The organism is Ruegeria sp. AE4 (assembly GCF_056542185.1).
This window is the reverse complement of sequence record NZ_JBQFZK010000009.1, coordinates 1-57671: the sequence shown is the minus strand read 5'-3', so window position 1 is coordinate 57671 and position 57671 is coordinate 1. Positions and strand designations below refer to the sequence as shown.

Sequence of the window (57671 nt, the reverse complement as noted above, 5' to 3'; positions counted from 1 at the left end):
CCGGCACCGCTGCACCGCAAGCAGCAGGTGTGATCCATGGCGATTTCGAAAAGGGCTTCATCCGCGCCGAGACCATCGCCTATGACGACTATGTCGCTGCCAATGGCGAACACGGCGCGAAAGAGGCGGGTAAGATGCGGGCAGAGGGTAAAGGCTATATCGTCAAGGACGGCGATGTGATGCACTTTTTGTTTAATACCTGATCAATTGGGCTGTTCCTGTCGGGTGAGCGGGGTATCCTGCCCTATCCGCAGCATTGGAGCTTTCCTTGATCGAAATCCGCGACCTGCAACTGCTCAGCGCTTTGGCGCGGCATCGGCATTTTGCCAAGGCGGCCGAGGAGTGCGGGATTTCACAGCCTGCGTTTTCTATGCGCATCCGCAATCTTGAGGATCGATTGGGTGTCTCAATCGTCCGTCGCGCCAACCGCTTTCAAGGGCTGACCGAAGAGGGCGAGATGATTGTCCAGCGGGCGCGGCGCATTCTGGACGACACCAAGGCGCTGGAACAGCAGGTGCTTGCTGCCAAGGGCGAGATTACGGGTACACTGATCCTCGGCGTGATCCCGACCGCAATCGCCTTCACGGGACGGTTGGTCAAAAGGCTGCGTGACGCGCATCCTCGTATCGTCACACGCATTGAAACCATGTCTGCCACCGCAATTCAGCACCGGCTGGACGAAGGCAGCCTTGATGCCGGGGTGACTTATGGTGACAGCATTGGCACGGACTTCCGGCAGGTTCAGCCTCTTTACGAGGAAACCTATGTGTTGTTGGTGCCCACGAATCTGACGGACCAAAGCGGCCCGATTCCGTGGGCGCAGGTCGCAGAATTTCCGCTCAGCCTTTTGGAGCCGCAGATGCAGAACCGGCGTATTCTGGACCGGGTGTTTGCCGAACAGGGGCTGCACCCCGATATCGTTGCCGAAACCAGCGGTTTCACGGCTTCGATGGTCATGGTGCGGGAGGGGCTGGCGGCGACGGTTGTTCCTCGGGTTCTGGTACGTGCGCTGGGCGATTTGAAGGGAACGAAAGTGTTGCCGCTGATCGAACCTGTTGTCAGCAAACCGATTTGTCTGGCGACCCTCAGCCGCGACCCCGAGTTGCCGACGGTCAAGGCTTTGCGGGATGTGGTGACCTCTTTGCGGTGATAAGGTGTCGTTATCGTGCGATTGCCAAAAGCGATTTGACGATATGTTTGCCTGATGAGAGACGGAACCTCAATCGGAGGGCATCATGGCACCATTAGATACCAAGCCATCAGGCACACCCAAGGGCGTCTGGAAGTCAGGTAAAGGCAAGGGGCGGCACACACCCAAAGGCCGTCAGTTCACGGATGAGGCGCAGGCTGAAATCACACGCCTGCTGGGCGATCGTCCGCGCCGCCGCGATCTGTTGATCGAATTCCTGCATTTGATTCAGGACGAACACGGTCATATCAGCGCCGACCATATCGCGGCATTGGCCGTCGAGATGCGGATCGGTCAGGCCGAGATCTACGAAACCGCGACTTTCTATGCCCATTTTGATGTGGTGAAAGAAGGTGAGACGCCACCTCCGGCGTTGACCATCCGGGTTTGTGATTCCCTCTCCTGCGAAATGGCTGGTGCCCAGCAGTTGCAGAAGGCGCTGGAAGATGGTTTGGACCCTGCCGAAGTTCGCGTTGTTCGCGCGCCCTGCATGGGGCGTTGCGATACCGCTCCGGTATTGGAGATTGGCCACAACCATATTGACCATGCGACCCCAGAAAAGGTCCAGGCTGCGATTGCTGCCGATGACACCCACGCACATCTGCCTGACTACGAAACCTTCGCGGCCTATGAGGCCGAAGGCGGTTACGCCAAGCTTAAAGAGCTGCGCGACGGCGGTGATTGGGAACAGGTGCAAGAAGACGTCCTGTCCTCGGGCCTGCGTGGTCTGGGCGGCGCTGGCTTCCCGTCGGGTAAGAAATGGGGCTTTGTTCGTATGAACGAAGGTCCGCGCTATCTGGCGGTAAACGGCGACGAGGGTGAGCCCGGCACGTTCAAAGACCGCTATTATCTGGAGCGCACGCCGCATGTCTTCCTCGAAGGTATGCTGATCGCCGCCTGGGCAGTCGAGGCCGAGACCTGCTTCATCTACATGCGCGACGAATACCCGGCAGTGCTGGAAATTCTGCGCCGTGAGATTGCGGCATTGGAAAATGCCGGTATCGTCGCAAAGGGTTACATCGACCTGCGCCGGGGAGCCGGTGCCTATATCTGCGGTGAAGAATCCGCGATGATCGAATCGATCGAGGGCAAGAAGGGCCTGCCGCGCCACCGTCCTCCGTTCGTGGCGCAGGTTGGGGTCTTTAACCGTCCGACCTTGGTGCACAATGTCGAGACGCTGTATTGGGTCTCAAAAATCTGCCGCGAAGGGCCGCAGATTCTGAACTCTGTTGAAAAGAACGGCCGCAAGGGCCTGCGCAGCTATTCGGTCTCGGGGCGTGTGGCGAAGCCGGGCGTTTACCTGCTGCCCGCAGGTTCGACCATTCTTGATGTGATTGATGCCGCCGGCGGCATGGCTGATGGCCATGTGTTCAAGGCGTATCAACCGGGCGGGCCGTCGTCTGGTCTTCTCCCCTCGAGCATTGACGACGTCCCGCTCGACTTCGACACGCTTCAGCCGCTTGGCACTTTCATCGGGTCGGCCGCCGTTGTGGTTCTGTCCGATCAGGACACCGCCCGCGATGCAGCGATTAACATGCTGCGGTTCTTCGAGGATGAAAGCTGTGGCCAGTGCACACCTTGCCGGGCAGGTTGCGAAAAGGCGGTAAAGCTGATGCAGGCCGACAAGTGGGATACCGATCTGTTGGAAGATCTGTGTCAGGTCATGGGCGATGCCTCGATCTGCGGTCTGGGGCAGGCGGCCCCGAATCCGATCCGCCTGGTCATGAAACATTTCGCTGACGAAATCTGAAGGGAGACAGAGCCATGCTTGACGCAAGCCCAACCAAGACCGTCACCTTCAACCTGAACGGCGATGACGTCACCGTGCCCGCGGGCACCACGATCTGGGAAGCGGCCAATGGCCGGGGCCTGGTGATCCCGCATCTATGCCACAAGCCTGCACCGGGATACCGCCCCGATGGCAACTGTCGCGCCTGCATGGTCGAGGTGGAGGGCGAGCGCACCCTGGTCGCCTCGTGCATCCGCCCGGCGGCCGATGGGATGGTGGTCAAGACCGACACCGACCGCGCCGAAAAATCGCGCGCCATGGTGATGGAACTACTGGTGGCCGATCAGCCCGAGCAGCCGCATGACGTATCCAGCCATTTCTGGGATATGGCCAAGCTGAACGATGTCAGCGACAGCCGTTTTCCTGCGAAAGAGGCCGAGAATATCCCGCTTTTGGATGACAGCCATGTGGCGATGCGTGTCAATCTGGATGCGTGTATCAACTGCACCCTTTGTGTTCGGGCCTGCCGCGAAGTGCAGGTGAATGACGTGATTGGCATGGCTGGTCGCGGTCATACCGCGCAGGTGGTGTTCGACCAGAATGACCCGATGGGTACCTCCTCCTGTGTTGCTTGCGGTGAATGTGTTCAGGCCTGCCCCACCGGTGCGCTGATGCCTGCCACCGTGCTGGACGATCAGCAGCAGGGGGACAGCAAGGATTATGATAGCGAAACCGAAAGCGTCTGCCCGTTCTGCGGTGTGGGCTGCAAAGTGTCGCTGAAGGTCAAGGACGGCAAGGTGAAGTATGTCGAGGGCATCAACGGCCCCGCAAACGAAGGTCGTTTGTGCGTCAAAGGTCGCTTTGGCTTTGACTACATCCACCACCCGCACCGCCTGACCAAACCTTTGATCCGGCGCGAGGATGCGCCCGCCAAGGGGCTGAACGTTGATCCGGGCAACCTGTCGACCCATTTCCGCGAGACGACCTGGGAAGAGGCGATGGATCTGGCCGCGACCAAGCTGATGGCCCTGCGCGCCGAAGACCCACGTTCGGTTGCGGGCTTCGGTTCGGCCAAGTGTACCAACGAAGAGGCGTACCTGTTCCAGAAGTTCATCCGTCAGGGCTTCAAGCACAACAACGTCGATCACTGCACCCGTCTGTGCCACGCTTCATCCGTTGCGGCGCTGATCGAGAATGTGGGTTCGGGCGCGGTGACGGCGACCTTTAACGAGATCGAAAACGCCGATGTGGCGATCATCATCGGTTCGAACCCGATCGAGAACCACCCTGTCGCGGCGACCTATTTCAAGCAGTTCGCCAAGCGTGGCGGCAAACTGATCGTTATGGACCCCCGTGGCGTTGGTATGCGCAAGTTCGCGGATGAAATGCTGCAGTTCCGTCCAGGGGCCGATGTCTCGATGCTCAACGCGATCATGAACGTGATCGTTGAGGAAGAGTTGTATGACAGCCAGTACATCCACCGCTGGACCGAGAACTGGGAGGCCGAGAAAGAACACCTGCGCGCCTTCACGCCCGAAGCGATGGCACCGATCTGTGGTATTGAACCGGATCAGCTGCGCCGTGTCGCGCGTACCTTTGCGCAGGCCAAAGCTGGCCTGATCTTCTGGGGCATGGGCGTCAGCCAGCACATCCACGGCACCGACAACTCGCGCTGCCTGATTTCGCTGGCTCTGATGACGGGCAATGTCGGTAAACCCGGCGCTGGGCTGCACCCGCTGCGGGGGCAAAACAACGTGCAGGGCGCATCGGATGCGGGCCTGATCCCGATGTTCCTGCCGGACTATCAGTCGGTGACTGACGACGGCGTTCGCGCCAGATTCAATGATGTCTGGCATTCGGATGACTTCTCGAACGAGAAGGGTCTGACGGTGACCGAAATCATCGATCAGGCCTATGCGGGCAACATCAAGGGCATGTATATTCAGGGTGAAAACCCGGCCATGTCCGACCCGGATGTGAACCACGCCCGCGCGGCGCTGGCCAAACTGGATCTGATGATCGTGCAGGACATCTTCCTGACCGAGACGGCGAACTATGCCGATATCATCCTGCCTGCCTCGGCGCTCTATGAAAAGAACGGCACGGTGTCGAACACCAACCGTCAGGTACAGCGTGTACGGCCTGCCGTTACCCCCCCGGGAGAAGCGCGCGAAGATTGGAAGATCACGGTCGAGCTGGCACAGCGCATCGGGCTGAACTGGGATTACACCGATGTCTCTCAGGTCTTTGCCGAGATGAAACTGACCATGGCATCGCTTGACAACATCACGTGGGAGCGTCTGGAGACCGAGACGATTACCTACCCGTCGCTCAGCGAAACCGACCCGGGTCAGGCCATCGTGTTCGGGGATGGTTTCCCCCGCTCGGGCGGTAAGGCGAAGTTCACCCCCGCCAGCGTCATTCCGCCGGATGAGGCCCCGGACGAGGAATACCCGATGATCGCCACCACTGGCCGTCAGCTGGAACATTGGCACACCGGCTCAATGACCCGCCGGTCCAATGTTCTGGACGCGGTTGAGCCCGAGGCGAACTGTTCGATGAATCCACGTACGCTCAAGCTGATGGGCATCGAGCCGGGCGACATGATCCGCCTGACCACACGCCGTGGTTCGATTGAGATCATGGTCCGCGCGGACCGGGCGATTGCCGAGGATATGGTGTTCATCCCGTTTGCCTATGTTGAGGCGGCGGCGAACATCCTGACAAACTCAGCCATCGACCCTTATGGCAAAATCCCCGAGTTCAAATTCTCGGCCATTCGCGTCGAGAAGATCGAAGGCGCAGTTGCGGCTGAGTGAACCCAATACATATCAAGCAAAGAAGGCGGCCAGACGGGTCGCCTTTTTCTTTTCTTGACAGGCGCTTGCGCTCGACCAACCCTGTCGTAGATGTTGGTGGAGGAATTTCTTATGGCACGCCGTTTCGTCGATCTGTCCGTTCCGTTGGAAACCGGGATCGTGTCTGACCCGCCAATCATGTTGCCGCAAATTGAATATCTGACCCATGATCAGACGGCAGAACAGGTCATGTCTTTCTTTCCGGGTCTGGAACGGCAAGACCTGCCGAACGGTGAAGGATGGGCAATCGAACGGTTGCAGATCGCGACCCACAACGGCACGCATCTGGATGCGCCGTATCACCATCATTCCACGATGAACAAAGGTGAACGGGCAATAACCATCGACGAAGTGCCGTTGGAATGGTGCATGAACCCCGGCGTCAAGCTGGACTTTCGACACTTCGAGGATGGGTATGTCGTTACCGCGGCAGATGTCGAAGCCGAATTGAAGCGCATCGGCCACGAGCTTTGCCCCTTGGATATCGTCGTGGTCAACACTGCTGCAGGGACACGTTATGGCGCGCCGGATTATCTGGCCAAAGGATGTGGAATGGGGCGCGAGGCGACGCTTTTTCTGACTGAACGTGGCGTGCGTGTCACCGGCACCGACGCCTGGAGCTGGGATGCCCCGTTTCCGCTCACCGCTCAGGAATACGCTGAGACCCGAGATCCATCTATTATCTGGGAAGGACACCGCGCGTCGATGGATATCGGGTATTGCCACTTGGAAAAGCTGACCAATCTGGAAAATTTGCCGCCCACCGGGTTCGAGATTTCCTGTTTCCCCTTCAAGATAAAAGGGGCCTCTGCGGGATTTGTCCGGGCCGTGGCAATACTTGACGATGAAGACGCACAGTAAAGGGGGCCAAATGCAGCCGACTTCGACACCTCCTGGCGGGCATGATGGCCCGTATGCCGCGCCTGTGGAAATTCGCGGCTTTGAAGTACGGCCCGAATGGATCGACTATAACGGCCATATGAATGTCGGGTTTTACGGTGTCGCCTTTGACATGGCGTTGGAAAAGCTGATGGTTGACCATCTCGGGTTGGGCGAGGTGCAGGTCAAGGCGTTGGGGCAGGGGCCTTACATCCTGCAGTCTCATCTGCATTTCGTGCAGGAGGTCAAAGACAGTTCATCGTTTTATTTCAGGTTCCGTATGCTGGATGCTGACAGCAAGAGAGGACATTATTTCGCCGAGATGCTTTTGGCAGAAACTGACGAGATTTGTGCGACGCAAGAGGCGCTTTTTATGAATGTCAGCCACAGCACCGGGCGATCCACACCCTACCCGGATTGGGCAGCGGCGCGTCTTGCGCAAATGGTGGAGGATCACAAGTCTCTGGAACCGGCTTCGCAGATCGGCCAACCGATAGGAATTCGCCGGAAATAGTTTGCTGGGGTCGGACGCGATCCTAATAGTCCTTTGAAAAGAACACTCCGATGCCCGTTTCGCCACGACCGTCAACCGTGCCCTTGACCGAGAAATTGTCGGTTACATCAAGGTTCAGGTTCACCTCGGTATTGCCTTCGGTATTGACAGTGAAGTCGGTGTAGAGGTTTTCACCCAAATAGGCCCCGGCACCCAGTCGGCCCGCGCCACCCTCTGACGCACCAACATCAATCGTATCAACACCGGTAGAGTCGCGTAATCCCTTGGTCGCGTCCCCGCCAGCACCGCTGAGTTGCGCCAGCGATGCGGCCATCTGCGCAATCAGGAACGGTGAGATTTCCGAGAACCTGTTCCCAAAGAGCAGCATCGCCAGCGCCTCTTCAGCCGGACGCTCGGGATCGGAAAACACGTTAACCTCGGGTGAATCCAGTGGCCCTGCGATTTCGATGGTCGCGGTGCCGTCCGAGGTGCTGGCAGAGGATTCAAACTCGATATAAGGCGTCAAGTCACCCTGTAGGGTCACGATGCCTTTGGTCAGGGCCAGCCTACGGCCCAGAATATCGAAATTACCGCGGATCAATTCAATCTGACCTGACGGGACCACCGAGGTCGTCGTACCACCAATGGAGATCCGGCCGCCCAATTCGGCATTTACACCGCGCCCTCTGACGAACACAGCTTTGGGTGCCAGCAAGTTGACGTCCAGTGCTATTCTGGACGTGCGTTGCCCCTTGTCTTCGGTGGCTACCAGACCTGCGCGCTCACGCGTGATGAAACTGGCTCCGCTTTCGTTGACATGCTGTATCTCAGGGATTGGTGCGGCACCTACAGCCCCCGAAGCCGCAGCGAGGTTGATATTGGTCTCACCAAAGGTGATCTGCCCGGCCAGCGAACTGTTCCCGGCTAGGGCGCCGGTCATCGCAATCTGACCGTTCAAAGTCGTCTCGTATAAGAGCCGATCGGTCAGGACGAGGCTGTTGATTGTTGTCGCGATCTGCGCGTTGAACGGGGGCGTCAGATCGACAGGTCCATTGACGGTAAAGCCACCACCGGCCCGCACACCACCCTTCAGCGAGATGGTTGCACGGCTTTGCGCCAGATCCACCTGTCCGTTGATCCCGGTGATGGTCTGGCCTGCACCGGGAAGTGCAAGGGATGTTCCCGAAGTGGTAATCGACCCGCTTAGGGACGCCAGATCAGCCGGGCCCTTGAGGGCCAGATCAAAACGTGCGGACCCTTCAATCTTGTTAGGCGTGATGAAGACGTTTGCTATCCCCAGGTTTACGCCACCCTTCGCTGAAATATCTGCATTGCTGCTGGTTTCATCAAAGGTGCCTGCAACCGTGCTGACGATGTCCGCGGGACCTTGCGCCTTGGCGTCGATGGTCCAAACGCCACTGTCCCGCTTTGCATTGCCCGCAGCGGTAAGGGTGCCGGGAAACTCTGGCACAAACCTTTCGATGCGGTTGAACTTGGCATCAAAGTCCAGATCGGCGGATCCATTTGTGTCCACCGTACCGGCCACTTTGGCATAGGAACTCTCTGGCCCCAGCAGATGAGCTGACCCTTCCAGCCCGGATTGTGTCGGAGCGACGTTGCCGTCCAGCTTCAGAGGCCCGGAGAGTGTTTTCGACAGCCGCCCCAAATCATCCAGCGCAGCGGTAAAGGTCAGTCCGCCAGCATCGCGGTCCAGTTTGCCGGATGCATCCGCAGAAAGGGCGGTGCCGATCAGCTGGAATGTGCGAATATTCAGACCGGCCTCGTCATTCACCGCATCCACCGTCAGGTTCGTTCGCCCCTGGATCAGGTTGTCAACCGCATTGATGCCGGATTTGATGTCATCAGCAGCCAAGTTGCCTTTGACGTCAAATGCCTTGCTGCCAACCGTACCTTTGCCTGCAACGTCCGCGATGATCGAACCTGCAAAATCTCTCCCGGCAAGAGTTGAAAAGGGTGACAGGTCCGGGATGTTCAGACTGACCTGCCCGTCCACGGCCAAAGCATCCGTCGGATCGTCAATTGTTGCTGCGGCGCTTGCCACAAGGGCTGAACCTTTGATCACCGCGTCGCGGATTTCAATCTGCTTCTGGCTCAGCGCGCCGTCGAACGTGATCTCGGTCCGGCCGACCAGCAGCGGGTCAATCTCGGGCATGCCCGTTTTGACATCCCGGCTCATCACGCTGGCGGTGCCATCAAATTCGAGCGTCTGAACAGTGCCTTTGCCGTCCAGTTTCGCCTGTACCGCACCGCCAAGCTCACGTTTGGCGAGGCCCGAGAACACGGAAAGGTCCTGCGCGTTGACTGTTGCTTGCCCATCAATCGTCACGTTGCCGTCAGGGGTGGTAACCGTGCCATCCGCCTGCGCGCGCAGAGTGTCGCCGATCAGCGTAAAATCCCGGATCGTTACGCCATCCGCTCCGCGTTTGGCGTCCAGCGTGATTGTTGTGTTGCCCCTTATCACCGGGTCAATGTCGTCGCGCCCTGTGGAAAGATCGCGCCCTTCGACCTCAAGCTTGCCATCGAAGCTGCCTTCAAGCGGTGAGCCCTGGCCCGTCAGCCGGGCAGAGGCCTGACCGCCCAACTCCATTTGCGCCAGACCCGAAAACCGCGCCAGATCGGTCGCCTGCAATGTCGCGGCACCATTGACGGCCAAACCACTGGACAAGCCGCTGATCTCGGCGTCAACACCCAGTTCGTAGTCCGAGCCGACCATCTCGACCCCGGACAGGTTCAACGTCTGATCCCTGCCGTACTGGAACGTACCGTCCAGCGTAATGCGGTCGCCAACGGTGGTGTTCAGGGCATCGTCAGCCAGGTCGATACCATCCAAAGCTGCCTGCAAATCACCGTCGATCCGCAAAACGTCACCCTGTTCCAAGGTCCCTTGCGCCGTAATCTGCGCGCGTTGCAGGTTCAGGGTGTCGGATTTTATGGCGTTTGCGGTCAGGCTCAGATCCCAGAGATTGCCGTTTTTCTCATCAAACAACGCAGAGACCTGAGCAGCCTCTATCGATGTGTCGCCACCTGATAACGGAAGCACGACGCTTTGCCCCTCTGGCGGCGTAATGCGCCCTTGCAGGGCCGCCAGTTGCAGCCGACCGCCCGGCGCCAGTTGCAGCGCCCCTTTCAGGTTCAGTGCCTGAGAACTGAGTTCCAGATCACTGATATCCAATGCTCCTTCAGGCAGGGTACGCCCATCCACGATCAACTGCGTTTTGGGGCCGAAAAACGTATCCATATTCTCAGCGACAAAGGGCGTCAGGTCACCGCCCAGATCTGCGGTAAAGGCGATGCCCTCCTCCGCGCTAGCCGCGGCTGTTGGGGCAGAACGCAAACGAACCTGCCCGGTCACTCGTGGCTGCCCATCACTGCTCAGGCCGATATCGGCCGTAAAATCCGTCACCGGCCCGGACCCTTTTGCGGTCAATCCGATCGGAGGGCTGTCCGGCATTTTCAAGGCGGTCGAGATCAGCCCCCCCGCAGCTTCGGTGACCTTAAGGTCAAGATCGATCTGGCTGTCGGAGTTCCGAAAACCCGCAGCCAAAGAGATTTCATCACCGGCCCGATCCAGTCGGGTGATGTCCAGTTTGGTGTCCAACGTGCCGTCGGCCAGCGACAGGTTGCCGTTGACAGCCAGTTCCGCCGCGACACCGATCAAAGGTTTGCCCAATGCCAGTTCGCCAATACGGATTTCACTGATTTCGATGGCCACAGGCAGTTCAGGCAGTTGAAAAGCCTGGGTCTCGGCAGAAGGGGACGGTGTGTCCTTGGTCGTGGTGCCCGGTGCGCGGGCGACGTCGATTTCCTGCGCGGTCAGCGCGTTGACCGAGAACCGCCCGCGGATCAGCGCCAACCGGTTCCAATCCAGTTCCGCTTCCCGGATGGTCAGCCAGACCCCTTCATCATCAGCCACCGTGATCTCGGCAATGGTGGCGCGTGAACTCAGCGCGCCTTGCAGGCCTTTGACGGTAACATTCTGATCGTCGCCCGACAGCGTGTCCTGTAGGAACCGCTCGATCATGCTGCCGCCTTCGTCCTCCTGCGCGGGGCCGGCTACTGGCACAAGCATCAGCGTGCCAATCAGCAGTGGGTATGAAAGGTGCCGTTTCAAAACGCTTGCCCGATCCCGATATAGAACTGCAGACCGTCGCCGCTGGACCCGCTTACCGGGAAGGCAAGGTCAAACCGCAGGGGTCCGAAACCGCCCAGATCATATCTTACGCCGATACCAGCCCCTGCATGATCTTCCGCGCCACTTCCTATGAAAGAAGAGGTATCGACGACACCGTAGTCGTAAAACCCGACCAGCGACAGGGAATCTGTCACCTTGCCCCGGATTTCACCTGAAAGTCCAAGGAACGATTTGCCGCCTGCAACACCGGTCCCGACCGGGATGCCAAGGCTTTCATAGGGTTGCCCGCGCACGGTTCCCGCGCCACCGGAAAAGAACAGAAAGTCAGGTGTAACGCCACTCGCAGGTGGGCCAATGACCGATCCAAGCTGCGCCCGCCCGGCCAGCACAACCCTGCCGCTGGTTCCAAGGCTGGTATAGACCCGCCCGTCAACAAACAGGCGAAGTCCCGTATCGGTGCCGGAAAAGCCAACGAAAGGCATGACTTCGGTATCCAGATAAAAGCCGCGTGTGGCGCTGACTTTGTTGTCGCGCTCATCCCATTCCGAGCGGAAGGGCAGGATAAAGTATCTGAACTTGCGGCCATTTCCGTAGGCGTCGTCAGCATCCGACCACTGTAATCCAACTGAGGCTTCGGCATAGAGTGTGTCCGAGAATGTGCGGCGCGCACCATACGCCACAGACGCAACCGACACATTGTAGTTTTCGGTGTTGCGGCGCTCCAGCAACGCGTTCCAGAATGTATTGTCGTCCGGACCCAGACGATCGGGCTGATCCAGGCGCAATCCGATCCGCCCATCAAGATCTTCGGAACCACCGATATTTCGTATCGCGGCCTCAAACCGCAAACGCTCCGCGCGTTTGAACATGTTGCGATGCATCCAGGTCGCGGTCACATCGACACCGTCGCGCGAGGCCAGCTCGAGCCCAAAGGTCAGTTGGCGCTTTGGCAAGTCTTCGAATGTGGCGTCGAAATCCAGTGTCCCGTCGGGGTTTGCTGTCTCATGTTCCTGCAATGACACGACGTTGAACGTGCCGGTGCGGCGTAAACGTGTTCCAACCTTCTGGATTTTTTCTGGTGAGTAAACTTCTCCGCTTGGGAAACCGGCGATTTTTTCGATGGACCGGTGACGCACATCCGTGTCGCCCTTGATAAACATTCGGCCAAACGTCAACCTGCGCCCCGGGTCCAGATCAATCTGCGCATCCAGACGGGCCTGCGCGTGGCGGGCGATAATGGTCTGATCCTCAATTTTTGCCTTTGCATGGCCCGCATTCCGCCATCCTTGCACACCGTCCGAGCCTGCATTTTGAATGGCTCCGGTCGTTGCCAGTTTGCCGGGGGCGAAACCTTCGGGCAGCACGGTACCAGACGCCAAGGGCTGAACAATGGCCGTGCCGAATTTGAAGCTTGGCCCGGTTTCAACAGTAATTGCGGCCCTATTGATCTGTGTTGGCACAGTCAAAGAGCTCAACTCAGCGGCTTCCTGCCCGTCAAGCTTGATGCTGACAACCGGGCTGAAATACCCTTCATCATACAAGATCTGTACAAGCGTGCGGTAATCCGACAAGGCGGCAGACAGGATCTCAAGTGGCGTATCCAAGCCCCGCTCTTTCGCTGTTGTAACCGATGATGTCTTTTTCAGGCGTTCAACCAGTTCCTTCGAAGCGCCCGGCGCCGTCAGAGAGGTTTCCAGCGCCATCAGAGCAGTCGGGGTCAGTGAAATGACAATGGCACTCAGCCAGAACTTCAAACGGCCTTGCGGCGTGCGCCCTTGCATGAATTGCCCCAATTGTCCCAGTTCCAAATCTCAGCTACCGTGTCACGGACGGTCTTATAGTGTCAGGTTAGAACATCTGAATGCTATTGGGAAAAGGGATAAACGCGGGATCGGGTAATTTTGGTCAAATTGTCCCGGTTTGTGCCGACACATCGTATTGCGCATCTAGATTGGCAGACTGGAATTGCCGCGTTGCAGGCGATAGTCAACCGTATGCAACAAATGTCCGGGCCGGCCTTTGGTCTTGGCCCAGTGCAATTCACTAGGCAAACGGGCGGTTCTTCGATATTCCCAGTATATTGTCAACGGGTATCAAAAAAACCGAAAAAATGTCCTATCTCGACAACATCCGAACCTTTGTCAGGGTTTACGATCTGGGCAGCATGTCTGCGGCCGGGCGGGATCTTAGGATTTCGCCAGCGGTGACATCGGCGCGAATATCGCAGCTTGAGGACCATCTGGGTGTACGTCTGTTCCAGCGCACCACACGCAACCTGTCCCCGACAGAGCAGGGAAAGGCATTCTATCCCGGTGCGGTGGCGGTTCTGGATGCGGTGGACGAGGCCGAGGCTCAGGTCACACATCTGACCGAGGCACCGCGCGGGTCGTTGTTCGTGGCGTCTCCACTGGGGGTGGGGAGGCGATTGCTGGCTCCACATGTGCCCGAGTTTCTTGCGGAATACCCCGAGATTGATGTCCGGTTGCGCCTGACGGATCGCTCGGTTGATCTGACGACGGAAGGTCTGGATCTGGCGTTTTTCATTGGCCAGCCCGAAGACAGCACGTTGCGTATTCGCAAGATTGCCGACTGCCAGCGTGTACTGTGCACTGCGCCAGACTATGTGGCGCGGCGCGGTATGCCTAAGACCGGGGCTGACCTGATTGCCGACAAGCATGAATGCCTGAACCTGCGCTTTCCGGGTGCGACCGAGTTTCAGTGGATGCTGGTCACACCCGATGGTCCGAAACGATTTGCCGTATCCGGGCGGTTCGAATGTGATGATGGGGATGTTCTGACGGATTGGGCGTTGTCCGGTCAAGGCATTGCAATGAAGCCGGTTTTCGAGGTGGCCGAGCATCTGAAATCCGGCCGCCTCGTACCGGTTGCGACGGAAACTCCGCCTGTTTCAGTTCAGATGGCCTGCCTATACACGCATCGGCGCCATCAGGATCCAAAGGCACGCCTGTTCATGGATTTCATGATTGAACGGATCAGTAAGGTGGTCCGTGTTACAGAATACCCTGTCGCGGGGCCTAAACCATAGACACCGACCCGACGCTGTGTACGAAGGTTAGTCCGGTCACGACGCGGCCATCAGACGGGCCACGTCCAGCATGCGAGCCGAAAAGCCCCATTCATTGTCGTACCAGCCGAAAACGCGCACCTGATTTTCTCCGACCATGCGGGTTTCCGGCCCGGCAATGACCAGCGAATCCGGGCGCGCCCGCAAATCGGAAGAGACCAGCGGCATATCCGTCCAACCCAAAACCGGTGACGCGACAACAGCCTGACGCAAAGCATGATCAAAATCCTCGGCCCTCATGCCGCGTTCCAACGTGACCACGAGGTCGACCGCCGAAACGCTGGCTGTCGGGACGCGAACTGCAGCGCCCGAGATGCGCCCGGCCAGATGTGGAAGGACCACGTCGATCAGGTGTGTGGCGCTGGACGTTGTCGGAACCATGGACAGCGCACCGGCCCGCGACCGGGCAAGGTCGCCGCGCGGGGCGTCAACCATAGGCTGGCTGTTGGTATAGCAATGGATGGTTGTCATATGGCCTGACAAAACACCGCCAATGCGGTCCAGCACTTTGACCAGCGGTGCCAGCCCGTTCGTTGTGCAGGAGGCGTTCGATACGATCCGGGCGCTGCCCAACTGATCTTCGTTCGCCCCCAAAACGACGGTTAAGTCGGCCGCAGGCGAAGGGCCCGAGATCAGGACCTTGCTGGCGCCCGCAGATAACCCGCGACGCGCCACGTCGGATGTGCGCGCGACCCCAGTACAATCCAGCATTACGTCTACGCCAGACAAGTCAACGCGTGTCAGATCAGCACTGTGGGTCATAGGAACAGAGCGTCCATCCACGATCAGCGTAGCATCGCCCTGTGACACATCGCCGGGATAGGGGCCGAAGGTGCTGTCGTATTTGAACAGGTAAGCACAGGTCTCCAGCGGCGCGATGTCATTGATCAGCACCAGCTCGATATCCGACCCTTTGGGCAGGGCCAGAACCTGCCGCAGGATCGTGCGGCCAATGCGGCCGAATCCGTTTATCGCGAGTTTCATGCGCAAGCTATGGCAGGGCGTCGGGTCGATCTCAATGCCTGATCAGCAACAGCTTACTTGCACCTGACCTGAGAAAAGAACTGACCCGAGATATTCTGGTACATGCTGTTGAAGATCACCTTGCAGCCCGTCGCTTGTTGAATGGCAGCAATAGCTTGCGTTGTCCGAAGGCGTGGGGGCGGGCCGAATGGGTTCAGGTTGTTGTTGTCGCGTGTGGCGCGATAAATGACCGGTTCGTCTGCGACCTGTGTCACAGCCCAGTTGCGGCTCATGACGAAGACGGATTTGGTCTCTTCCCCCGCAATGGCGGGTGCGGTGTGCAGGATTGCAGAGGTAGAGAGTGTGGCAACGGCTATCAGGGCAAGGCGCAGTTTCATGGACAAATCTCCAATGCTCAAAACAAGAAGTTACCTGGATTTCAGCAAATTCCGACCCTTGTGTGAAGCCCCGGGGCAAAAGATCACTGCGATTCCCAGCCAGCCCAGCGTTTAGCGGCGCGACAGGGACAGGGGCATATGCCGGTTGACGTCCTTGTAAAGCAGATACCTGAACCGGCCCGGCCCCCCTGCGTAACAGGCTTGCGGGCAAAAAGCGCGTAGCCACATGTAGTCTCCGGCCTCAACTTCGACCCAATCCTGATTGAGGCGATAGACCGCTTTCCCTTCCAAAACATAAAGCCCGTGTTCCATCACATGGGTTTCGGCGAAGGGAATGACCCCGCCCGGTTCGAAATTGACGATGTTCACATGCATGTCATGGCGCAGGTCCTGTGGGTCAGCGAACCGCGTGGTGGACCATCGGCCGTCTGTGCCCGGCATTTCGACAGGCGTCACATCGCGTTCGTTGGTGATGATCGGGTCTGGCGCGGACAACCCGGGAACGGCCTCATAGGCTTTGCGGACCCAGTGGAACCGGGCTGCCGTCTGGCCAGTGTTCCGCAATGTCCAGTCGCTGCTGGCGGGGATATAGGCATATCCGCCTGTCTCCAACACATGGTTTTCCGAATTCAGTGTCAAAGTGACTGTTCCTTCGACGACAAAAAGCACCGCCTGAGCTTGCGCGTCTGTCTCTGGCTGATCGCTGCCGCCGCCGGGCTGCACTTCCATGATGTATTGCGAGAACGTTTCGGCAAATCCGCTGAGCGGGCGTGAAAGAACCCACAGGCGTGTTCCTTCCCAAAACGGCAGATAGCTGGTGACGATGTCGCGCATCGTACCTTTGGGAATGACCGCATACGCGTCTGTGAACATGGCGCGGTCGGTCAGCAACTGGTTCTGGCCGGGGTGGCCGCCGGTCGGGGCGAAGTAGGTCGGATGGGTCATTTGTGTGCCTCGGGATCGTTTGAATGGCACTATGGGGACAAAGGCGCGGCGCTATTAGGTCCTGACGCGCGATAGGTTTGTTCGGGATATTTTGAAGGTCGGCACCCCGGGGCTTGGCCCTGCTGAAACAGAGGTATATCCTTGGTCGTAAATGATTTCAGTTCTGTGAGGCCACAATGAAAGCCCAGTTTTTACCCGTCATTGCCGCGTTTGGCACCCTATTGATGACCGGTTCCGCCGACGCCAAGTCACTCTCCCGAATCATAGCTGAGATGGGGCTGTCCCCGGCAGACTTTGAAGTGGTCAGTGAAACCTCGAATGCCCTTTTGAACAATGGCACGCCTTCTGTAGGGCAGGAACGGTCCTGGCAAAACGACGATACCGGCTCAAAAGGAACGATCCGGGTGCAAAACGTTCAGGGCAACTGCGTCGGCCTTCAGCATGTCATCCAGCCGGAAGGCAGCGACCAAAGCCGCGAGATCAGAACCCGCCGGTGCAATGATGGTAACGGAAACTGGATCCTGACGCCCTGATCTCTGACTTGGTTATCAGTACCCCAGGTCGCGACTGACTTCGTGCAACAGGGGATCGCCGGACCTGAGCCTATGGTAGTTCTCAGCCACATCCGACAGTGCGTCCCCCAGATACCAGCCCGAGACATGCGGTGTGATCGTCACAGAAGGGTGCCGCCACAAGGGGCTGTCTTTTGGCAGCGGTTCCTGTGACGTGACGTCCAACACGGCATGGCCCGGTGAGCCGTTATCCAGCGCCGCGATCAGCGCCGCCTCGTCAATCAGGTTTCCGCGTCCGGCGTTCAGCAACTGACTGCCCGGCTTCATCGCGGCCAGCGTCTGTGCGTCAAACAAACCCGCGGTTTGCGGCGTCGAAGGAAGGATAGCGCAGATGTGATCACATTGCCCCAACAGCCGAGGCAGCGCGTCTAGCCCATGCAGGCAGGTGACACCATCGATGGACTTTGGTGAGCGGCTCCAGCCCATGACCTGAAACCCGACGGCACGTAACATGCGGGCAGTGCGGGCCCCTATATGGCCCAGACCCAGAACGCCCACAACCGTATCAGGTGTGAAGATAGGTGCGCGCGGCAACCATTCGGCGCGGCTCTGGGATGCCTCGTGAAAAACCATATGGCGCTGAGCGCGCAGAATATAGGCCAGAAACCATTCGGCAATGCCCTGCGCAGGCGCGTCTGGCTTCAAACGTGCCACTCGGATATGCGGAGGCAGGTCCGGATGGCCAACTATGGTCTCAACCCCGGCCCCCAGCTTCTGAACCAGTTTCAGGTTGGGCAACTTCTCCGGGTGATTGCTTTGCATGCTGACCACTGCAAGCATCGTAATGTCGTTGGGGTCGCCCAGCGTTCCGGGTGTGCGGATGTCTGCACCGGGCGCCAAGGCCTGTAATGTGGCGGCGATTTCCTCATCCCCAATCCAGTCCGACAACCCGGTTTCAATCAACAACGCCATATGCGACCCCACTTGGATGTGATGTGGTGACGTCCCGTCACAGCGGTGGACAGGATCAGGTCTGTTAAGCCATCCTCGTGCCAAAAAGTACAGCCCGGTTTCATAACCCGAAAAGGACAGTTTCGTGAAGATACCACTCACCTCGCGCAAGGGAAACCACGTTACTTCGCAACCGGTTACCGGTATGAGTGAGCTGAGGCACACAACGCAGCGAATGACCAGAGGGGACTGATGGCAGGGCTCGACTTCACGGATCACACTTATTTCTGTCAGCGCGAGGATGGGGCGTTTGTCGGAAATGATCCCGCACGCGGTCCATGGTCTGCCGATCATTGCCACGCAGGGCCGGTAAGCGGGTTGATTGTGCGGGCAGCGGAAACCGAGATTGGCCCCGAAAAGATGCTGACCCGCCTGACAGTTGACCTGTTGCGCCCTCTGCCCTTGGCCGGGTTGCGGGTTGCCGCAGAAACCACGCGCCATACCAAGACGCTGGCGACCACACGGGTTGCGGTGCACGATCTGGATGACACACTCTGCGCAACGGCCGCCACCATGCATCTGGTGCGGCGCGATCTAGGCGTGGTGGCAAACGTCGAAACCAGCGCGCCACAGTTGGAAGACGCGGTAGAAGGTCCTTTTCCAATCGGCGAGATTCGTCATGATTTGAAGGGGTTTGCCCACTACAGTGACATCCTTTATCCCAAAGACGGCAAACAGGGGGCCGGACCCAAAACGGTCTGGATGCGCACCCCAAAGCTGTTGAGCGGCGAAGATCAGTCGCCCATTCAGGCACTGTGCCCGTTGGCGGATTGCGGCAATGGAATCTCGTGGAATGCTCCGACGTCGGAAATGGGGTTCATGAACACCGATCTGACCGTGAATATCCACCGCGAACCGGTGTCAGATTGGCTGGCGTCCCGTTCGGTTTCACATTGGCAACCTACGGGCATCGGCATGTCTCAGTCCGTGCTTTTCGACACGCAGGGTCCTGTAGGAACCGCTCTGCAAACACTTGTGCTGTTCCCGCCAGTCTGAAGGTCGGCCAGTTTCCGCATGTGTGTGTAAAGGCCGTTGTCGCCGTGTCCCTTCAGACCTATCTTGCGCATATGCGCTGGCTGTTCACTGTCATGACCTGTTGCCTGCCGATCCCGGCACTATCCCACCCGCATGTCTTTATCGACACCGGGCTGGAGTTCATCGTGGATGAGGCCGGTCACCTGACCCATATCCGGGTGACGTGGGCATATGACGAATTTTACTCTCTGCTTGTTCTGGAAGACATGAATCTGGATCAGGATGCTGACGGTATTCTGACGGAAAGCGAAGAAAAACGTCTGAGCGGGTTCGATATGCAATGGGTCGAGGGATATAACGGCGACCTCGTGCTCACCAAAGACGGAACACCGGTGGCTCTGTCCCGCCCGATACAGCCCAGCGCGACAACGGAAGACGGGCGGATTGTAACCACCCATTTGCGAGCGGTCGAAGGCGACGCAATACTTGCCACAGGGCTTTCCGCCAAGGCATTTGATGAGTCCTTCTATACGGCCTATGAGATAACGCGCCCTGTAACTGTGACAGGCCCAGCTTTATGCCAGATGGATCGTAACGAACCCGACATAGACGGGCAGCTTGCACAGATGCAGGCGTTTCTGTTGACACTGGACGCGGATTACGACCTCGAGGAAAACGATATTCCCTTGGTTGGTGAGAACTTTGCGACTGAGATACTTGTTTCATGTCCCGTTTCCTGATTGTTCCGGTCGCTCTGGCCTTTGGTTTGCTGCTTTGGTTCTGGGGCAGCGGTGGGTTTGACAGTCTGGCAGGTTGGGCTGCCGGAGAGCAGCGGGACTTTCAGAACCAGATCGCGCGGTCCCTGCGTGCCGCGCGCGCGGAACAGCCTCAGGCGGTGGCCACGCTTCTGACCGTCTGTTTCGCCTACGGGTTCTTTCATGCTGTGGGTCCGGGCCACGGGAAGGTTTTGATAGGGGGCTACGGTTTGGGTCGGCGTGTCGCCTTCTGGCGGTTGTCGGCGATCAGTGTATTGTCCAGCCTTGGTCAGGCGGTGACGGCGGTTGTGCTGGTCTACGCGGGGGTGCTGGTCTTTCAGATGTCCCGCGAAAGCCTAGTTGGGACGACCGAACAGGTGATGGCTCCGATCAGCTACGGAGCCATTGCGTTGATTGGGCTTTGGCTGGTTGTACGGGCTGTGCGCAATTTCGCACGACAGCAGAAAAAGCATGTCTCTAACGATCACACCCATCAGCACCATCATGATGAGGGAGCCTGTGCGGAGTGCGGTCATCGTCATGGTCCAACCGCGGACGAGGTCGCAAATGTGGGCACGTTGCGCGAAGCCCTGATCCTAATCGCAGGCATAGCAGCTCGGCCTTGTACCGGTGCCTTGTTTGTACTGATTTTGACGTGGCAAATGGGCATCGCCATGGTGGGGATCGCGGGTGCTTTTGCCATGGCGCTTGGCACGGCGACTGTGACTACGCTGGTCGGGTGGACGTCTTTTGGTCTGCGCGGCGGGCTGCTGGCTTCGGCTTCGGCCACGCGCTTTGCGTCGGTTCTGGCACCCTCCATCGAACTGGTGGCGGGACTTGTCATTGCGGTGATTGCAGGCGGGTTGCTTCTGCGCGCGGTTTAGATCAGTCGAACACCGGGTCCGGATATCCGACCCGCGCCAGATACAGCCCGTGCGGCGGACATACCGGCCCGCAGGCAGCGCGGTCGGCGGCTTCTAAAGCCTCACGCACATCTTCCGGGGTCCACGCTCCGGCGCCCACACGTTCCAACGTTCCGACGAAACTGCGTACCTGATTGTGCAGGAACGACCGGGCGCGCACGTGGAAATGAACCTCGGGGCCGGAAAAGCCTGCGACCCGTTCAACGCGCAGTTCATCCAGGGTTTTGACCGGGCTGGCCGCCTGGCAGATCGACGACCTGAACGTGGTGAAATCATGCCGGCCCAGCAGCATGTTTGCCCCTTCCTGCATGGCGTCGACATCCAGAAGGTGGCTAATCTGCCAGACCTGTCCCCGGTCGTGGGTTGCGGGCGCCCGGCGCATCAGGATGCGGAACAGATATTGCCGTTCAACCGCTGAAAACCGCGCGTGCCAATCCTCGGTCACGGGGGCGGCCTTTACGATGGCCACTGGGAGAGGCTTGAGGTGATAGTTCAGCGCCTCAGACAGGCGGAACGGGTCCCATTCCTTTGTCATGTCGCAGTGGGCAACCTGCCCCAGGGCGTGAACACCGGCGTCCGTGCGCCCCGCTGCGGCAATTGTGTGGTCGCCCGGCTGAATACGGGACAGGGCCTGTTCGATGGCGCCTTGTACAGATGGTTGATCCTTTTGCCGCTGCCATCCGGCAAACGGTTCCCCCTGGTATTCAACTTTCAACGCATATCTGGGCATGTGCCGCTGGTACAGCGCAGCGCAGGATCGGGCAAGGGGGCGAAAGCGCTGGTATGTGCCGCGACCGCTACCTATCTTGGGCAAAAGGAAAATTGCGGGGCGGCGGATTGGTCATCTCTTCACTGGCAGACAGTCTTGCACGTGGCGTCGAAAGTATCGGCGACAGCGTGTCCGAGACATTTTTCGAGCCGGTCATCCGTTTGGGTGTCACCGGGCTGGCGCGGTCCGGTAAAACAGTATTCATCACTTCGTTGGTTGCCAATCTGCTGGATCGGGGCCGTATGACCGGGCTGGTTGCGCAGCAGGAGGGGCGAATCAATGCCGCCTTTCTGCAACCCCAACCGGATGACACTGTGCCCCGGTTTGATTATGAATCGCACCTGTCCGCCCTGACGGGACCGACACCGCACTGGCCAGACAGCACGCGCGCGGTATCTGAATTGCGCTTGTCCTTCAAAGCCCGTCCTGCCGGGCTGCTTGCCAGGCTGCAGGGGCCGCGCACGGTCCATCTGGATATCGTCGACTACCCCGGCGAATGGCTGCTGGACCTGGCCTTGCTGGACAAGTCTTACGCAGACTGGTCTCAGGAAACACTGGCACGGATTAAGACCCGCGCCGAGGCTGCCGCGTATCTGGCACTGGTCCAAGATACAGACCCGTCGGTAGGGCACGACGAACCTGCCGCACAAGCTCTGGCCGCGTCGTTCACCGCCTATCTCAACGCAGCGCGCGATGCCGGGTTTTACGACTGTACCCCCGGACGTTTCCTGTTGCCGGGTGATCTGGCGGGATCTCCGGTTCTGACATTTGCACCGTTGGCAATCACTGGCCCGTCGCGGCGCAGGACCCTTCAGCGCGAGATGGAACGGCGGTTCGAAGCTTATAAATCTCAGGTCGTGAAACCGTTTTTTCGGGATCACTTCTCGCGGATTGACCGGCAGGTGGTTCTGGTTGACGCGCTGGGCGCAATTCACAAAGGTCCTCAGGCCGTTGAAGATATGCGCCGCGCGATGGCTGATATCCTGTCGGCTTTTCGTCCGGGCCGGAACGCATGGCTGAGCCAGCTTTTGCTGGGTAAAAAAGTCGAACGCATCCTGTTTGCTGCGACAAAAGCGGACCACCTGCACCACACGCAGCATCCCCGCCTGACCGCGATTATCGAAGCTTTGACGCGCGAGGCACGCGATCGTGCGAATTTCGCCGGGGCCCGGACTGCGGCCCTGTCTCTGGCCTCGCTGCGTGCAACGACCGAAGAGATACGCAGCCATGGCGGAACCGATCTGCCATGCGTGCGTGGCACTTTGTTGGACAGCGGCAAACAGGCTGCTTTTTATCCTGGACAATTGCCCGAGGATCCAACGCATCTGTTGGGTCCGGCGCGAAATGGGGCGGAGAGCTGGTTGAACGAAGATTATGGGTTCATGGCCTTTGCGCCGGCAAAACTAACCCTGAAACCTGGTGACGGCCCCCCGCATATTCGACTGGATCGTGCAGCGCAGTTTCTGATCGGAGACAGATTGTGATCGCGACACTGCGCCCCGCACGCACCACAGATGCCGGTACAATCGGTACGATCCTGCACGATTTCGCTTTGGAAAACGACTGGATGCCCAAATTGCACAGCTGTGCTGAAACCATCGCCTTTTGCGGCCGGATGATTGATCAGGGCTGGGTCACTGTGGCCGAGGCAGAGACGGGCGTGGTCGGGTTTCTGGCGCTGAATGGTGGTGAAATCCATTCACTTTATCTGGATGCACAAGCTCGGGGGCAGGGGATTGGTCAGCAATTGCTGGGTCACGCGAAAGCAAGCCAGCGGCGGCTGGGCTTGTACTCGTTTCAGGATAATTCCCGCGCCTGTCGGTTCTATGAGCGAAACGGCTTTGCCGAGGTGGCGCGCAGCGATGGGGCAGAAAACGATGAAAACCTGCCGGACATAAGGTTTGTCTGGCACAGCAGGGATACGACAAATGGCTAAAGGTCCGGTTTTGATCGATCTTGACGATGATGAACCCGCTGCTGATGTCGCGCAGGCAAAACCGGTGCCGGATACTGTGCCACCTCAGGGGCAGGCGATGCAAAGCGCGGCCCGACTGGCGGCCAGCAAACCCTCAGTCCTTGCGCGCTGGTTCTGGGGGCTTGCGCTTTCGGTGGTCGGGGCCGCCATATCGGTGGCCACCTGGGATTTTGCAACCTCTCTGGTGACGCGGATGCCCGTTCTGGGTTGGATCCTTGCCGGATTGTTGGCTGCATTGGTTCTGGTGGTGGTGATCATCGCGCTACGCGAACTCGCGGCTTTGGGGCGGTTGTCCCGTGTTGATGGGATGCGCCGTGCAGCGGATATTGCATTGGCTGATGAAGACCTGGCTCAGGCGCGTGCCGTCACACATCGCATCATTGCATTCTACAAAGGGCGCGAGGATACCCGCTGGGGTCGCGAGCGGTTGTCCGAGCGTATGGGGGAACAGTTCGATGCCGAGGCGCTTTTAAACCTTGCCGAGGATGAATTGTTGACCCCGCTCGACGCCGCCGCCAGCCGTGAGGTTGAGGCCGTAGCACGGCAGGTTGCCACCGTGACCGCTCTGGTCCCTCTGGCACTGGCGGATGTTGTAACGGCTCTGGCCGCGTCCCTGCGGATGATCCGTCGCATTGCGGAAATCTACGGGGGGCGGGCTGGCACGCTGGGAAGCTGGCGTCTGACCCGTGCCGTCTTTGTGCATCTGGTCGCAACTGGGGCGGTGGCCGTTGGTGACGATCTGCTGGAACCTGTTCTGGGCGGATCCGTTCTCAGCAAATTGTCCCGACGGTTCGGAGAAGGTCTGGTCAACGGTGCGCTCAGCGCCCGAGTGGGCGTGGCCGCGATGGAGGTCTGCCGCCCCTTGCCATTCTCAAAACGCCACAAACCTTCCACGCGAGGCATCATTAAACGCGCCTTGCAGGGTCTGTTCTCCAAGGGTTGATCCAGAGCAAAGCGTCAGACCACACCCTTCTGCACTCTGCCAGTGAACAGTAGGAGCAAACCATGACGGATCACGGTCACAGTCCGCAGGAAATTGCCGACCGGATCAACGCTCCGCCCGGGCGCGGTGTGTTACGCGACGTTGTGTATGGCGGCATTGATGGTTCCGTCACCACGTTTGCCATTGTCGCCGGTGTCGCGGGGGCGGGTCTTTCCCCGTTTGTTATCGTGGCACTTGGTTTGGCAAACGTTCTGGCGGACGGGTTTTCAATGGCCGCAGGCAATTACTCGGGGACTAAGGCCGAACTGGACAACATACGGCGCATTCGGGCGATCGAGGAACGCCACATCGCACTCTACCCCGACGGCGAGCGCGAGGAGGTCCGTGAAATTCTGTCGCAAAAAGGGTTGTCAGGGGAAATTCTGAACGAAGCCACCGCCGCGATCACGTCGAGCCACGAACATTGGGTCAACCTGATGATCGAGGGTGAATATGGGCTGGGCAGTGTCGACCCACATCCGATGAAAGCCGCGTTGGCCACGTTTTTCGCGTTCCTTGTGGCCGGGATGATCCCGCTGTTGCCGTTTTTGGCGTCGGTGGAGAACGCTTTTGAGATGTCGGTCTGGATGACGATGGGGGTCTTCTTTGCGATTGGTGCGTTCAAAAGCCGGTGGTCGTTGGCGCCCTGGTGGCGGTCAGGTATCGAAACGCTGTTGATCGGTGGTCTGGCGGCACTGATCGCGTATCTCGTCGGGTCTCTGTTCCATCCATAAATGTCGCAGCACGGTGGTCGCGACTGGTCAAAACTTCCCGGATAGGTAGAGTGGCGTAAAACAGGTGCAAAGGCCGATGGCAGATCACGAGATTTCTGGAAAGAACGTATTGGTTCTGGGTGCTTATGGGTTCATCGGCACCGCCGTCACGCGGGCATTGTCGGCCGCAGGTGCCACGGTTCAGGGCATGGGGCGCAATCTTGCCCAAGGGGCAAAGGTCCTGCCGGGGGTTTTGCTGAAACAGGGCGATATGCGCGATCTGTTGCAAAAGAACGATTGGCAGGACCTGCTGGCCGACGTCGATGTCGTGGTGAATTGCGCAGGGGCTTTGCAGGATAACGCGCAGGACAACCTTGAAGCGGTGCACCATATGGCGGTCGCAGCCCTTGCAGGGGCCTGCGCGGAAGGTGGCATAAGCGTTGTTCAGATTTCGGCCATCGGGGCAGAGCCGGACGCCAGCACGCATTTCCTGCGCAGCAAGGCACGCGGAGATGCCGCTTTGCGCGCATCGGGCGTAACACTTTGGATCCTAAAGCCGGGGCTTGTTATCGGGCAAACGGATTATGGGGGAACGGCGTTGCTTCGAATGCTGGCGTCTGTTCCTTTTGTTCAACCGCTGGCTTACCCCGATACACCTGTTCAATGCATGGGGATGCCCGATCTGTGTGACGTGGTGATTGCTGCCGTTGCCGGTTGCCTACCGCAGGGTAATTACGATCTGGTCGAGGATACCCCGCATAGTTTGTCGGACGTGGTGCGCTGCACGCGACAGTGGCTTGGGTTTCCTGCCGCGCGCTTCCATCTGGTCCTGCCGCCTGTCCTGACAAAAGCCGTTGCGGCCATTGCGGACTGTTTGGCCTTGTTGGGTTGGCGGTCTCCGCTGCGCAGCACGGCGATGACGGTCATGGCGGATGGCGTGATCGGCGATCCCGGCCCTTATCGTGCAGCGGCCGGGCGCGGGATTGCCGCCTTGCCTGAGGTCTACGCCATGCTGCCTTGCGCGCGCGAGCATCGGTTGACTGCGCGGATGACGCTGTTGATGCCACTGATCGTTGCAACACTCAGCCTGTTCTGGTTGCTGTCGGGCCTGTTTGGTCTGGCGGGTTTGTCCGCGGCTTCGGGTATGCTGGTCGAAGCCGGGTGGTCATCCGCCTTGGCGGTGACCAGCGTTGTGTTCTGGTCCCTGATCGACATAGCACTTGGTCTGGCCATCCTGTGGCGCCGATGGGCGGCGCGGGCCTGTGTGGCGCAGTTGACAGTGGCCATATTCTACCTGATTGCCGCTTCGGTCACGATGCCGGAATTGTGGTTAGATCCGCTGGGGCCGCTGGTGAAAATCCTGCCCGCGATGATCCTGTCGCTTGTGGCGTTGCCCTTGTTTGAGAGCCGATGATGGACCCTGAACTGATCTTGCGATGGCTGCACGTCATAGGTGCATGTGTGCTGCTGGGAACCGGGGCAGGGATCGCCTTTTTCATGCTGATGGCGCACCGGACAAACGACCCGCACGTCATCGCCCATACGGCGGGTATCGTGGTACTGGGTGACCTTCTGTTCACCACGACCGCCGTCATCCTGCAACCGGTGACCGGAGCGCTGCTTGCCTGGCAGATCGGATGGCATTTGGGTGAAGGATGGATCGTGTTGTCTCTGGTGCTTTATGTTTTGACAGGCTTGTTCTGGTTGCCGGTGGTTTGGGTTCAAATCCGGTTGCGGGACCACGCGCGAACGGCGGCAGAGCGGGGAATGCAACTGCCACCGGAGTATTACCGCTTGTTTCGGTTCTGGTTTGCTTGCGGGGTTCCGGCATTTCTGGCGGTTTTGACCATCCTTTGGCTGATGATCGCTCGTCCGGCGATTTCTGTACTTTAGACTTTGTCACGGCTTTCCTGACTGTTGCTGACCGACAGCACAAGATAGCTTGGCCGAAATTACGGATCGGAGAGACTCGGTTGGAAACGCTGCTTGTTCTTATTGGCCTGGTTGTTCTGGCCATCCCGGTGACATTGATTGCACTTCTGGTCGGACATTCCCGATTGCGTCGCCGGGTCGAACAACTGGAAGGGCAGATCAATGCGTTGGTGTCGGGTGATGCACCGGCGTCGCTGCAACCGGAACAGGATGCACCTGCACCGCAACCTGTGGCAGAGGAACAGGTTCACAGCCCGGGGCCGTGGGCCGCGCCAAAGCGACAGGAAGACGAAAGCGCCGAAGATGTAGACACCGACGCCGCTACTCCTGCAATTGTATTTCGCCATGACAGGTTTGCTGCGCTGGGCGCGTGGCTGCGTGAGAACTGGTTTTATGCGGTCTCAGCACTGTCGCTGGCATTGGCCGGTATTTTCCTCGTGCAATATGGCGTTGAGAACGGATTGTTACCTCCGGCGGCCCGCGTTTTTGCCGCGCTTGGCTTCGGCTCGGTTTTGATTATCGGGGGTGAGGTTCTGCGCCGCAGGTTCGGGGATGACGAAGCGGTGGCCACTGCCTATTTGCCATCGGTCTTTTCCGGGGCCGGCCTTGTTACCTTGTTCGGCGCCATCCTGTCTGCGCGGCAGCTTTATGGCCTGATCGGGGCCGAGACGGCCTTGGCAGGAATGGTTGTCATCGCGCTTGTTGGGCTTGTTCTGGGGTGGTTCCACGGCCCGCTGCTGGCTGCGGTTGGACTGATCGGAGCTTTTGCAGCACCCTTTCTGGTTGGAGGCGCATCTGACGATCCATCGTGGCTCTATGCCTATTTTCTCTTGGTTGCCGTTTTGGGGCTGGGTATCGACACGGTGCGGCGCTGGGCGTGGATTTCGGTTCTGACGTTGGTCGGGGTATATGCGGCAAACCTGCTTTTGGTCAGTGGCGCTCCGAATACGGAACCGGGATATCTGGTCGCGACAACAGTGCTCGCACTTCTGGCGACGGCCATTCCGGTGCGGCGCGTTTGGCCCGATCATGCAGGGTGCATGATGTCTCAGGTGATCCGCACCCCCGGAACCCGCCCGTGGCCCGAGTTTCCAACTCGGCTCGCCGCCGGAGCGATTGCGGCCAGCACAGCAATCCTGTCCTGGCATTGGGCAGACTCAGCGGCTGAATTCTGGTTGGGTGTCTGCCTGCTGTCCGCCCTGCTTCTGGCGCTGCTATTGTGGGCCAAGGATGCGCCTGCGTTACAGGATCTGACCGTCCTGCCTGCGGCGGGCCTTGTGTTTTTTGTGGCCTCTCACGGGCTGGAATACGGAGTAGTTCTTCGCAGTTTCACCGACACCTATGCCGAGACGCCCGAGGCCGACTTTCCGATGGCAGCCACCGCGCTGGTTGCTTTGGGCGCGCTCATGTCGATTTTGATGGCATGGCGGTCATTCAGGGCAAACCAGTATCGTGCAATCTGGGCCGGGGGCGCTGTAATTCTTGCACCGGCGCTGGCCATCGCTTTGGAATTGGGCTGGCGTCCTGCCACGGTTATCGGTGCGTACGCCTGGGCCCTGCACGCGATTGTCCTGGCAATTCTGATGGTGGTTCTGGCCGGGCGTTTTGGTCGCGCCGATGGCGACGACCGGATGCGGGCTGCTCTGGCCACGTTGTCCGCGTTGTCTTGTCTGGTCTTTGCTTGCGTCATCGTGCTCAGCTCGGCCGCGCTGACGATTGCGCTGGTGGCCAGCATCGTCGCAGCAGCAGCCTTGGATCGCAGGTTCACCTTGCCGCAGATGAGTTGGTTTATCTGGGCCGGTGTCTTTACCGTCACCGTACGCTTGGTACTTGATCCGGGTCTGGACTGGGCCAACGCGGCCCCGCTTCCCGAAATGGCGATGGTCTATGGCGCGGCCACGTTGGGTTTCGTGGCTGGCTGGTGGCTGTTGCGTCCCTTGCAGCGGCCGGTTGCAGCACTGTTGCTGGAAAGCGCGGCTTGGGCAACAGGAGGCATTCTGCTGTCCCTGTTGCTACTGCGGTGGCTTGAAGGTTTCGGTGAAGGCGGGGCCGACAACAGCCATTGGGGTCTGGGCCTGCTGGCGGTCATCTGGCTGCTGCTGGCCTTCGCTCAGGTTCAGAGGTTTGGGCTGGGTGGCAAGCTGAATTATGCACGGTACGTGTTGGCGGCGTTCTTTGCCGGTCATGGCGTGTTCCAGCTGACCCTGGCGTTGACCGACCAAAACCCGCTTCTGAACCCCAACGCCGACCCGGTGCTTGGCCCACCGGTTCTGAACACCCTTGTCCTTGCCTATCTGGTGCCCGCACTGACCATTGGATTCTCGGCCTGGCGGATCAAGGACATGCCAAGGCAGATCAGGCTGGCAAGCTACGCCTTTGCGGGTGCGTTGGTTGCCGTGTGGTTCGGGTTGACCATCCGCCATTTCTGGCAGGGCGCAGCAGGCATGTTTGAAGGCAACGGCGTCACGCAGCCCGAGCTTTATACATATACCCTTGTTCTGCTGCTGGTCGGGGCGGCGCTGTTCTACCAATCTCTGGCACGTGGTTCGGATGCGATGCGCAAGGCGGGGTTGGTGGTGATAGGGCTGGCGGTGGCCAAGGTCTTTCTGATCGATATTGCCGGTCTGGGCGGGCTGATCCGCGTGTTCTCACTGCTGGCGCTGGGGCTTGGGCTGGCCGGTCTGGCATGGTTGAATCGCTGGGCCAAGCTGCGCCATTCGCCGCATGGGCCGGAACCTCTGGACCATTGAAGGCAGGCGTCTTATAAGCGCGGCCATGTATGACCGGACGGCCATCATTATTCGAATTATATCCCCGGCGCTCTGACCCTCTGAGACGCCGGGCAAAGGTGTTTGAGAATTCGCACCGACCGCTTCGATCCTAGTACGACCAGATCATCCAAAGGACGCTCAAAATGTGCGCCGACACGACCCAAACGCCTGACTATAAAGACACGCTGAACCTGCCCAAAACCGATTTTCCAATGCGCGCGGGCCTGCCTGCACGCGAACCCGCATGGCTGGAGCGGTGGGAGACCATCGGTGTCTATGACCGCCTGCGCGAGAAAACGGGGCGCAAACCCTTTACTCTGCACGACGGCCCCCCCTATGCGAACGGCCACCTGCATATCGGCCACGCACTAAACAAGACGATCAAAGACATGATCGTGCGTTCCCATCAGATGATGGGCTTTGACGCGCGTTACGTGCCCGGTTGGGACTGCCACGGCCTGCCGATCGAATGGAAGATCGAAGAACAGTACCGCAAGAAGGGCAAGAACAAGGACGAGGTGAACATCGTCGACTTCCGCCAGGAATGCCGCAAGTTCGCCGAAGGCTGGATCGACATCCAGCGGGAAGAGTTCAAGCGCCTGGGCATCACCGGCAACTGGCCCGATCCCTATATCACCATGGACTTTCATGCCGAGGCCGTGATTGCCGACGAGTTCATGAAATTCTTGATGAACGGCACGCTGTATCAGGGCTCGAAGCCCGTGATGTGGTCGCCCATCGAAAAAACCGCGCTGGCCGAGGCCGAGGTCGAGTATCACGACAAGGAAAGCTTTACCATCTGGGTGAAGTTCAAGGTCATGAACGCGGGTGATCTGGATGATGCGTTCGTCGTAATCTGGACCACCACTCCCTGGACCATGCCGTCGAACAAGGCGGTCGTGTATGGCAACGACATCTCCTACGGCCTGTACGAAGTCACCGGCGCGCCTGAGGAATGCTGGGCTAATGTGGGTGACAGATTCCTGCTGGCTGACAATATGGCCGCAGATGTGTTGGGTCGTGCCCGTCTGAACGACGATCAGTGGACCCGTGCACGCGGTGTCGCCACCGATGAACTTGAAGGTGTTCAACTGACCCACCCGCTGGCCGGGGCCGAGGGCGGCAATGGCGAATGGGACGACCTCCGCGACTTCCGCGCGGCTGACTTCGTGACCGATACCGAAGGCACCGGTTTCGTCCACTGTGCGCCGTCACATGGTATGGAGGAATTCGAACTCTACCGCGATTTAGGCATGTTGGAGCAGGTCATCACCTATAACGTGATGGATGATGGTTCGTTCCGCACCGATCTGCCGTTCTTTGGTGGCAAATACATCCTGTCCCGCAAGGGTGGTGAGGGTGACGCGAACAAAGCTGTCATCGACAAGCTGGCCGAGGTTGGCGGGCTGCTGGCGCGCGGCAAGATCAAGCACAGCTATCCGCATTCGTGGCGCTCCAAGGCTCCGATCATCTACCGCAACACGCCGCAGTGGTTTGCATCCGTTGACCGCAACCTGGATGACGGCATGGGTGAGATGGGCGACAGCATCCGCGAACGTGCCCTGCGCTCGATCGACGAACTGGTCAAATGGACGCCGCAGACGGGGCGCAACCGCCTCTATTCGATGATCGAAGCGCGTCCGGACTGGGTTCTGTCGCGCCAACGCGCCTGGGGCGTGCCGCTGACCTGTTTCACCAAGAAAGGTGCCTTGCCCACCGACGCGGATTACCTGCTGCGCAACGCAGACCTGAACGCGCGCATCAAGGCGGCGTTTGAGAAAGATGGCGCGGATATCTGGTACACCGACGGGTTCAAAGAGAAAATCCTCGACGGCATCGCCAACCCCGATGACTACGATCAGGTGTTTGACGTGCTGGATGTGTGGTTCGATTCTGGTTCCACTCACGCCTTTGTTTTGCGCGACCGCGAAGATGGGACCGAGGACGGCATCGCCGACGTCTACATGGAAGGCACCGACCAGCACCGTGGTTGGTTCCATTCGTCCATGCTGCAGGCTTGCGGTACCAAGGGCCGTGCGCCATATCGGAATGTCGTCACCCACGGCTTCACGCTGGATGCCAAGGGCAACAAGATGTCCAAATCGCTGGGTAACACCATCGTACCGGAAGAGGTCGTCAAGCAGTACGGCGCCGATATCCTGCGCCTTTGGGTGGCTCAGACCGACTACACGGCCGACCAGCGGATCGGGCCGGAGATCCTGAAAGGCACCGCCGACAGCTATCGCCGTCTGCGCAACACCATGCGGTTTATGCTGGGCTCGCTGGCGGATTTCACCGAGGCCGATCGCGTTGCACCCGAAGATATGCCGCGTCTGGAGCGCTGGGTGCTCAGCCGGCTGGCCGATCTGGATGAGCAGGTTCGCAAGGGCTATGCGTCCTTCGATTTCCAGGGCGTATTCAGCGCGGTCTTCACCTTTGCCACGGTTGACCTGTCGTCCTTCTACTTCGACGTCCGCAAGGATGCTCTTTATTGTGACGGCGACACGCCGCGCCGTCGTGCTGCGCGAACGGTGTTGGATATCCTGTTCCATCGCCTGACCACGTGGCTGGCGCCGGTTCTGGTTTTCACCATGGAAGAGGTCTGGCTGGAGCGTTTTCCGGGCGACGATAGCTCGGTCCACTTGGTCGACTTCCCGGAAACGCCTGCGGATTGGCGTTTCGCCGAACTGGAAGAGGCCGTTGCCAAAGTGCGCCGTGTACGCCGTGCAGTGACAGCTGCGCTTGAGATCCAGCGGCAGGACAAGGTGATCGGCTCCAGCCTTGAAGCGGCACCGATTGTGCATGTTGAGGACAGTGAAACCCTTGATCTGCTGGCGACCTTTGACGTGGACGATCTGTGCATCACGTCAGGCCTGACCGTGACCGGCGACCCGGCCCCGGCCGAAGCATTCCGCGTACCCGAAATCGAAGGCATTGCCGTCGTGTTCGAGAAGGCCGAAGGCGAGAAATGTCAGCGCTGTTGGAAAATCCTTCCGGACGTGGGCCGCCACGCCCATGTCGGAGTTTGCCGACGCTGCGATGAGGCGCTAAGCTGATTGAAACCGCCCTCTCGATCCTTCGAGGGGGCGTTTTTCGTTTCACGTCTGCGCGGATTGCGGTGTCGGATTAAACAGGTCAAAGCCTATGGCTGAGTCCTTCAGGGCCTTCCAAACCTGATAATCCGTGAAATATCCGGTGTGACCACCGGGCTCGACCGGAATGTTGCGGTTTGCGGAAATCAGCCCGCCTTCAATCTCGGTCCCTACAAAGTCATCCTGCCTGAAGATGTTGAACCATGCGGCGTTCAGGTTTTTGGGAACGACTGTAAACATCTCGGGAAAATAGCGCTGATAGATATGGGTCACAGGACAGCCCATCGTAATCAGCGTCACGTTGCGCCCGTTGATAAGCTTTTGCACGCGTGGATCAGCCAGCATTTGCGTGGCAATCACGGTGCCTTGTGAATGTGAGATCACCGTGATGTGGTCCGCGGCAAAGATATCCACCACATAATGCAGTGCACGATAAAATCGTTCATCAATCGCCTTGCGATCCGGATAATTGCGCAGCCTCGTTTTCAGGTCCGCTTTCAGTAAACACTTGTCGCGAATGGCATAGGTGACGATGTCCCGTGCCACACCCAGCCCTGCTGCGACGAAATCGGAAAAGCGGTACATCAATGCTGTTGCACCCAGGACGATCAGGCCAATCTCGCCCTGTTTGCTTGCCAGTTTGTTCAGAACCCGGCCAATCAGATTGCAATTGTCCGTTCCGATCTGACACAGGGGATCGACGTGCTGGCTCAACGCGATTTCTCGGATAGTGACCATCGCCAGTACGATTGCACCGAACAAAAAAACCCATTGTGCAAAACGATTGAGGATGGCGCGGCTGATCAGCCCGTCGCGGACATGCAGGTTTGCCTTCAGCCTTCTGCGACCGGCAAACAGGCCAACACCAACAAACGCAAGCAGGACAATTGCCGCGAAGGCAACACTGAGTGTTTCGATGGAGTCACTGAGGAAATTGTCAAAAAGACCGGTCAGTTTTCCATCCGACAGCCCCGGAACCGTGTCGAGCATTTCCCGCAGCATTAGCCACAACCCGGAAATGAAGAACATCCAGAACACCAACATTCCTGCACATATGCTGGGGTACAGCCGCCTGTGTTCTTTCAGATTGTCTGCCTGAACCTTTTCATCAAGGCTGGTCGCAGAAAGCACGTACAAAATGATTGTCATGAAGATCAGCGAAGCCCAGAAAAACGCGAGCAGGTAGACCTGAAAGGCCACAAACTGCTCCAGCGCCGAAGGGCAAACCGGGCTGTCCGGCAAGGGTGTGCAGGCTCGGATTTCCAGACCAAGCGGACCAATGATCAGGCAGATCAGCAGCAAAAACCCCATCCCGAAAATGCCGCGCCAGAATACGCGTCTTAGATAAGTCGGAGCTGCAAAGCTGCGCCTTAGTCCGTATGCGGCCCCTCCGGCATAAAGCGTGAACAAGAGCCAGAACAGCAGGATCGTGCTTTGAAAGAAGATCCCGGGAACGCGATCAACCATAACGGCTATGGCACCGATCAGAAGATAGGCATTCAGGGTCGCAACTGCGCCGAAGAAAACCCAAGTAAAAAGGTGAACCAGCCGCGCGGGAAAAGTGTTCCTGCCGTTGGGTTGATCCGTCGCCACGTCCGCGCGGCTATGCGTTTGTTCGGCATTGTCCATGGCCAGATAACCCAGCGCCAGAACAACCCAGATCAGGTCCAATGCTGTCTTAATGGCTCCTTTCGGGGCGGGTGAGCGGTCGGCCCAGAAAACCTCGGCAAACATGGCCTCGTCCTGCGGTGCTGACGGTTTCGTCACCTTGCGCAGGTTGACCGGGAACAGTTTCGCGCTTCGGGGGGTGCCGTCGAAGGTTGTTTCGGCCAGCTCGATCATCCCACGCTGAACCTCAATCGGGGGTTCGGGATTGCCATCCAGCCAGGTTGTCGCGGCCCCGACGACCTGATCGACGGTCTCACCGGGTATTTGTTCGCCAATTCCGTGAACCGTCAGGATCAAATGACGACCCATCTCATGCTCCAAATCTCTTTTTGACAATGCGGCTAGGCTAACATGATTGCCGCAATTCGCAAAATCCGCGCGTCGCGCAGCCCCACGGTTTCGCCACTTGAACTTGGAGGATTGATCTGAAACCGTCAGCCCATGGCGATGATTGCAGTTGATACTCAGTTCGGAAGACTTGGGATCGAGGAAACGGATGGTGCCCTCACGCGGCTGGTCTGGGACGGTCAGGACGACGGCGAACCAACAGCTCTGCTGCGCGAGGCGGCGGCGCAGTTGATGGCCTATGACGCTGGACGGCTTGACCGCTTCGATCTGCCCTACCGCATCCATGGATCGCAGTTTCAAAGGCGGGTCTGTGATCTTATGTATGCCATTCCTCTTGGGGAAACGCGCACCTACGGGGATATCGCCAAGGCGCTGGGACAACCGGCGCAACCGGTCGGTCAGGCCTGTGGGGCAAACCCGATTCCCGTTATTATTCCCTGCCACCGGGTGCTGGCTGCCAATGGGCTGGGCGGGTTTTCCGGGTGCGGCGGGGTCGAGACAAAGGTTGCACTGCTACGGCATGAACGGGCGGCGGGTCTTTTGATCTAAGCCTCGAAATTCGGTTGCAATCCGGTTCTGGGAAGCACAACTTATATCAGTTGCTGAATTTGAAGGATCGCATTGAATGAGCACCGAAAAAGATCGCGCAGCCCAGAAGAAGGCCATTATCGACCGGTTGATGTCGCTTGAGGCAGAGGAGCTTGCAACGGCGCAGGCCCATTACGATGCATTTCTGAAGGATGCCCAACTGGATGACCGGGAAGGCCACGACAAGGATGACATAGCCGCATCGCGCGAAAATGCCGATCTGGCAGCTGCATTTGACGCGCCTGTTCATGCGCATCATGCCAAAATCGATGTGATCGAGAATACCGATTTTGGTCTGACAGATACAGTCAGGCCGGGATCGGTGATCAAGTTCAACAACCGCAGCTTTGTCGTCTGCGTTTCGACGACCCGGTTCGAGGTGGGTGGAGATACATATATGGGGATCTCGACACAAAGCCCGATCTACCTAGCCATGGCCGGTCTGAAAGCGGGCGACGTCTTTACCCATAACGGTACTGAATTTGAGGTTCAGGACGTTCTTTAAATCCGGTCCGGCAGCGCTCGTGTCAGGTACGGCGCTGCGGAACAACCTGTTGTGCGATACCCGCAAATGTCAGGTACAGGCTGGCGATGACCAGACCCCAGTGGGCCCAGCTTTCGGGATGAAAATCGACCCATGCGGCCCAGCCCGCAAAGAACGTCCAGGCAAGGGCGACCGGCAAGGTCAGACTGCGCCAACGCTCGGTGCGCACGGGGTGAACGAATTTCAAAGGTAGAAACATCGCAAGCGACAGCAGCGTGACCAGCAGCAGGATGATCCAGAAATTGGGCTCCAGTGCGAAGATCACGACAACGAACATGTTCCAGCATCCGGGAAAGCCGGAAAAGGAATTGTCCTTTGTTTTCATCCGGGTGTCCGCGAAATACATCGCGCTGGCAAAGGTGATGACGATGATTGCGAACCAGCCGGTCCATCCATCCATCAATCCGGATTTGAACAGCGCAAAGGCTGGGATGAACACATAGGTCAGATAATCGATGATCAGATCCAGCAAGACGCCGTCAAACTCGGGTGCGTTTTTCTTGACGTGATAGTGCCGCGCCAACGGGCCGTCGATGCCATCGACAATGAAGGATACAACCAGCCAAAGGTACATGAGGCTCCATTTCTCTTCCACGGCGGCCAGCATGGCCAGCATTGCGAAAACAGCACCAGTGGCAGTGAAGAGATGTACGGCAAGAGCTTTGAATCTGAGTGTCATGCTAGGGTCATGACCGATGCACGCCAGAGATGCAAACCAAAAGCCCGAGGTTACTGTTCAATGTGTCAGTCACGCCTTTGGATGCGCACGGTTGTAGACTTCCATAAGCCGTGCAGTATCCACGGCGGTATAGGTCTGTGTGGTTGACAATGAGGCGTGCCCCAACAGTTCCTGAATGGCCCGCAGATCTCCTCCTGCGGACAACAGATGGGTGGCAAAGCTGTGTCTCATGGCATGAGGTGTGGCGGTTGAAGGTAGCCCCAGTTGCATCCGTGCCTTGGCCATGACGCCTTGAATCGCGCGCGGGTTCAGCGGGCCGCCACGAGCGCCCCGGAACAAGGCTGCGTCCTTCGCTTGCGGGTGGGGGCAAAGCTGAAGATATCGGTCAACCGCGTCTCGGGCAGCTGGAAGAACCGGAACGATCCGTTCCTTGTCGCCCTTCCCGACAATGCGCAACGTCTCGGGCAGGGGCGCGTCTGCACCGGTCAGGGATAAGGCCTCGGATATCCGCAGACCACATCCATAAAGCAACGTGACAACCGCAACATCGCGGGCCGCAACCCAGTCGGACACAGATTGCAGCTCGACCGTGTCAATCATGGCGCGCGCGGCGTCTTCGGCCAGAGGGCGGGGCAGTTTCTTGGTGAATTTGGGCGCGCGGGTCGACAAAACGGCGGTGGGTTCAAATCCCTCTCGCTCGGCCAGCCAACGATAGAAGCTTTTGACGGCGGACAGTTTGCGCGCAAGGGATCGCGCGCTGATATCCCCGCTGCGCTGATCCGCCATCCAGGCGCGCATATCCGACACGGTGATCCGTTCCAGCGCCTTCAGCCCCTGCCGTTCCCCGTGATGAAGGGTCATGAAAGACAGAAACTCGATGACATCGCCGCGATAGGCGGTTTGCGTGTTTTGCGACCGCCCCGCCAGCGCGCCCAGAGTGTCCAGCCAGTGCTGGAGCGCGTCGCGGCAAGCGGGTGAGATCAGGTTCACGACAGCCAGTGGCGCATCGAGCGTTCGAATACGCCGGAAAAGAAGGTGAGAAGATCGGTGCCGAGTTGCGGTGTGAAATGCCGCGGATCGCGGGCCCCCATGACGATCATGCCCGGCAGGCGACCCGGACCGAGGTCCAGTTTCAGGCAGGCTTCTGAGCGCAACTGATCCGCCAGCGCGCCGAAAACACGTCGGTTCGGCTGATGAGTTTCGCGCAAGGTCACGTCGCGGACAGGGCCGCCGCGCCCATTGGTCAGGTATTGATTGATAAAGCCGGGCTCTGCGATCGTCAGAACGCCTCCAAGCCTGTCGACGGCAGGATCGTTCTGAACCACGGTGGTTTCCAGAACCAGCGTGATGTGGTCAACCCGCAGGATATTTGCGACATCGGTTCCAAGGGCGCGCAGGAAATCCTCGAATTCGACCGGTTCCAGCAGGCGCAAAATCGCGCGGTGAACCTGATTGGTGCCTGCAAGGTTTTCATAGGCCGCCGCGATGACCGAGCGGTGGGTATCTTCCAGCCGGTCCAGCCGCGCCTCAAGCCGCTGCATGGCAATGCCGCGCAGATCGATCACATTATCACCCCGGGCGCGTTCGTTCGCGGCCACAAGGGCTTGCATCAGGTCCTTGTCGTCCAGAACGACGTCGGGCTCGGCCAGAATTGCCGCGCGGAGATTATCCTCGAGTTTGGGATTGCTGCTCATGTCCTGTCCGGTCTTTTTTTGTTGGGCGGCTTATAACATGCCGAACCGGATTTGCCTTGGGAAAAATGCACGCAAGAGTGGATTTCCCCGGATGCTGTGGCGGATAGGCTCCCGCCTGCCACGCCTGATCGCAGATCAGGCTTTGGGCTGTTGGGCCGGGCGCGGCGCCGGACGGCGCCGCGCGGTCGCAAACCAGATCAGAGGATTTTCTGACCGGTTTTGGCCCAATCGGCCAGAAAGGTTTCCAGACCTTTGTCGGTCAGCGGGTGATCGGCCAGTTTCTTGATCACGGTTGGCGGCGCGGTGATGACATCGGCACCAATGCGGGCACTTTCGGTGACGTGGTTCACGGTGCGGATCGAAGCGGCCAGAATTTCGGTTTCGAACCCGTAATTGTCATAGACCTGACGGATGTCGGCGATCAGATCCATGCCATCCAGGTTGATATCGTCCAGACGGCCGATGAAGGGCGAAATGAAGGTCGCACCCGCTTTTGCAGCCAGAATCGCCTGATTGGTCGAAAAACACAGGGTGACGTTGACCATCTGTCCTTCGTCGCTGAGCGTCTTGCAGGTTTTCAGACCGGCCCATGTCAGCGGAACCTTCACGGCGATATTCGGGGCAATCTTGGCCAGCTTGCGGCCCTCGGCGATCATGTCGTCAGCTTCGGTGGCGACAACTTCGGCGGAAACGGGACCGTCGACCAGATCGCAGATCTCTTTTGTCACTTCCAGAATGTCGCGGCCCGATTTCAGGATCAGCGAGGGGTTGGTGGTCACGCCGTCCACCATGCCCAGATCGTTCAGTTCAGCAATGGCGTCGATCTCGGCAGTGTCTACGAAGAATTTCATGAGGGCAGTCCTTTGATGGGTTGGCCTTGGTCGCGGATGGCTTTACCTCAAAGAGAGCCATGCTGGAACCCCCTGCAAAGGATATGCTGTGAGCGCTAACGGATTTTTCGACGAGGGAGAGCTGATTGCGGTGCTGACAACGCAACCGCTTGACCGGACGTTGGATTACAAAGCGCCGGAAGGAGGATGCTTTCTGGGTGCGTTTGTCGAGGTGCCACTTGGTCCGCGCAAGGTGTTGGGCGTGGTCTGGGGGCCGGGGCAGGGCGGTTTCGATCTGAACAAGGCGCGATCGGTGATCCGTCTGCTGGAAGTTGCACCGATGCGCGAGGAAATGCGGGCATTCCTCGGCAAGGTTGCCGACTATACCCTGACACCGATGCCCGCGATGCTGCGGCTGGCGACCCGCGCGCCGGGGCTGGGTGACCCGCCGTCCATGCGCAAGATCTATCGTTTGGGAGCCACCCTGCCAGACCGGATGACCGACGCCAGAACCCGTGTACTTGACGTGTTGCGCGACTATGGCGGGTTGGCATTCACGTTAAAGGAACTGGCGGAACAGGCAGGGGTAACTTCGTCCGTTGTCAAAGGCTTGGTCAAGCAAGGCGCGGTTCGTGAAGAAGACAGCCCGCGCGACCTGCCGTATCCGCATCTTGATCCCGATTTGCCGGGAAAGGACCTGACCGAAGATCAGGCAAGTGCGGTTGCGCAGCTTCGCGCCGGGCAACGGACGGGGAATTACGGCACGACGCTGCTGAAAGGCGTGACGGGTTCCGGCAAGACAGAAGTCTATCTGGAGGCCGTGGCCGAAGCGCTGCGCATGGGGCGGCAGGCGCTTGTCCTTTTGCCTGAAATTGCGCTGACCGCAGAATTCCTGACACGGGTTGAGGCGCGGTTTGGCGCGCGCCCTGCCGAGTGGCATTCGGGCGCGACCATGACTGAACGCAGGCGAGTCTGGCGGATGGTCGGGCAGGGGGAAGCTCAACTGGTTGTTGGCGCGCGGTCAGCCCTGTTTCTGCCATATCGCGATCTGGGGCTGGTCGTGGTCGACGAGGAACACGACACCTCGTACAAGCAGGAAGACGGGGTGCATTACAGCGCGCGCGACATGGCGGTCCTGCGGTCGGCCATCTGCGGCGCGCGGGTGATTCTGGCAAGCGCAACCCCCTCGCTGGAAAGCTGGGCAAATGCTGAGGCAGGTAAATATGATCGGATCGACCTGACTTCGCGCTTCGGCGCGGCAGTGTTGCCCGAGATGAAGCCCATCGACATGCGGGCCGAACAGATGCAGGCCGGAACGTGGATATCTCCGACTTTGCGGCAAGCGGTGCAGCAGCGGATCGAGAAAGGCGAGCAGTCGCTTTTGTTCATCAATCGTCGGGGATATGCTCCTGTAACCCTGTGCCGCGCCTGCGGGGAACAGATCGCTTGTGACCATTGCGACGCGCGCATGGTCGAACACAGATTCCTGAAGCGCCTGATGTGCCACCAATGCGGCGAGACCAAGCCGATGCCCGAGATCTGTCCTTCCTGCGGGGTCGAGGGCAAGCTGGCTCCGGTGGGGCCGGGCATTGAGCGTTTGGCCGAAGAGGCCGAGGTGACTTTCCCCGAGGCCAAAATTGCCATGCTAAGTTCTGATCTTTTTGGTTCAGCCCGGGCATTGAAAGCCAAGATTGAAGAGATCGCCGCCGGGGATGCCGACATTATCATCGGCACGCAATTGGTCGCCAAAGGGCACAACTTTCCCAAATTGACATTGGTTGGTGTGATCGACGCTGATCTTTCCCTTCACGGTGCGGACCTGCGCGCGGCTGAGCGTACGTTTCAATTGATGCGGCAAGTGGCTGGGCGTGCGGGACGGGCTGACAAGCCGGGGCAGGCGCTTTTGCAGACATTTCAACCGGAACACCCGGTGATCCGGGCCATCCTCTCGGGTGATGAGGAAGGGTTCTGGAAAGCCGAGGCAGCGGGTCGGCAGGCGGCAGGCGTGCCGCCCTATGGTCGCATGGCCGGGATCGTGTTGTCGGGCCCCGAGGTTGGACCGGTTTTCGATATCGGCAATGCAATGGCCCGCAACGATGCGCCCCTGCGCGCGATCGGTGCTCAGGTCTTTGGCCCTGCGCCTGCACCCATTGCGCGTATACGCGGACGTCACCGTGTCCGCCTGCTGGTCAAGGCCCCCAAGGGCGCACCAATCCAGGACGCCATCGCTCGTTGGATCGCCCCGCTGCGCCTGAAAGGCGATATCCGCCTGACCGTCGATATCGATCCACAAAGCTTTTACTGACTATTGCATTAACGCAGGGCCATTGTGCGCTGGTCGCTTCCCCCTCGCCAAAGTCGGGAAATGGGCGTAGAGGATTCTCATGCTGAAACCCATGCCCCTTGCCGAGGCGCAGAGCCTTCCGTTCTGGCGTCGTCCTGTCACGCTTCTGTTCGTGATGGCCTTGACCATGCCCATCGCGTTCAACGCGTGGAGCGCGCTGTTGAACAACTTCGTCATTGAGGCAGCGAATTTCGACGGGGCCGATATCGGCCTGCTGCACACGGTGCGCGAGATTCCGGGCTTTCTGGCGGTCGGCGTGATTGCCGTCATCATTTTCATTCGCGAGCAGGTGCTGGCCATGATCTCGCTGATGATGCTTGGGGTCGCAACGGCTTTGACGGCGTGGTTCCCAAGCCTTGGCGGATTGTTGTTCGTGACCTTGTTCAGTTCAATCGGGTTTCACTACTATGAGACTGTGAACCAGTCGCTTCAGCTGCAATGGCTTCCCAAGGATAGCGCACCGCAGGTATTGGGGTGGCTGGTCGCTATGGGCTCGGCAGCAACGATGGTGGTGTACGGGCTGATCGTTCTGACCTGGGAGCGGTTCGATCTGTCCTACAACTTTGTCTTCATGGCCGCTGGCGGTGCAACAGCTTTGCTGGCCCTGTTTTGCCTGTTCGCCTTCCCACAATTCGATGCCCCCACGCCGCAAACCAAGAAACTGATCCTGCGCCGTCGATACTGGCTGTATTACGCTCTTCAATTCATGGCGGGCGCGCGGCGACAGATCTTTGTCGTCTTTGCCGGGTTCATGATGGTTGAGAAGTTCGGCTTTGAAGTGCATGAGCTGACCAGCCTGTATCTGATCAACCTGATGATCAACATGATGGTTGCTCCGTTGCTGGGTAAAGCAGTGGCCAGGTTTGGCGAACGGCGCACGTTGATCTTTGAATATACCGGTCTGGCAATCGTGTTCGCAGCCTATGGTGGCATCTACTGGTTTGGCTGGGGCGTGCTGTTGGCGGCGACACTCTATGTCATCGACCATGTTCTGTTCGCGCTGGCGCTTGCACTTAAAACCTATTTTCAGAAAATCGCCGATCCGGCGGATATTGCGCCAACTGCCGCAGTCGCGTTCACGATCAACCATATCGCCGCTGTATTCTTGCCCGCGTTGCTTGGTTTGCTCTGGGTCGTGTCGCCAGGTGCCGTGTTTGGCCTTGCGGCGGCGATGGCGGTCGTTTCTCTGCTGCTGTCCCTGCTGGTTCCGCGCCACCCCGAACCGGGCAATGAGACCGTCCTGAGCAAATACGCGCCAGCCCCGGCGGAATAGGCCGCAAAGCTTGACGTCGGCGGCGCACCGTCCTACGCGCAGTGCCAACTGACACAGGAGTTCCGGATGCCCACATTCACTGCGCTGACCACGCTGACAGGTAAGAAAGCCGCCGAAGGTCTGGGCGAAGCGATGGAGCGTCTGGAGCCCGAACCAACCGGCGTCGGTGTGTTCGAGGTCGAAGACGGTTCGGGCCTGTGGGAAGTGGGCGGGTACTTTACCGAAGCCCCTGACGAGACCGCATTGGCCGTTCTGGCAGTTGCTTTTGAAGCCAAACCTTTTGTTGTGTCGGAAGTGCCTGAAACCGATTGGGTGGCCCATGTGCGGCGAGAGCTTGCCCCGGTTGAGGCGGGCCGCTTTTTTGTCTATGGCAGCCACGATGCCGACAAGCTGCCCGACGGTCGCATTCCACTGCTGATCGAGGCGGCAATGGCCTTTGGTACCGGACATCACGGTACCACGCTGGGATGTTTGAAAGCTCTGGACCGGTTGTTGGATGAAGGGTTCAGTGCCTCGAAAGTAGCGGATATCGGTTGCGGCACGGCCGTTCTGGCCATGGCGGCAGCTCGGGTATGGGATGGCGATTTCATTGCCAGCGATATCGACGAGGTGGCCGTTGAAGTGGCCGAAGCCAACCTGAAGGCAAACGGTATGTCCGGCGCGGTTCAGTGTGTTGAATCCGCAGGTTTCGATCATCCCGACCTCAAGGCGCACGCACCCTACGATCTGATTTTTGCCAATATCCTCAAAGGGCCTTTGGTAGCTTTATCACCCGAAATGGCAGCGAATCTCCGCCCAGGTGGGCACGCGATCCTGTCGGGAATCCTTAACGAACAGGCCGATGACGTGGTTTCCGTTTATTCACAAAACGGGTTCAATCAGACCTATCGGGCCGAGATTGGTGAGTGGACGACCCTAATTTTAACCAAACAGGGCGCGAATTAGGCCATTTGCAGGAGTTTTATAGGTTTTTGCCACGTTTTTGTCGCAATCTCTTTTTACCGTTTTCTGAATGAAGTCGAGGGGGGCGGTTTTTGGAGGCTGCCATGACGGGTAAACAACTGGAGTTCAATCAGCGCGTAAGTCGCCTGAACAAGAAACACCAAAAGATGAGCCGTGGCTATCGCGCGACGATGCGCAAGGATGGCCTGGTGGTGATGAGGCCGCAGCGGGTGAGTTCGGCGGTGCCAGCAAAGGTGCTGCTGCTTACGCTTGTGGGTTTCTTCGCCTTCAAAGCATTTCTTTTGTCCCACCTTGGCCCGACCGGCTATCAATATCGGATCGACAGTCTGAACGAAGGTACGCCGGTCGAAAAAGCCGGTGCCTGGGTGATGCAAATCGACCCTGTGTCGCAAGCCCTCGCCGCTCAGCTGAACAAAGTTTTCTACTAATCCGCTCCCTCGGATTAAAAAAAACACCGCGTACCCTTATGGTGCGCGGTGTTTTTGTGTGCCCCTCAAGGGAGGAGGAAGGGGCAAATAAGTATAGTGGCCGGTTCTTAGCGGCGACCTTCGGCGATGGAGTCGATGTCACCACGGCACAGGCCGATATCGTCCAGTTCGCGGTCGGTCAGACCGGTCAGCGCGTTGCGGGTTACGCGGGCGTCATTCCATTCAACTGCGGCGTTAACGGCCGATACGAAAAATGCGCCGATACGGCCAACAAGGCCGAACGAGCCAGTGGTAGCGACGCGGGTTGTGTCCAGTGCAGCCATATCCTGTTTCCTTCTGGTTAGTGTTCACATTGCATTTCTGCGATCTGCGGGGCATCTAGTGCTGTCATTTCGTTCGCACAAGTTCAGTTTTTGCATGTGTCCTATGCGTTTTCTGCAAGGCTTCACGAAGCTGTAATCCCCTTTAACAATTGGTGAAAAAGCCTTTGGGAAAGTGTCGAATTCAGACTTCACTGGGTCGCAAAACGCGCCCGAAGTCGCGCCTGAGACACGCGTGTCGTTTTCAGCCCTAGGGTCAATTCGCTTGGAAAATGTTCACGCTTCGTGCTAGGCGTTGAAAAAAGATCACACAACCCGAGCAGGCCGAGGCAAAATATGCGAATTCTGGGCATCGATCCGGGGCTTAGAACCCTGGGATGGGGCGTCATCGAATCAAATGGCAGCCGCCTGAGCCATGTGGCCAACGGGTTGTGCAAATCGGATGGGGACGATCTGGGCGAGCGGCTGCTGTCGCTGCACAATCAGATTGTCGAAGTGATTGCGGATCACAGACCCGACCAGGCTGCCATCGAACAGACATTCGTGAACAAGGATGGGGCCGGAACCCTCAAATTGGGGCAGGCGCGTGGCGTGGCTTTGCTGACGCTGGCACAGGCCGGTTTGCCGGTGGGGGAATATGCACCCAACCGGGTGAAAAAGACCGTGGTGGGCGTGGGTCATGCCGAGAAAGAGCAGGTTTTGCATATGGTCAAACTGCAATTGCCGGGCTGTTTGCCGAAAGGGGCCGACGCGGCGGATGCACTGGCGATTGCGATCTGCCATGCCTATTACGGGAAAACGCAACAGGCGCGTGTGAAAGAGGTGCGGGCATGATCGGCAAACTGACAGGGCGGCTGGATTACCGCGCGGTGGATCATGTGCTGATCGATGTTCGGGGCGTCGGCTATCTTGTCTATTGTTCCGACCGGACCTTGGCGGCATTGCCGGGGGCGGGTGAGGCGATCTCGATCTACACTGACATGGTCGTCCGCGAAGACCTTATGCAGCTTTACGGGTTTCTGTCGCTTGTCGAGAAAGAGTGGCATCGCCTGCTGTGCTCGGTTCAGGGGGTCGGCGCGAAGGTGTCGCTGGCGATCCTGAGTGCATTGGGGCCCGACGGTGTCAGCCGCGCAATTGCCCTGGGGGACTGGGGTGCGGTCAAGGCGGCCAAGGGCGTCGGGCCAAAAACCGCCCAACGGATCGTGTTGGACCTCAAGGACAAGGCACCCGGAGTGATGGCCATGGGCGGCACGATTGCTCAGGCGATGGACGGGCCGGAACTTGAGGTTGTTGAACCGAATGACTCTACACCCGCGCCGAGACGTGTTCCGAAACCGCCATCGGGTGCCGCGGCCGCGTCTGCCGGGGCGTTGTCGGCGCTGGCCAATCTTGGATATGGGCCGTCCGAGGCGGCAGGTGCCGTGGCTGAAGCGGCTGCAAGCCAGCCGGATGCTGACGAGGCTGATCTGATCCGCGCGGCCCTCAGGCTGCTGGCTCCGAAAGGGTAAGTGAATGGTTGACGCTGATCCCACCCTGCGCCCGGAGCCCCTGCCGGAAGACAATGACCGCGCTTTGCGTCCTCAGGGGCTGGATGAATTCATTGGTCAGGCTGAGGCGCGTGCCAACTTGCGCATCTTTATTCAATCCGCCCGGCAACGCGGCGAGGCGATGGACCACACCTTGTTTCACGGACCTCCGGGGTTGGGTAAGACGACCCTCGCACAGATCATGGCGCGTGAACTGGGGGTGAACTTTCGCATGACCTCTGGCCCGGTTCTGGCCAAGGCGGGGGATCTGGCGGCGATCCTGACCAATCTTGAATCGCGGGATGTGTTGTTCATCGACGAGATTCACAGGCTCAACCCGGCGGTGGAAGAAGTGCTGTACCCGGCGATGGAAGATTTCGAGCTGGATCTTGTTATCGGCGAAGGCCCTGCTGCGCGCACTGTACGGATCGAGTTGCAGCCATTCACACTGGTGGGGGCCACCACGCGGATGGGCCTGCTGACAACGCCCTTGCGTGACCGGTTTGGTATCCCGACCCGGCTTCAGTTCTACACGGTTGATGAATTGCACGAAATTGTCACTCGGAACGCGCGAAAACTGGGCGCGCCTGCGGATAACGATGGTGCGCGCGAAATCGCGCGCCGGTCGCGCGGAACGCCACGTATCGCCGGGCGATTGCTGAGGCGTGTTGTGGATTTCGCGATTGTCGAAGGGGACGGGCGGATCACACGGGACCTTGCCGATGGTGCCTTGACCCGTCTGGGCGTCGATAATCTGGGCCTTGATGGTGCGGACCGGCGGTATCTGAAGCTGATTGCCGAAAACTATGCAGGTGGCCCGGTGGGGATTGAAACCCTGTCTGCCGCGCTGTCCGAAAGCCGCGACTCGCTTGAGGAAGTGATTGAGCCCTATTTGCTGCAACAGGGGCTGATCCAGCGTACTCCGCGCGGGCGGATGTTGGCGCAGAAGGCGTGGACGCATCTTGGGATGGCCGCGCCCAAGCGGCAAAGCGATCTGTTCGGTTGAAGCCAGCGCGCTTAGATTTTATGCCTTTCGGCGAGAGTATTTTTGAAAAGATGAAGGGCTGGCGGTGACACAGGAAGAAATTGAAGCGCTGTTCACACGCGAAAGCGGCGAGTTTCTGTTTGCGCGCTGGGGGCGGCCTATTGTTCCGATCGTTTTCGGCGTCGAAGACGAGACGCTGGCCACCGTAAAAGGGGCTTTCGAAGCCGTTGTCACGCTGGCCGGTCACCAAATGGCCGAGACGGACCCTGAGCTTGGCGCGAATTGCATGGTTTTCTTTTTCCGGGACTGGCAGGAGCTGCTGGAGGTACCGGACCTTGATCGATTGATCCCGGATCTGGAACCTTTGGTCGCGCGTCTGGTCGCGGCAGATGCAAACCAGTACCGCATTTTCCGGTTCGAAGAAGATGGCGCGGTCCGCGCGGCGTTTGTGTTTCTGCGCATGGACAAGGAATTGTCCAAGGTTCCGGCGGAAACCCTTGCGCTCAATCAGGTCGTGCAGACCATCTTGCTCTGGTCGGACACTGCATTTCGCAATCAATCTCCACTGGCAATCGCAGGTGAGGCCACGATCCTGCGTCCCGACATCGCGTCCTTGATCCGGGCGGCCTATGATCCGGTTTTGCCACGGGCGGCACAGGATGCCTCGCATGCGTTAAGGCTGTTTGCCCGACTGGAGGCGTTGCAATGAAACACACCTACCCCATCCGCGTGTATTATGAAGACACCGACATGGGTGGGGTTGTCTATCACGCGAACTACCTGCGCTATATCGAGCGCGCGCGCTCGGACTGGGTGCGTAATCTGGGCAATGACCAAAACGCCATGCGGGAGGAGGGCATTGTTTGGGTCGTGCGGCGGGTCGAGGCCGAGTATCTGGGGCCTGCAAGGTTTGATGATGAATTGATCGTCGAAACCGAGGTCACCGAAATCTCGGGCGTGCGTCTGACTATGGCGCAGCTTGTTCGCCGCGGTGAGACCGAAATATTTCGTGCATCTGTCACGGCCGTTTGCATCAATAAAGCGGGCAAACCGATCCGATTGCCGGCAGAGATTCGCGCATTGATGTAACAATTTGCGGACCATGGGTGGTTCTGTTGGCTTTTCATGACCAACTGAGATAGCGTTTGGCAAAATAAGGCCAAACGAACGGCCATCAGGCAAAACAAAGAGCAGGTTCATGGAAGCTGAAACGCTGGCGCTGGCGCAGGAGATCGACTTCTCCATGTGGGGGCTGTTTGCCCGCGCGACCTTTATCGTCAAACTGGTGATGCTGGTACTTACCGGCGCATCCATCTGGTCCTGGGGGATCATCATTCAGAAGCTGATCAACTATCGCGCGGCCCGACGCGAGGCGCAGGTTTTTGATGAAAGCTTCTGGTCGGGCAACCCGTTGGATGAGTTGTTCGAGCAGATCGGAACGCAGCCGGATGGCAGCTCGGAAAAGATCTTTGCGTCAGGCATGATCGAGTGGCGCAGGTCGCATCGCAATGATGGCGGGCTGATTGCCGGGGCAACCGCACGGATCGACCGGTCGATGGATGTCGCCATCGCGAAAGAGGCGGAAACCCTGCAAAAAGGTCTTCCCATTCTGGCAACTGTCGGCTCCACGGCTCCGTTTATCGGGCTGTTTGGCACCGTTTGGGGCATCATGAATGCATTCATCGAGATTGCCGAACAGCAAAACACCAACCTTGCCGTTGTGGCCCCCGGTATTGCCGAGGCGTTGATGGCGACAGGGTTGGGCCTTTTGGCGGCGATCCCGGCGGTGATTTTCTATAACAAACTCAGCGCCGATAGTGACCGGATCGTTGGCGGCTATGAAGCCTTTGCGGATGAATTCGCAACCATTCTGTCGCGCCAGTTGGACAGCTGACGATGGGCGCTGCGATCCAGCAATCTTCGAACGGCAATGGGCGCAGGCGTGGTCGGCGTCGCGGTCGCGCGCAGCCGATGGCCGAGATCAATGTGACACCTTTCGTGGATGTCATGCTGGTGTTGCTGATCATCTTCATGGTGGCCGCGCCATTGCTGACGGTTGGTGTTCCGGTCGATCTGCCCAAGACCGCAGCCAGTGCGCTGCCCGGCGACAACGAAGAGCCTTTGACCGTGACCCTGACCGCAGACGGCCGCGTGCAGATCCAGACCACCGACGTGTTGCGCGAAGAGTTGATTGGCAAGCTGCGTGCCATTGCGGCAGAGCGGAGCAGCGACCGGGTTTTCCTGCGGGCCGATGGCGCAATCCCTTATGCACAGGTGATGCAGGTCATGGGTGCGCTGAACGCGGGCGGGTTTTCCAACGTTGGCCTTGTGACCGATACCGGCGGGCCGACGCTGGATGAAGGTGGAGAGTGAGGTCGCACGGTGGATACCGGCACCAAGATTTCAGCGATTGCGCATGTCAGCCTGATCGGATGGGCGATGTTCGGCGGCACCTTCCGGTCCGAACCGTTGCCGATGGCTGTGCAGGATGTCTCTGTGATCCCGGCTGAACAATTCGCGGCCATGACGGCCCAGCGGGATGCGCCGGAACTCCCCGAAGTGCCGACCGCGTTGCAGCAGCCGCCCGAGCCGGAGGCTGTGACCAAGCCGCCGGAACCCAAGATTGACGAACAGCCCCGCCCTGAACCTGTTGCACCGGCTGAACCAGAACCAGAGCCAGAGCCCATCATCGTGGAAGCGCCGCCAGAACCCGAGGTTCCTGACGAGCCTCCGGTTCTGACGGAACCTCAGGTCGAACCTGTTGCACAGCCTGCGCCGCCCGGTCCGGAGGCACAGCCGCGCCCATCAGACCGCGTCGCGCCCGAGGCAATAGCTCCGCCACCGCCCGAGGCAAAGCCTGATGATTTTGAAACGCCTCCGGTATCCCTGGATGAAGGCGCAGAGGTTCAACAGGAACAGCAGGATCAGACCGCGCCGCAAGAGGCAGCCCCTGAGATTGTGACCGAGGCCGAGGAAACCAAGGACCAGTCGCCCCTGACATCTCCGCGACCGCGCGTGCGCCCAAACCGGCCAAGCCCGCCGCCGGAACCCGCTGTGGCCAAAACGCCTGAGGCGACCCCGGAACCTGAGAACCAAACCGATGAAACGGCAATCAACGACGCCCTGGCCGAAGCCTTGGGCAGCGGGTCCGAACCTTCTGGCCCACCGCTGACCAGCGGAGAGAAAGACGCGATGCGACTGGCTGTCTCTGGATGTTGGAATGTGGGTTCCTTGTCCACGGATGCGCTGAACACTGTGGTTGTTGTTGCGTTTTCACTGAACCGTGATGGTACGGTCGTCGGTGGCAGTGTTCGGATGCTGGACAGCTCTGGTGGCTCGGCGGGAGCCGTTAAACAGGCCTACGAGGCTGCGCGACGTGCTATTTTGCGCTGCGGGGCCAAAGGATATGATTTGCCTGCTGACAAATACGAACATTGGCAGGATGTTGAGATTACATTTAACCCCGAGAGGATGCGGATCAAATGATGAAGCTTCTGACCAGCCTCTTTGTCGGCCTGACACTGATGTCTGCGCCGGTTTATGCACAGAACGGGCCTTTGCGCCTGGAACTGGATGAGGGGATTATCGAACCCTTGCCCTTTGCCGTTCCGAATTTTGTGCCGGACGGCCCGGCCGCAGCTCAGTTCGCGCAGGATATATCGCGCGTGGTGGCGGCTGACCTGACCGGGACCGGGTTGTTCCGCGAAATCTCCTCGGATGCGTTCATCAGCCGAGTCAGCAGCTTCGAAGCTCCGGTTCAGTTTGCGGATTGGAAGGCGATCAACGCTGACGCGCTGATCACGGGCGCTGTCAATGTGTCCGGTCAGAAACTGACGGTTCGGTTCCGGGTGTGGGATGTGTTTTCGGGCCAGGAACTGGGCAATGGTCTTCAGCTAGCAGGTACCACCGACGGGTGGCGGCGCATGGCGCATAAAGTGGCCGATCAGGTCTATAGCCGGATCACAGGTGAAGGCGGTTATTTTGACAGCCGCGTTGCCTTTGTTTCGGAAAGCGGGCCGAAGGACCAGCGCCTGAAGCGTTTGGCGATCATGGATTACGATGGCGCGAATGTGCAGTACATGACTGACAGCGCCGCAATCGTTCTGGCGCCCCGTTTCTCCCCCACCGGTGACCGGCTGCTTTATACAAGTTATGAAAGCGGCAGCCCGCGCATATACGTGACTGAAGTCGGGCGCCCGAAACCGCGGGAACTGAAGACGCAGGACGGGACGATGAGCTTTTCGCCACGGTTCTCGCCGGATGGCCGGTCGATTGTCTATTCGCTGATTCAGGGCGGCAATACCGATCTGTGGAAGATGGATATCGCCTCGGGGCAAAGTACGCGCCTGACCAACACGCCTGCAATTGAAACGGCCCCCAGCTATTCACCTGATGGCAGCCGGATCGTCTTTGAAAGCGACCGCTCCGGCGCACCGCAATTGTACGTGATGGTAGCAAACGGGGGCGAGGCCACGCGGATCAGCTTTGGCGCGGGCCGCTATGGTACCCCGGTCTGGTCACCGCGCGGCGACCTGATCGCCTTTACCAAGCAGAACCAGGGCCGGTTCCATATCGGCGTGATGCGCATCGACGGGTCAGAAGAACGTTTGCTGACAGCCTCTTTCCTGGATGAAGGCCCCACGTGGTCGCCCAATGGCCGGGTCATTATGTTTACCCGCGAAACGCAGGGGGCCAGTGGTAGGGCATCGCTTTACTCGGTGGATATCTCGGGTAGGAACCTGCGCCCGGTACGTACACCGGACGGCGGCAGCGATCCGTCCTGGGGTCCATTGCAGAATTGATCGCAGCAAAGTTCACAACAAATCGTCCCTGTGGTAGACAGGCGGCAATAAACATAACACGAGGCACCTGAAATGAACGTATTGAGCAAAGTTCTGGCGCTGGGCGCGCTGAGTGTGATCGCCGCCTGCACAAACAATGACCCCTCTGCCTTGGGTGGCGGTAGTGGCAGTGGCGTAGGATCCATTGTCCCCGGATCACCGAGTGATCCACGCTCACCCGCGTATTTCCAGCAAACGGTCGGGGACCGTGTCCTGTTTGCCGTTGACCAGTCGACGCTGTCGCCCGAGGCGCAAACAGTGTTGCAGGGGCAGGCGGACTGGCTGCTGGCCAATCCGGATTTTGTCGCAACGATCGAAGGTCACGCTGATGAGCAGGGCACGCGGGAATACAACCTTGCACTGGGCGCACGCCGGGCGAACGCTGCGCGTGAGTACCTGATTTCGCGGGGCGTCGCGGGCAGCCGCCTGAACACCGTGAGCTATGGCAAGGAACGCCCGATCGAGATTTGCAGCACCGAGGAATGTTATTCCAAGAACCGTCGTGCGGTAACGGTTCTGACCGGGTCAACTCTGGGGTAAGATGATGCGCATTGCAGGATGGGTTTTGGCGGCGGTTGTGGCGACGGCTGGTGTTGCACAGGCACAGGATCAACAGACCCTTGCGGATATCCGTCAGGAACTGACGGTGCTGCACGTGGAAATCCAGCGTTTGAAGCGCGAGTTTTCTACTACGGGTTCGCCCGCACCAAACCTGTCCGGCAGTTCGGTTCTTGAACGGGTGGATGCCATCGAGGCCGAATTGCAGCGCCTGACCCGCCAGACCGAGCAATTGAACCAGCGGGTGCAGAACATTGTCACTGACGGCACCAACCGTATCGGTGACCTTGAGTTCCGGCTGGTTGAACTGGAAGGCGGCGATTTGTCGACGTTGGGTGAGACCTCGACATTGGGCGGTGACACGGCCACTGTGATAACCGGACCAACAAGTATCGAAACGCCAACGGCGACCGATAATGGTGAACTTGCCATAGGTGAGCGTGCTGATTTTGATGCTGCTTCGCAAGCGTTGGCCGATGGCGATTTCCAGACTGCTGCCACGTTGTTTGCGCAGTTTGAAACAAGCTATCCCGGCAGTCCGCTGGCGCCCGAAGCCAACCTGAAACGCGGTCATGCCCTAGAAGGGATTGGCGACACACGCGAAGCGGCCCGAGCATTTCTGGCCAGCTTCACGGGTGATTCCGAGGGCGCGTTTGCACCCGAGGCGCTGTACGAACTGGGCGCGGCGCTTGGCCGTTTGGGACAGACCGATCAGGCCTGCATCACGCTTAATGAGGTCGGAGTACGCTTTCCTTCTGCGCCAGAGTTTTCGAGCGCCACGCAGGAGATGACCGCGTTGGGATGTACTTGAACCATCACTCCGGCAAACTACTTGCAGACCTGCGCGCCCGGCTACCCGAAACACTTCCGCGCAAGTTGGGGATTGCAGTTTCGGGAGGCGGCGATTCTGTCGCCTTGATGCACCTTTTGCATCAGGTGGCGCAAGATGAGGCCATCACCCTTTTCGTTGCCACGGTCGACCACGGTTTGCGACCCGAATCCGCGTGCGAGGCCGAAACCGTATCCCGGCTGGCGGCTGCGTTGGGGATGTCTCATGATACGCTGCGTTGGTCGGGATGGGACGGTACCGGCAACTTGCAGGACCGGGCACGTCAGGCGCGATATGATTTGTTATCCGAATGGGCGAAGGGCCGCGGAATCGACGCCATTGCGCTGGGCCACACCGCAGATGATCAGGCGGAAACACTGCTGATGCGGTTGGGCCGATCATCCGGGGTCACGGGCCTGTCCGGCATGTCGGCTATTCGGAAACGGCGGGGTCTGACGTTGCTGCGTCCGATGCTGGGGATCACCCGTGAACAGCTGCGCACCTATCTGACTGAGGCTGGCGTAGCATGGGTGGACGATCCTTCGAATCAGGATGCCCGTTTCGATCGGATCAAGGCGCGCGAAGCTTTGGGTGGGCTGGAACCTTTGGGAATTGATGCGCTTTCATTGTCCCGCGTGGTGGACAATCTGGCGCAGGCACACACGGCACTTGGCCTCTGTGCGCAAGAATCCGCAGGGTCCGTGGCGCAGGTGGATCAAAGTGACGTGAGGGTGAACAGGGCCGGATTTGCCGTGTTGCCCCTTGAGATTCGGCGTCGTGTCCTGCTGGGAATCCTCTCGTGGATTGCCGGGTCGGGTTATCCTCCACGTCAGGCGGCAGTGGATCAGGCAATGGATGCAGTTGCGAATGGGCAATCGGGGTCAGTGGGCGGTTGTCTGATTGTTCCACAAGGCGGGAGTGTTTGGATTTGCAGGGAATTTAATGCCGTGAAATCTCAGATCGCGGCGCCCAGTGCTGTGTGGGATCGCAAATGGCGGCTCAGCGGACCGGCAATAATGGGCGCAGAAATCCGCGCTTTGGGCGGTGAGGGGTTGCAACAGGTGCCCGAGTGGCGTGCAACCGGGCGTCCCAGGATAGCGTTGACGGCGACGCCTGCGGTTTGGATTGCGGACAGGGTGCTGGCCGCCCCGCTTGCGGGTCTCGCGAATGGCTGGCATGCCAGGCTTGCGTCAGATTGGCCCGAGTTCCACGCATCTTTTTTATCGCATTGAACATACGACAATCCTCTCTATTTTAAGAGGTAACTTGGCAGCGTCTCACCTGCCGGAACTTTTAGGAGAATTTCCTTGGGCAACGCTCGCAATATCGCGTTTTGGGTCGTTTTGTTCCTGCTCATCCTTGCACTGTTCAATCTGTTCAGTGGACCGGGCGGAACGCTTCAGAGCAACGAGAAAACCTATTCCGACTTTGTCGGTGCCGTCCAAAGCGGTGAAGTCAAGAACGTGACCCTGGATGGTGAACAGATTCGCTATACCCTGCAAAGCGGTGCCAGCTATGTCACGATCAAACCCGGCGACGCCGAAGTGACCAAGCTTCTGATCGAAGAAAACATCCCCGTTCAGGCCGTAAAACAACAGCAATCAGGCTTTCAGTCGTTCCTGATCACGCTGCTGCCTTTCCTGCTGCTGATCGGTGTCTGGGTCTATTTCATGAATCGGATGCAAGGCGGCGGCAAAGGTGGCGCGATGGGCTTTGGCAAGTCCAAGGCCAAGATGCTGACCGAAAAGCATGGCCGCGTGACCTTTGACGATGTTGCCGGTATCGACGAGGCCAAGGAAGAGCTGGAAGAGATTGTCGAATTCCTGCGAAACCCGCAGAAGTTCAGCCGCCTTGGTGGCAAGATCCCCAAGGGCGCGCTGCTGGTTGGCCCTCCGGGTACCGGTAAGACGCTTCTGGCCCGTGCCATTGCGGGTGAGGCGGGCGTGCCGTTCTTCACCATCTCGGGTTCGGATTTTGTCGAAATGTTCGTTGGTGTGGGTGCGTCCCGCGTGCGTGACATGTTCGAGCAGGCGAAAAAGAACGCGCCCTGTATCGTGTTTATCGATGAAATTGACGCTGTGGGTCGTCATCGCGGCGCCGGGTATGGTGGCGGCAACGACGAGCGGGAACAAACGCTCAACCAGTTGCTGGTCGAAATGGACGGGTTTGAGGCCAACGAAGGTGTAATCATTCTGGCGGCGACAAACCGCAAGGATGTTCTGGACCCTGCGCTGCTGCGACCGGGCCGGTTCGACCGTCAGGTCACAGTCGGCAACCCGGACATCAAGGGCCGCGAGAAAATTCTGGGCGTTCACGCACGCAAGACGCCGCTGGGCCCCGATGTCGATCTGCGCATCATCGCGCGCGGTACGCCCGGCTTCTCGGGTGCGGATCTGGCCAACCTCGTGAACGAGGCTGCGTTGATGGCCGCACGCGTGGGTCGTCGCTTTGTCACCATGGAAGATTTTGAAAACGCCAAGGACAAGGTGATGATGGGGGCCGAGCGCCGCTCGATGGTGCTGACGCAGGATCAGAAGGAAAAAACTGCCTATCACGAAGCGGGTCATGCTGTTGTTGGTCTGTCTCTGCCCATGTGCGATCCGGTCTACAAGGCGACCATCATACCGCGCGGGGGTGCGCTGGGTATGGTGGTTTCGCTGCCGGAAATGGATCGCCTGAACTATCACCGGGATGAGTGCGAACAAAAGCTGGCGATGACCATGGCAGGTAAAGCTGCCGAAGTCATCAAGTATGGCGAAGATCACGTGTCGAACGGTCCTGCCGGGGACATCATGCAGGCCAGCCAACTGGCACGCGCCATGGTGATGCGCTGGGGTATGTCGGATAAGGTCGGCAATATCGACTATGCCGAGGCGCATGAGGGATATCAGGGCAATACTGCCGGGTTCTCGGTATCGGCTCATACCAAGGAACTGATTGAAGAAGAGGTAAAGCGTCTGATCCAGCAAGGCTATGAACAGGCGCACAAGATTCTGACCGATCAGAACGAGGAATGGGAACGTCTGGCCCAAGGTTTGCTGGAATACGAAACGCTGACCGGTGACGAAATCAAACGCGTCATGAACGGGGAGTCGCCCGGCGATAGCGATGACCGGAACGACAAGTCGGACGAGGGCAGTGCGCCCAGCGTGACAGCCATCCCCAAGACCAAGGCAAAGAAATCACCACCTGAGGGTGGGATGGAACCTGAACCGACAGCATAACCAGCAAGAACCCGGGCTCTGACCCGGGTTTTTCTCTTTCCATCAGAGCGTTACTGAGCATTATGCGCTGGCAGACACCAATGGGAAGGGAAGCGCGTATGCCGTTTTTGCGGGAAACCGAATTTGCAGCCGAAGTTCTTTGGCTGGGCCTTGTTCCTGCCGGCGGATCGCTTCGTGCCAAGCCCGTTGAGTTGCTGGATCTTGGGTTTGAGGGCGTGAAAGGCGAGCGGCACGAAGGTCTGAACCGTGCGTCCTGTGTTCGGGTCTCGAACCTCTATCCCAAGGGCACTGAATTCCGCAATGTTCGTCAACTGTCGGTGCTGTCCTTGGAAGAGTTGCAGCAGATCGCGCAGAACATGGGGCTGGACCAGCTTGACCCGTCTTATCTGGGCGCATCCATAGTGCTGAAAGGTATTCCGGATTTCTCGCACATTCCGCCGTCCTCGCGTCTTCAGGCGGTCAACGGGCTGACGATCACTGTGGATATGGAAAACGCACCTTGCGTATTGCCCGGTCGCGAAATCGAAGCGGATCATCAGGGGTATGGTGCAGGGTTTAAACCTGCTGCCGTCGGACGCCGGGGTGTCACGGGCTGGGTCGAACGTCCCGGGCGCATTCAACTGGGCGATCACCTCAAGCTCTTTGTTCCGGACCAGCCTGCCTGGAGCCCTGAAAATATGCAGGTTTCCGATTAGTTCCCGATGAAGTGACCTGACGACGCTTCGCGACGCCAGAATGTCGGAATCCATGGCTAATCAGATTGTACACAAGGGTATGGAATGCGTAGCGCCGACGTTAGACGTCGGTTTTGCACGGTATTCAATCAAGGACCCCGGCCAATGAGCTATAAATCCGACATCGAAATTGCGCGTGAAGCGAATAAGAAGCCGATCCAGGAGATCGGCGCGAAGCTTGGAATATCCAGTG

At 58.9% G+C, this 57671-nt stretch carries 52 protein-coding genes (1 of these 52 running past the window's edge); 39 read left to right on the top strand and 13 right to left on the bottom strand.

Annotated elements, in window-relative coordinates; all coding sequences use genetic code 11:
* From ychF to ACR0EK_RS12430, 6 genes are all read left to right on the top strand, one after another.
* Nucleotides 1-203: the end of a redox-regulated ATPase YchF gene (gene ychF / locus ACR0EK_RS12455; RefSeq protein WP_480967845.1), read on the top strand. Its footprint begins 895 nt before the window's first position; the window shows 203 of its 1098 coding nt (coding positions 896-1098); the start codon falls outside the window, past its left edge; the stop codon is at nucleotides 201-203.
* A 65-nt stretch (nucleotides 204-268) separates the two neighbouring features.
* The gene (locus ACR0EK_RS12450) at nucleotides 269-1150 is read left to right on the top strand and encodes a LysR family transcriptional regulator (protein ID WP_480538605.1); all 882 of its coding nucleotides are present in this window, start codon (nucleotides 269-271) and stop codon (nucleotides 1148-1150) included.
* An 85-nt stretch (nucleotides 1151-1235) separates the two neighbouring features.
* A complete protein-coding gene (locus ACR0EK_RS12445) occupies nucleotides 1236-2939 on the top strand; it encodes an NAD(P)H-dependent oxidoreductase subunit E (protein ID WP_480900141.1) in 1704 nt (567 codons plus the stop codon).
* A 14-nt stretch (nucleotides 2940-2953) separates the two neighbouring features.
* Nucleotides 2954-5737 (top strand): formate dehydrogenase subunit alpha, encoded by a 2784-nt coding sequence (gene fdhF / locus ACR0EK_RS12440; protein ID WP_480900140.1) that lies wholly within the window; start codon nucleotides 2954-2956, stop codon nucleotides 5735-5737.
* Nucleotides 5738-5848: 111 nt separating this feature from the next.
* Nucleotides 5849-6637, top strand: coding sequence for a cyclase family protein (locus tag ACR0EK_RS12435; RefSeq protein WP_480900138.1), 789 nt, complete (start codon nucleotides 5849-5851; stop codon nucleotides 6635-6637).
* Between the two features lie 10 nt (nucleotides 6638-6647).
* On the top strand, nucleotides 6648-7169 hold the full coding sequence (locus tag ACR0EK_RS12430; RefSeq protein ID WP_480559739.1) for a thioesterase family protein: 522 nt from the start codon (nucleotides 6648-6650) through the stop codon (nucleotides 7167-7169).
* 22 nt (nucleotides 7170-7191) lie between these two features.
* Here ACR0EK_RS12430 and ACR0EK_RS12425 read toward each other — a convergent pair whose 3' ends face one another.
* Together ACR0EK_RS12425 and ACR0EK_RS12420 are read right to left on the bottom strand one after the other, a co-directional pair.
* On the bottom strand, nucleotides 7192-11238 hold the full coding sequence (locus ACR0EK_RS12425) for a translocation/assembly module TamB domain-containing protein (RefSeq protein WP_480900136.1): 4047 nt from the start codon (nucleotides 11236-11238) through the stop codon (nucleotides 7192-7194).
* A 38-nt stretch (nucleotides 11239-11276) separates the two neighbouring features.
* Complete coding sequence (locus ACR0EK_RS12420; protein ID WP_480967844.1) at nucleotides 11277-13082, bottom strand: autotransporter assembly complex protein TamA; 1806 nt, start codon at nucleotides 13080-13082, stop codon at nucleotides 11277-11279.
* A 329-nt stretch (nucleotides 13083-13411) separates the two neighbouring features.
* Between ACR0EK_RS12420 and ACR0EK_RS12415 the strand changes: the two genes are divergently transcribed.
* Entirely contained in the window at nucleotides 13412-14347 is a 936-nt protein-coding gene (locus ACR0EK_RS12415; RefSeq protein WP_209598213.1) for a LysR family transcriptional regulator, read from the top strand.
* Nucleotides 14348-14383: 36 nt separating this feature from the next.
* Here the strand turns inward: ACR0EK_RS12415 and ACR0EK_RS12410 are convergent, their stop codons facing one another.
* The 3 genes from ACR0EK_RS12410 to ACR0EK_RS12400 all read right to left on the bottom strand — a co-directional run bounded on the left by ACR0EK_RS12410 (nucleotide 14384) and on the right by ACR0EK_RS12400 (nucleotide 16692).
* Nucleotides 14384-15370, bottom strand: a complete 987-nt coding sequence (locus ACR0EK_RS12410) for a type I glyceraldehyde-3-phosphate dehydrogenase (protein WP_480900132.1) — start codon at nucleotides 15368-15370, stop codon at nucleotides 14384-14386.
* A gap of 53 nt (nucleotides 15371-15423) precedes the next feature.
* Nucleotides 15424-15747 carry a hypothetical protein gene (locus tag ACR0EK_RS12405; protein WP_267366558.1) on the bottom strand — a complete coding sequence of 108 codons (324 nt, stop codon included), beginning with the start codon at nucleotides 15745-15747 and terminating at the stop codon, nucleotides 15424-15426.
* 111 nt (nucleotides 15748-15858) lie between these two features.
* Nucleotides 15859-16692 (bottom strand): bifunctional allantoicase/(S)-ureidoglycine aminohydrolase, encoded by an 834-nt coding sequence (locus ACR0EK_RS12400; protein ID WP_480920311.1) that lies wholly within the window; start codon nucleotides 16690-16692, stop codon nucleotides 15859-15861.
* 176 nt (nucleotides 16693-16868) lie between these two features.
* Between ACR0EK_RS12400 and ACR0EK_RS12395 the strand changes: the two genes are divergently transcribed.
* Nucleotides 16869-17225, top strand: a complete 357-nt coding sequence (locus tag ACR0EK_RS12395) for a hypothetical protein (protein WP_480483995.1) — start codon at nucleotides 16869-16871, stop codon at nucleotides 17223-17225.
* Nucleotides 17226-17240: 15 nt separating this feature from the next.
* On the opposite strand, the gene ACR0EK_RS12390 is transcribed toward ACR0EK_RS12395, so the two are convergent.
* Entirely contained in the window at nucleotides 17241-18176 is a 936-nt protein-coding gene (locus tag ACR0EK_RS12390; protein ID WP_480967843.1) for a 2-hydroxyacid dehydrogenase, read from the bottom strand.
* A gap of 231 nt (nucleotides 18177-18407) precedes the next feature.
* Between ACR0EK_RS12390 and ACR0EK_RS12385 the strand changes: the two genes are divergently transcribed.
* Genes ACR0EK_RS12385 through ACR0EK_RS12375 form a run of 3 tightly spaced genes read left to right on the top strand, consistent with a single transcriptional unit; the run spans nucleotide 18408 to nucleotide 20829 of the window.
* The gene (locus tag ACR0EK_RS12385) at nucleotides 18408-19211 is read left to right on the top strand and encodes a thioesterase family protein (protein ID WP_480967842.1); all 804 of its coding nucleotides are present in this window, start codon (nucleotides 18408-18410) and stop codon (nucleotides 19209-19211) included.
* A 44-nt stretch (nucleotides 19212-19255) separates the two neighbouring features.
* On the top strand, nucleotides 19256-19930 hold the full coding sequence (locus ACR0EK_RS12380; RefSeq protein WP_480967841.1) for a DUF1007 family protein: 675 nt from the start codon (nucleotides 19256-19258) through the stop codon (nucleotides 19928-19930).
* Nucleotides 19915-20829 carry a nickel/cobalt transporter gene (locus tag ACR0EK_RS12375; RefSeq protein WP_480559732.1) on the top strand — a complete coding sequence of 305 codons (915 nt, stop codon included), beginning with the start codon at nucleotides 19915-19917 and terminating at the stop codon, nucleotides 20827-20829. The genes ACR0EK_RS12380 and ACR0EK_RS12375 overlap by 16 nt, the downstream gene beginning before the upstream one ends.
* A 1-nt stretch (nucleotide 20830) precedes the next feature.
* Here ACR0EK_RS12375 and truA read toward each other — a convergent pair whose 3' ends face one another.
* Nucleotides 20831-21598, bottom strand: coding sequence for a tRNA pseudouridine(38-40) synthase TruA (gene truA, locus ACR0EK_RS12370; RefSeq protein ID WP_480900125.1), 768 nt, complete (start codon nucleotides 21596-21598; stop codon nucleotides 20831-20833).
* Between the two features lie 107 nt (nucleotides 21599-21705).
* Between truA and ACR0EK_RS12365 the strand changes: the two genes are divergently transcribed.
* From ACR0EK_RS12365 to ileS, 8 genes are all read left to right on the top strand, one after another.
* Nucleotides 21706-23121 carry a YcjX family GTP-binding protein gene (locus ACR0EK_RS12365; protein ID WP_480967864.1) on the top strand — a complete coding sequence of 472 codons (1416 nt, stop codon included), beginning with the start codon at nucleotides 21706-21708 and terminating at the stop codon, nucleotides 23119-23121.
* On the top strand, nucleotides 23118-23573 hold the full coding sequence (locus ACR0EK_RS12360) for an N-acetyltransferase family protein (RefSeq protein ID WP_480483988.1): 456 nt from the start codon (nucleotides 23118-23120) through the stop codon (nucleotides 23571-23573). Before ACR0EK_RS12365 ends, ACR0EK_RS12360 begins: the two co-directional genes overlap by 4 nt.
* On the top strand, nucleotides 23566-24555 hold the full coding sequence (locus ACR0EK_RS12355; RefSeq protein ID WP_480967840.1) for a YcjF family protein: 990 nt from the start codon (nucleotides 23566-23568) through the stop codon (nucleotides 24553-24555). Before ACR0EK_RS12360 ends, ACR0EK_RS12355 begins: the two co-directional genes overlap by 8 nt.
* A 62-nt stretch (nucleotides 24556-24617) precedes the next feature.
* Entirely contained in the window at nucleotides 24618-25328 is a 711-nt protein-coding gene (locus ACR0EK_RS12350; RefSeq protein WP_267367744.1) for a VIT1/CCC1 transporter family protein, read from the top strand.
* A gap of 76 nt (nucleotides 25329-25404) precedes the next feature.
* A complete protein-coding gene (locus ACR0EK_RS12345; protein ID WP_480967839.1) occupies nucleotides 25405-26721 on the top strand; it encodes an SDR family oxidoreductase in 1317 nt (438 codons plus the stop codon).
* A complete protein-coding gene (locus ACR0EK_RS12340) occupies nucleotides 26721-27200 on the top strand; it encodes a DUF2269 family protein (protein ID WP_480900203.1) in 480 nt (159 codons plus the stop codon). Before ACR0EK_RS12345 ends, ACR0EK_RS12340 begins: the two co-directional genes overlap by 1 nt.
* Nucleotides 27201-27280: 80 nt before the next feature.
* Nucleotides 27281-29989 carry a DUF2339 domain-containing protein gene (locus ACR0EK_RS12335; protein WP_480967838.1) on the top strand — a complete coding sequence of 903 codons (2709 nt, stop codon included), beginning with the start codon at nucleotides 27281-27283 and terminating at the stop codon, nucleotides 29987-29989.
* A gap of 164 nt (nucleotides 29990-30153) precedes the next feature.
* A complete protein-coding gene (gene ileS, locus ACR0EK_RS12330; RefSeq protein WP_480967837.1) occupies nucleotides 30154-33066 on the top strand; it encodes an isoleucine--tRNA ligase in 2913 nt (970 codons plus the stop codon).
* A gap of 42 nt (nucleotides 33067-33108) precedes the next feature.
* Here ileS and ACR0EK_RS12325 read toward each other — a convergent pair whose 3' ends face one another.
* Entirely contained in the window at nucleotides 33109-35079 is a 1971-nt protein-coding gene (locus tag ACR0EK_RS12325) for a hypothetical protein (RefSeq protein ID WP_480967836.1), read from the bottom strand.
* Nucleotides 35080-35211: 132 nt separating this feature from the next.
* Here ACR0EK_RS12325 and ACR0EK_RS12320 point away from each other — a divergent pair, with 132 nt between their 5' ends.
* Both ACR0EK_RS12320 and ACR0EK_RS12315 read left to right on the top strand, forming a co-directional pair.
* On the top strand, nucleotides 35212-35667 hold the full coding sequence (locus tag ACR0EK_RS12320) for a methylated-DNA--[protein]-cysteine S-methyltransferase (protein ID WP_480546325.1): 456 nt from the start codon (nucleotides 35212-35214) through the stop codon (nucleotides 35665-35667).
* A 76-nt stretch (nucleotides 35668-35743) separates the two neighbouring features.
* Complete coding sequence (locus ACR0EK_RS12315) at nucleotides 35744-36211, top strand: hypothetical protein (protein ID WP_480507053.1); 468 nt, start codon at nucleotides 35744-35746, stop codon at nucleotides 36209-36211.
* A 22-nt stretch (nucleotides 36212-36233) separates the two neighbouring features.
* Here ACR0EK_RS12315 and ACR0EK_RS12310 read toward each other — a convergent pair whose 3' ends face one another.
* The 4 genes from ACR0EK_RS12310 to fsa form a co-directional block, all read right to left on the bottom strand.
* Nucleotides 36234-36929, bottom strand: coding sequence for a CDP-alcohol phosphatidyltransferase family protein (locus ACR0EK_RS12310; protein ID WP_480483981.1), 696 nt, complete (start codon nucleotides 36927-36929; stop codon nucleotides 36234-36236).
* A 69-nt stretch (nucleotides 36930-36998) separates the two neighbouring features.
* Entirely contained in the window at nucleotides 36999-37919 is a 921-nt protein-coding gene (locus ACR0EK_RS12305; RefSeq protein WP_480967835.1) for a tyrosine recombinase XerC, read from the bottom strand.
* Nucleotides 37916-38623: a DUF484 family protein gene (locus ACR0EK_RS12300; RefSeq protein ID WP_209505485.1), complete on the bottom strand. Its 708-nt coding sequence runs from the start codon at nucleotides 38621-38623 to the stop codon at nucleotides 37916-37918. The genes ACR0EK_RS12305 and ACR0EK_RS12300 overlap by 4 nt, the downstream gene beginning before the upstream one ends.
* 197 nt (nucleotides 38624-38820) lie before the next feature.
* A complete protein-coding gene (fsa, locus tag ACR0EK_RS12295) occupies nucleotides 38821-39474 on the bottom strand; it encodes a fructose-6-phosphate aldolase (protein ID WP_480967834.1) in 654 nt (217 codons plus the stop codon).
* A gap of 88 nt (nucleotides 39475-39562) precedes the next feature.
* On the opposite strand from fsa, the gene ACR0EK_RS12290 reads away from it, so the two are divergent.
* From ACR0EK_RS12290 to ACR0EK_RS12275, 4 genes are all read left to right on the top strand, one after another.
* Nucleotides 39563-41758, top strand: a complete 2196-nt coding sequence (locus tag ACR0EK_RS12290; protein WP_480900109.1) for a primosomal protein N' — start codon at nucleotides 39563-39565, stop codon at nucleotides 41756-41758.
* Between the two features lie 79 nt (nucleotides 41759-41837).
* Nucleotides 41838-43070: an MFS transporter gene (locus ACR0EK_RS12285; RefSeq protein WP_480967833.1), complete on the top strand. Its 1233-nt coding sequence runs from the start codon at nucleotides 41838-41840 to the stop codon at nucleotides 43068-43070.
* A gap of 66 nt (nucleotides 43071-43136) precedes the next feature.
* Entirely contained in the window at nucleotides 43137-44015 is an 879-nt protein-coding gene (locus ACR0EK_RS12280) for a 50S ribosomal protein L11 methyltransferase (RefSeq protein WP_480870762.1), read from the top strand.
* Nucleotides 44016-44104: 89 nt separating this feature from the next.
* Nucleotides 44105-44461 carry a hypothetical protein gene (locus ACR0EK_RS12275; protein WP_267364115.1) on the top strand — a complete coding sequence of 119 codons (357 nt, stop codon included), beginning with the start codon at nucleotides 44105-44107 and terminating at the stop codon, nucleotides 44459-44461.
* A gap of 107 nt (nucleotides 44462-44568) precedes the next feature.
* Here the strand turns inward: ACR0EK_RS12275 and ACR0EK_RS12270 are convergent, their stop codons facing one another.
* A complete protein-coding gene (locus ACR0EK_RS12270) occupies nucleotides 44569-44784 on the bottom strand; it encodes a DUF1127 domain-containing protein (RefSeq protein WP_267364114.1) in 216 nt (71 codons plus the stop codon).
* Nucleotides 44785-45117: 333 nt separating this feature from the next.
* On the opposite strand from ACR0EK_RS12270, the gene ruvC reads away from it, so the two are divergent.
* The 14 genes from ruvC (at nucleotide 45118) to ACR0EK_RS12200 (ending at nucleotide 57439) form a co-directional block, all read left to right on the top strand.
* Nucleotides 45118-45615: a crossover junction endodeoxyribonuclease RuvC gene (ruvC, locus tag ACR0EK_RS12265; RefSeq protein WP_209598197.1), complete on the top strand. Its 498-nt coding sequence runs from the start codon at nucleotides 45118-45120 to the stop codon at nucleotides 45613-45615.
* Nucleotides 45612-46289, top strand: a complete 678-nt coding sequence (gene ruvA, locus ACR0EK_RS12260; RefSeq protein ID WP_480900106.1) for a Holliday junction branch migration protein RuvA — start codon at nucleotides 45612-45614, stop codon at nucleotides 46287-46289. Before ruvC ends, ruvA begins: the two co-directional genes overlap by 4 nt.
* Before the next feature lie 4 nt (nucleotides 46290-46293).
* The gene (gene ruvB, locus ACR0EK_RS12255) at nucleotides 46294-47313 is read left to right on the top strand and encodes a Holliday junction branch migration DNA helicase RuvB (RefSeq protein WP_267364110.1); all 1020 of its coding nucleotides are present in this window, start codon (nucleotides 46294-46296) and stop codon (nucleotides 47311-47313) included.
* Nucleotides 47314-47377: 64 nt separating this feature from the next.
* Nucleotides 47378-48001, top strand: coding sequence for a hypothetical protein (locus tag ACR0EK_RS12250; RefSeq protein ID WP_480900104.1), 624 nt, complete (start codon nucleotides 47378-47380; stop codon nucleotides 47999-48001).
* Nucleotides 47998-48381 (top strand): tol-pal system-associated acyl-CoA thioesterase, encoded by a 384-nt coding sequence (gene ybgC / locus ACR0EK_RS12245; protein ID WP_480483971.1) that lies wholly within the window; start codon nucleotides 47998-48000, stop codon nucleotides 48379-48381. The genes ACR0EK_RS12250 and ybgC overlap by 4 nt, the downstream gene beginning before the upstream one ends.
* 109 nt (nucleotides 48382-48490) lie before the next feature.
* Nucleotides 48491-49186, top strand: coding sequence for a protein TolQ (tolQ, locus tag ACR0EK_RS12240; RefSeq protein ID WP_209505518.1), 696 nt, complete (start codon nucleotides 48491-48493; stop codon nucleotides 49184-49186).
* A gap of 2 nt (nucleotides 49187-49188) precedes the next feature.
* Nucleotides 49189-49665: a protein TolR gene (tolR, locus tag ACR0EK_RS12235; protein WP_480483970.1), complete on the top strand. Its 477-nt coding sequence runs from the start codon at nucleotides 49189-49191 to the stop codon at nucleotides 49663-49665.
* A 9-nt stretch (nucleotides 49666-49674) separates the two neighbouring features.
* Nucleotides 49675-50778 (top strand): energy transducer TonB, encoded by a 1104-nt coding sequence (locus ACR0EK_RS12230; protein WP_480900103.1) that lies wholly within the window; start codon nucleotides 49675-49677, stop codon nucleotides 50776-50778.
* Entirely contained in the window at nucleotides 50775-52094 is a 1320-nt protein-coding gene (tolB, locus tag ACR0EK_RS12225) for a Tol-Pal system beta propeller repeat protein TolB (RefSeq protein WP_480900101.1), read from the top strand. Before ACR0EK_RS12230 ends, tolB begins: the two co-directional genes overlap by 4 nt.
* A gap of 72 nt (nucleotides 52095-52166) precedes the next feature.
* Complete coding sequence (gene pal, locus ACR0EK_RS12220) at nucleotides 52167-52673, top strand: peptidoglycan-associated lipoprotein Pal (RefSeq protein ID WP_480622769.1); 507 nt, start codon at nucleotides 52167-52169, stop codon at nucleotides 52671-52673.
* A 4-nt stretch (nucleotides 52674-52677) separates the two neighbouring features.
* On the top strand, nucleotides 52678-53502 hold the full coding sequence (gene ybgF, locus ACR0EK_RS12215) for a tol-pal system protein YbgF (protein ID WP_209598305.1): 825 nt from the start codon (nucleotides 52678-52680) through the stop codon (nucleotides 53500-53502).
* On the top strand, nucleotides 53493-54752 hold the full coding sequence (tilS, locus tag ACR0EK_RS12210) for a tRNA lysidine(34) synthetase TilS (RefSeq protein WP_480900098.1): 1260 nt from the start codon (nucleotides 53493-53495) through the stop codon (nucleotides 54750-54752). The genes ybgF and tilS overlap by 10 nt, the downstream gene beginning before the upstream one ends.
* A 75-nt stretch (nucleotides 54753-54827) precedes the next feature.
* Nucleotides 54828-56744, top strand: coding sequence for an ATP-dependent zinc metalloprotease FtsH (gene ftsH, locus ACR0EK_RS12205; protein ID WP_267367030.1), 1917 nt, complete (start codon nucleotides 54828-54830; stop codon nucleotides 56742-56744).
* A gap of 98 nt (nucleotides 56745-56842) precedes the next feature.
* Nucleotides 56843-57439, top strand: coding sequence for an MOSC domain-containing protein (locus tag ACR0EK_RS12200; protein ID WP_480967863.1), 597 nt, complete (start codon nucleotides 56843-56845; stop codon nucleotides 57437-57439).
* Nucleotides 57440-57671: the final 232 nt, after the last annotated feature.

Bases quoted from the DNA above. Each gene is read 5' to 3' on its own strand.
- ACR0EK_RS12445 (WP_480900141.1), top strand. From the start codon at position 1,236: ATGGCACCATTAGATACCAAGCCATCAGGCACACCCAAGGGCGTCTGG.
- fdhF (WP_480900140.1), top strand. From the start codon at position 2,954: ATGCTTGACGCAAGCCCAACCAAGACCGTCACCTTCAACCTGAACGGC.
- ACR0EK_RS12435 (WP_480900138.1), top strand. From the start codon at position 5,849: ATGGCACGCCGTTTCGTCGATCTGTCCGTTCCGTTGGAAACCGGGATC.
- ACR0EK_RS12430 (WP_480559739.1), top strand. From the start codon at position 6,648: ATGCAGCCGACTTCGACACCTCCTGGCGGGCATGATGGCCCGTATGCC.
- ACR0EK_RS12425 (WP_480900136.1), bottom strand. From the start codon at position 11,238: ATGCTTGTGCCAGTAGCCGGCCCCGCGCAGGAGGACGAAGGCGGCAGC.
- ACR0EK_RS12420 (WP_480967844.1), bottom strand. From the start codon at position 13,082: ATGCAAGGGCGCACGCCGCAAGGCCGTTTGAAGTTCTGGCTGAGTGCC.
- ACR0EK_RS12415 (WP_209598213.1), top strand. From the start codon at position 13,412: ATGTCCTATCTCGACAACATCCGAACCTTTGTCAGGGTTTACGATCTG.
- ACR0EK_RS12410 (WP_480900132.1), bottom strand. From the start codon at position 15,370: ATGAAACTCGCGATAAACGGATTCGGCCGCATTGGCCGCACGATCCTG.
- ACR0EK_RS12405 (WP_267366558.1), bottom strand. From the start codon at position 15,747: ATGAAACTGCGCCTTGCCCTGATAGCCGTTGCCACACTCTCTACCTCT.
- ACR0EK_RS12400 (WP_480920311.1), bottom strand. From the start codon at position 16,692: ATGACCCATCCGACCTACTTCGCCCCGACCGGCGGCCACCCCGGCCAG.
- ACR0EK_RS12395 (WP_480483995.1), top strand. From the start codon at position 16,869: ATGAAAGCCCAGTTTTTACCCGTCATTGCCGCGTTTGGCACCCTATTG.
- ACR0EK_RS12390 (WP_480967843.1), bottom strand. From the start codon at position 18,176: ATGGCGTTGTTGATTGAAACCGGGTTGTCGGACTGGATTGGGGATGAG.
- ACR0EK_RS12385 (WP_480967842.1), top strand. From the start codon at position 18,408: ATGGCAGGGCTCGACTTCACGGATCACACTTATTTCTGTCAGCGCGAG.
- ACR0EK_RS12375 (WP_480559732.1), top strand. From the start codon at position 19,915: ATGTCCCGTTTCCTGATTGTTCCGGTCGCTCTGGCCTTTGGTTTGCTG.
- truA (WP_480900125.1), bottom strand. From the start codon at position 21,598: ATGCCCAGATATGCGTTGAAAGTTGAATACCAGGGGGAACCGTTTGCC.
- ACR0EK_RS12355 (WP_480967840.1), top strand. From the start codon at position 23,566: ATGGCTAAAGGTCCGGTTTTGATCGATCTTGACGATGATGAACCCGCT.
- ACR0EK_RS12350 (WP_267367744.1), top strand. From the start codon at position 24,618: ATGACGGATCACGGTCACAGTCCGCAGGAAATTGCCGACCGGATCAAC.
- ACR0EK_RS12345 (WP_480967839.1), top strand. From the start codon at position 25,405: ATGGCAGATCACGAGATTTCTGGAAAGAACGTATTGGTTCTGGGTGCT.
- ACR0EK_RS12340 (WP_480900203.1), top strand. From the start codon at position 26,721: ATGGACCCTGAACTGATCTTGCGATGGCTGCACGTCATAGGTGCATGT.
- ileS (WP_480967837.1), top strand. From the start codon at position 30,154: ATGTGCGCCGACACGACCCAAACGCCTGACTATAAAGACACGCTGAAC.
- ACR0EK_RS12325 (WP_480967836.1), bottom strand. From the start codon at position 35,079: ATGGGTCGTCATTTGATCCTGACGGTTCACGGAATTGGCGAACAAATA.
- ACR0EK_RS12320 (WP_480546325.1), top strand. From the start codon at position 35,212: ATGGCGATGATTGCAGTTGATACTCAGTTCGGAAGACTTGGGATCGAG.
- ACR0EK_RS12315 (WP_480507053.1), top strand. From the start codon at position 35,744: ATGAGCACCGAAAAAGATCGCGCAGCCCAGAAGAAGGCCATTATCGAC.
- ACR0EK_RS12310 (WP_480483981.1), bottom strand. From the start codon at position 36,929: ATGACACTCAGATTCAAAGCTCTTGCCGTACATCTCTTCACTGCCACT.
- ACR0EK_RS12300 (WP_209505485.1), bottom strand. From the start codon at position 38,623: ATGAGCAGCAATCCCAAACTCGAGGATAATCTCCGCGCGGCAATTCTG.
- fsa (WP_480967834.1), bottom strand. From the start codon at position 39,474: ATGAAATTCTTCGTAGACACTGCCGAGATCGACGCCATTGCTGAACTG.
- ACR0EK_RS12285 (WP_480967833.1), top strand. From the start codon at position 41,838: ATGCTGAAACCCATGCCCCTTGCCGAGGCGCAGAGCCTTCCGTTCTGG.
- ACR0EK_RS12280 (WP_480870762.1), top strand. From the start codon at position 43,137: ATGCCCACATTCACTGCGCTGACCACGCTGACAGGTAAGAAAGCCGCC.
- ACR0EK_RS12270 (WP_267364114.1), bottom strand. From the start codon at position 44,784: ATGGCTGCACTGGACACAACCCGCGTCGCTACCACTGGCTCGTTCGGC.
- ruvC (WP_209598197.1), top strand. From the start codon at position 45,118: ATGCGAATTCTGGGCATCGATCCGGGGCTTAGAACCCTGGGATGGGGC.
- ruvA (WP_480900106.1), top strand. From the start codon at position 45,612: ATGATCGGCAAACTGACAGGGCGGCTGGATTACCGCGCGGTGGATCAT.
- ruvB (WP_267364110.1), top strand. From the start codon at position 46,294: ATGGTTGACGCTGATCCCACCCTGCGCCCGGAGCCCCTGCCGGAAGAC.
- ybgC (WP_480483971.1), top strand. From the start codon at position 47,998: ATGAAACACACCTACCCCATCCGCGTGTATTATGAAGACACCGACATG.
- tolQ (WP_209505518.1), top strand. From the start codon at position 48,491: ATGGAAGCTGAAACGCTGGCGCTGGCGCAGGAGATCGACTTCTCCATG.
- tolR (WP_480483970.1), top strand. From the start codon at position 49,189: ATGGGCGCTGCGATCCAGCAATCTTCGAACGGCAATGGGCGCAGGCGT.
- tolB (WP_480900101.1), top strand. From the start codon at position 50,775: ATGATGAAGCTTCTGACCAGCCTCTTTGTCGGCCTGACACTGATGTCT.
- pal (WP_480622769.1), top strand. From the start codon at position 52,167: ATGAACGTATTGAGCAAAGTTCTGGCGCTGGGCGCGCTGAGTGTGATC.
- ybgF (WP_209598305.1), top strand. From the start codon at position 52,678: ATGCGCATTGCAGGATGGGTTTTGGCGGCGGTTGTGGCGACGGCTGGT.
- tilS (WP_480900098.1), top strand. From the start codon at position 53,493: ATGTACTTGAACCATCACTCCGGCAAACTACTTGCAGACCTGCGCGCC.
- ACR0EK_RS12200 (WP_480967863.1), top strand. From the start codon at position 56,843: ATGCCGTTTTTGCGGGAAACCGAATTTGCAGCCGAAGTTCTTTGGCTG.